A 55,978-nucleotide genomic window follows, 5' to 3' on the forward strand; every position below is an offset into this window, starting at 1 on the left:
TTATGGCCTACTGTATATTGGGGCATTGCTTCTTTCCAGCGGCTTACGACTGTAAATTCTGGATCCTCTGTAATATCCATCGTCTTTCGTAAGTCTTCTAGTACAAGCCTAACAAGTTCCTCTTCTGTTTGTTCTACAACTGCTTCATCACCAGGGCGTCCAACGTAACACCTAAGAAGCATTTTTCCTTCTGGCGTTGTATGTGGCCACTTTTTATGTGTCCACGTACATGCTGTAATTGTGTAATCGTTATTTCGAGATACGACAAACCCTGTACCATCAATATCACGCTGAATGGCTGATTCTTGGAAAGCCATCGCCACGTTCGCAACTGATGTGGACGGAATATTGCGGAAGAAACGAAACTGCTTGTACTGCGCAAACATAGATGGCAATACTTTATGTGATGTTGCCACTACGACCGCGTCCGCTTCTATTTCTTTTCCGTTACTAAGAGTAATCGTATAACCATCACCAAGTTTTGCAATTTTTTCAATGCGAGTGCCCTTTATTATCGTACCTTCATGCATCTTCATTTCGAGAGATTCTACGATAGATTCTAAACCGTTTTTAACTGTTTGGAAGATTCCTTTTTTCGGTTCAGTTTTCTCTTCTTTCGGTGCAAGTGTACGCATACCGAGTGAAATACTGCGATGTTTCTGCTCGATTTGATACATTTGCGGGAATGTTGACATTAAGCTCATTTCATCAATATCCCCTGCATAAATACCCGATAGTAATGGTTCGATTAAATTTTCAACCACTTCGTTGCCGAGGCGATGTCTGAAAAACTGCCCGAGTGATTGGTCAGATACTGGCTTTGATCTCGGCATTAACAGATCAAAACCAGCTCTTAGTTTACCAATTGGAGAGAGCAGCCCGGAAAATAGAAACGGCGTAATTTGCGTTGGAATTCCCATCATTGATCCGCTCGGCATTTTATGTAACCGATTGTTTACGAGGATAAATGATTGACCGCCCTTATTATTTACAAGTTCATCGCCAAGACCTAATTCTCTCGCTAATCTTGCTGCACTTTCTTTTCGTGCTAAGAAAGAATCCGGTCCGCGTTCAATTGTAAATCCATCTTTTCGAACGGTTTGAATTTTCCCGCCAAGTTTACCCGATGCTTCTATCAGTAATGTATCGATCGGCAAGTTGTTGTCACGAATTTCTTTTTGCAAGTTATACATTGTTGTTAATCCTGTGATGCCACCGCCGATGATTACAACTTTTTTCCTCAAGCAGGCTCCCCCTTTCTTCTTACAATACAGATTCTTTTTTCTTTAATACAACATCTGTTAAGCAATCAATAAATGCATCCGATGCATTTGGCATTTCTGGACGATAATATTTCGCGCCAATTTCATCTGTTACAACTTTACACTCAAAGTCGTTGTCATATAAAACTTCTAAATGTTCCGCAACAAATCCAACTGGTGCGTATACGAATGAAGTATAACCGTACTTTTCATTTAATTCTCTCGTTAAATCTTGTACATCTGGACCAATCCAAGGATCTGGTGTGTTTCCTGCACTTTGCCAACCTACTGCATAGTTTGCTACTTCAGCACCTCTTGCAATATAGTCAGCTGTTTCATTTAATTGATCTGGATATGGATCGCCAAGTGCGATAATTTTTTCTGGTAAGCTATGTGCAGATACGATTAATACTGCTTTTTCACGTTCTGCTTCTGCCATACTGTTATATATACCTTTCACTGCATCAACCCAGTACTGGATGAATTTCGGTTCTTTATACCAGCTATCAATGCCGTGAATTGTTAAGTTTCCAAGTTTCTCAGCTTCTTCTTGTGCTCGTCCTACATACGATTTCACGCTAAATGTAGAATAGTGCGGCGCAAGAACAAGTGCGATTGCATCTTGTATACCGTCGTTATGCATATCTTTCACTGCATCTTCAATGAACGGTTCGATATGTTTTAAGCCAAGATACATATGATACTCTACTTCATCTTGTACTTCATTTAAACGCTTCTCTAACTTTTTAGCTTGCTCTAATGTAATAGTAGCTAAAGGAGAAATACCACCAATTGCACGGTAACGCTCTGTTAAATCTTCTAGCATTTCAGGACTTGGCTTTCTTCCTCTGCGAATATGTGTATAGTAACGTTCAATATCTTCTTCTTTATATGGCGTTCCGTATGCCATTACAAGCAAACCAATTTTCTTTTTCATACAGCAATGCTCCTTTACTTCGCTAACTGCCCTTTAGAGTATTCATGAATAAATGTAGTTAAACGTTTTAATGTATCTGGATTTACTTCTGGGAATACACCGTGTCCTAAGTTAAAGATATAACCTGGCTGTTTCATTCCTTGATCTAAAATACCTTTTACATGTTCTTCAATAACAGACCATGGCGCAAGTAAGAATGACGGGTCCATATTACCTTGTACCGCCTTATGAACGCCACGCGTGCGTGCCTCTTCAATCGGTAAGCGCCAATCTAAGCCTACTACATCAAGTGGTAAGTCGTGCCATTCATTTACTAAATGTGCAGCTCCTACGCCGTGCATAATCATTGGAACACCCATCGGGCGAACTTCTGCAAAAATACGCTCCATTGCTGGTTTAATAAATACGCGGTAATCTGCTACATTTACTGTTCCAACCCAAGAATCGAAAATTTGAACTGCTTTTGCTCCTGCGTTAATTTGTGCTTTTAAATATGTAATAACCATATCTGCTAGCTTATCCATTAAAGCGAACCAAGCTTTCGGCTCTGCATACATGAACGCTTTCGTATTATGGTAATTACGAGATGGACCGCCTTCAATCATGTAGCTCGCTAATGTAAATGGTGCTCCTGAAAAACCGATTAACGGTACGTCTAACATTTCCGTCGTTAATAAACGAATCGTATCTAATATGTACGGCACGTCATCTTCTGGATTGATTTCCCCTAGCTTTTCTACGTCTTGTAAAGAACGGATTGGGTTATCAATAACCGGACCAATACCTGATTTAATTTCTACATCCACACCAATTGCAGGTAGTGGTGACATAATATCTTTATACAGAATTGCTGCGTCTACATTATATTGATCAACTGGCAACTTTGTAACGTAAGCACATAACTCTGGATTATGTGTAATTTCAAATAAAGAATACTTTTCTTTTATCTTTCTATATTCCGGCTGTGAACGACCTGCTTGACGCATATACCATGCTGGTACATAATCAGTACGTTCCCCCCTACATGCTTTTAAAAATGTCTCATTTATATTTCTTACCAAGACCCTTGCTCCCTTCCTTGCCAATGCTTTTGCTCTAAATACGTTCTATTCCGATATTTATCTTTTTTTACTATACAGCTTGTAAAAACAAAATGCATAATATTATGTACGTTGTTCATTAAATTGACACAAACATTCTTAAAAACGCTTACTATTTTCACAACATTCTTATTATAACACAGAGAAAAACTATGGTTTAGCTACTTTTGACTTTTCTCCCTCGCGATTCGTTTGTGTGTTATATGGCACAACGTAAAAACTCGGTTTTGAAAAGATGTTAACGAACTTTTCTTCATATTCCCCGGCACCATTTACAGTTGCTACATGCGTATGGACTCCGTTTTCTACTCTATAAATACGATACATAATTCTATCATCTGGAAGTGGTGTCCAGCTTAATTTCGCTTTAAATAAACCGAAAGGGCTAAAAGCTAATTTCATTTTCACATCTTCAATTTTGCGCAGCCGAATTGGAGCACCGATTGTTTCCACACCTTCTGGTTTCATAAACTGCTCTTTCTGTTCTACATTTGCCTTCGTTAAAATTTTCTTAAACAATTTCGTTGCTGACGCACTTTCTCCTTGCAACTGATGCTCTTTATCCGTACGGTCATAACCAATCCAAACAGCTCCTACTAAATTTGGCGTATAGCCAACGAACCACATATCTCTCGCTCCATTATCGTCATTTGGTAAGGAAGTTGTGCCTGTTTTCCCAGCTAACGCCCCAGTATATACACCGGCTTTCGCTGTCCCTTCCTTCACAACTCCTTCTAACATTTTCGTCATATACCATGCCGTTTGTTTCGAGAAAATTTTCGTTTCTACTTTTGGTGATTCTCCAATAACTGCGCCGTGTCTATTGAATACTTTATCAATCACATGCGGCTCAATAATAGCGCCATTTGCTAAAAACGCACGATACATTTTCACGAGTTCAAATGTTGAAACACCGTTTTTCAATCCGCCAAGCGCTGTACTTAACCCCGCATCGGCAATATGAACATTGCCTTTCTCTAAATATTGCTTTCCTTCTTCTACCCCTAATTCATTTAATAAAGAAACTGCCGGCACATTTGCTGACTCTAAAATCGCATCGTACATCGTCATTTCTTTCGAATACGCATGGTTGTAATTTCGTGGTTCGTAGCCTTCAAATGAATTTCTTTCATTCGTTAATAAAGAATATGGATTATACTTTTTCGTTTCGAGTGCTGGTGCATAGACGATAAGTGGTTTTAGCACAGAACCGGGCTGTCTTTTTGCGAAGACACGATTAAAACCTCTCGGGACGTACTTTCTTCCGCCAATCGCCGCTTTAATTCCGCCCGTACGATTATCCATTAATAAAAAAGCACCTTGCGCCCCCTCTTCTTTCCCAGGGAAATTCCGTGCATCTTGAAACTGGTTATACGCTACCTTTTGAATCTTTTCATCCATCGGAACGACAAACGTATATCCTCCGCGAAGTACTTCTTGATGAGACAATCCATATAAACGAGCTGCTTCATCTATAACCATATCAATATACGGCATATATGCGAGCTCATTCTCATCTAAGTTTTTATATAGCGCAATCGTCTTCCCTTGATAACGTACACTTTCTTCGGCAGTCAAATAGCCTTGTTTATGCATAAGTGACAATACGAGATCGCGGCGCTCCTTACTTTTCTCTGGAGAGAAATACGGTGAATATCCGTTTGGCGACTTCGGAAGACCTGCAAGCATTGCGCCCTCTTCTACTGTTAAATCTTCTACATTTTTATTAAAATATAACTTTGCTGCCGCTTGAATACCGTAAGCCCCATGGCCAAAATAAATATGATTCATATACATTTCAAGAATTTGTTGTTTCGTATATTTTTGCTCTAATTGAAGGGAAATTGCGACTTCCTTCAATTTCCGCGTAACTGTTTTTTCACGAGTTAAAAAAACGTTTTTAGCGAGTTGCTGCGTAATCGTACTACCGCCCTCTACTTTTTCTCCTGCTAACGTATCTTTATAAAGAGCCCGGAATATGGACGGGTAATCAATTCCTTGATGCTCATAAAAACGAGAATCTTCCACCGCAATAAATGACTGCTGGACATGCTTTGGAATTTGCTCGACTGGTACGAGGTCTCTATTTTCTACGTATAATTTCGTAATTTCTTTCCCTTTCTGGTCAACAATACGTGATGAAGAGTGGAAAACGAGCTGCTTTTCATCCATCATATAACCACCAGCTAACACAATAAGTTTATAAAGTACAATCGCTAATACGAGCGTTGCTAATCCACCTAATAAAGTCCACTTTACTTTCTTCATACATCGGCCTTCTTTCCAAATGATGGTACATTTATTATTTGAAAAAGAAGTATCTTTATGTATATAATCTTCGAAGTTTTTTAAGAGAGTTGATATAATAGAAACAAATAATTAAAGGGGGCATTAAAATGAAGGCTATTATTTCATACGAAACACCTCTAGAACAAGCACATTTCACTGCAAAAAATAACGAAAAAGATATGTTTTATAAAGAAAATACAGAAGAATCTGTAGAAGGTTCTCTTCAGTATGACGTACTAGACGCTGTTGGCGAATTTCAAGGACAACCTGGCTATATCGTTTGTAACAACATTTCTGTAACTGACGAAGGTCGCCCAGTATTTGAAAACCGATTCAAAAACCGCGCAGGCCTTATTGAAAACGAACCCGGCTTCCAAGCAATTCGCGTTCTACGCCCATTAAGTAACGATACATATGTCATCTTAACGATGTGGGAAACGGAGCAAAACTTTAAAGACTGGACAGAATCACGTTCATTCGAAAACGCTCATAAAAAACGCCCTGCACAAGCAGAAGGACAGGCTCAGGCTCAAGCGCATCCACATGCAGAGCAGCAAAAAAGTATTTTCTCTCGTCCGTCATTTGTGACTACTTTTGATGTGTTAGTTTAAGTTTCGGAGTTCGGAGTTCGCAGTTCGCGGTTCGCAGTTCGCAGTTCGCGGTATGTGAAATTATATCGACGATTTTCTGGATATATCAACGATTTTTCGAATATATCAACGATTTTTTCAATATATCGACGATTCGACAAAGAATATCGACTTATCGACAAATCACGACACAAAAAAGGAAACACCATTACGCACCGGTGTTTCCTTTTTCTTTGTACCAATTATATATACGAAGCGCATCTTCTTTTCGCATATGCTTCACTTCATAACCATGTCCCGCTACTGATACGGCAGCTGTACATAGCTCGTCTTTCTTTTGAAAATACGATTGATTGTATCCTACTGCTTGAACATGCCTTCTTCGCATGATCCCAGTATATTTCGCAAGGCCACGGTATACCATGACTAACTGATTGTCTCGTATCATATATCCACCACTTGTATACCGGGCGTATGAGAGTAACGTAAATATGATAAATAGTGGTATTAACGTGAATAACGCCATATTTTGCTTAAAATATATACTCGCACCGATAATCGGCACAGCGAGTACAGCACTTGTAATCCAGCCCATTATTATGTAACGGCGTAATGCGGCCTTCGGCAAATGAACGATTTTCTCTTCCATTTCATACGGTAACTGCAAATATGTAAGTAACTGCTGGACATCTTTCTTTTTCATAAAAGGATGTAACATTACTTCATGCCCTGCTGCTTCTATACTTTGAATAACTTCCACTTCGACAGAGCAATAACCGAACGGCTGGCGAAGAATTCCTTCTTTCACCGTAATTGCTTGAATGCGGTGTAGTTTTAAAACAAACTCTTTTTTATCAAATAACCCTTGCACGATGCGGATTTCATTTCTGTTTCGCTCAATTTTAAAGTTCGCATATTTTAACGCATAACCAGCTGTCGAAACGACCCACGAAACCACCATTAAAATCGCAGCCATAACAATTAATTCATATACACCGTTATCCATCACATACGCTTCTACTTTATTAATAAGCCATTTTGGAAGAAATTCATTAAACTCTGTGTAAAGGATGACTAACATAGAAAATACTAATCCGAATCTACCAGATGTAATAGAGGCAAATAAAATCTCTTTCACCGTTAACTGATAAACTGTCTTATTTTCTGCTGTCGCGGGCTCTTCTTCAGTCACAACACTTCTCTCTTTATGTAATAAAGAAATCAGTTCCTTCGCTTCACTTTCTCTAATGCCAGCTAACATCACTTCCGGTTCAGTACCGCCGCCGGCTACTTCTATGTTTAACTTCGTCAGTCCAAGCACTTGATAAATGATGTTAGAAGACGTACTAATATTTTGCACACGTTCTTTATTTAAGTAACTTTCTTTCTTTACAAAAACACCGTGCTTTATATGTACAATATTATTTTCGACCCAGTACACTTTGAAATACCATTTTATAGCTGAGAAAATTGCCATAATAAATATTATGGCCAAAAGAACGAGATGAAAGAAATACCAAGGTTCTACTTGACCATCTGATTTAAATAGAACAAGAAAAATAAAAGGTAACAAAGTCGCAACTCGAATACCTAATAAAATCGTGATCGGATGTTGCCTCTTATACATCCTCATCACTCACTTTCGCAAGTTCTCCAATTTGTCTTTTCAGCTGCTCTGCTTCTTCTTTCGTTAAGCCTGGAATACTATGAGAAGTTGCTGCTGTTGAAATATGTAATTCTGCTAAATTATACTTTCTCATAATTGGTCCTTGTTCAATCGTTACGTGCTGCACGCGCATCATCGGAATAAGTACGCGTTTTACAACGAACATTCCTTTTTGAATCTCAACCTCTTCTTCATTTAATCTGTAACTATAATAGCGTTGACGTAAATTTGGAAACACGAAATAATCAAGCGGGATAAATAGAATAGCACCTGTTACTAACAAACCAAACAACCAACCCCACCAATTAAAATTGATCATAAAAAAGAAATATGCAATTACGACTGCTAGTATAACTGCCGCCCCAATTAAAGCGTGAATCCTCCACACTTTCAGCATATTAGAATGAATCTCCCTTTCTAACGGCTGCATCTCATCACTCCAATTATATGAATTTATTAATTACATTTTAGTTGGTATATACATATTTGTAAAATTATCCCGCGTTAATAGGCAGTAAAACTCCCCCAAAATTTCAGCTGGAGCAAAGACGGACTGCCAGTAAACGTCCGATTGGTGAGGGCTAATAATCAGTAGGGATGAATCTCCCACTGATTAAAGTTTCACTTTATAGTTTTCTACATCGTATCCATCATTTCTTTAAAATTCCCTTCATTAACCGAATACACATGAAACTGAATGTAATCTATTTCATTCGTATTCGGACGGGCATATGGCAAAATGTTAAATTTAGAAGCTGATCTTCCTAATACATCTACAATCATTAAAGAAACGTCAATATATTCGAAATCTACACGGAATACTACTGCTTCTCCCGTAAATTCATAATCTTTAATCGCATCATAAGATTTATTCGCACTAATTAACGTTATTTTTAATAGTTGGTTCAAATTTTCTGGTTTAAAATTAATCATATACGTAACTCCTTTTTTTAATAAAACACTATGAAAACAGTGTAATCTTATCATTTCATAGCTTTGCACATCAATTACATAAAAAATAAAGCTAGTTTTTTATAAATTTTTTGATATAATTACTTACGGGAAAAGGGAAGATATTTATCTTCCCTTGTGTTTTTATTTGCATCTAGTACTTTTGCTAGATGCCTTTTTTTATGCTAAAAAAGGTACCCTCATATACTTTGAGGATACCTTTTCCATCAATTTAGTGCATTTCAACGATTGTACCATCTTCGAATACTTTGAATACACCAGTAAATCCTGGTCCACCTGCACCTTCTACTTTATATGTCGTATGCACTCTTATTTGATAATATTTCTTTCCATTCTCTACTTGCGTATTTTCTAGAGTGTAATCATAGTCTTCTTTATATTCATTTTTAATATATTCTTTCGCTTTCTCAAAAGTAAATGCATTTTGATTCTTTCCTGTTTCTACTTTTTGGTTCTTTTCTGTCTCAGTTTTGCCGTTCTTTTCTGTTACTACCTTCTGATTTTTTTCTACCTCAGTTTTTTCGTTCTTTTCTGTTGCTACCTTTTGATTTTTTTCTGTCTCAGGTTTTTGAGTCTTTTCTGTTGCTACCTTTTGATTCGTTACTACATTTGTTTTTTGTGCTTTCGCTGCTGCTTCACTCTTTGCAGTTTTTTCTTCTTCATTTATTTTAGTAACTAATCCTACCGCTTTTTTATTATATTCTTCAAGTTTTTTGTTATCTTTTGTTTCTGCAACTAGCTTATTTAATATCTCTTTCGCTTCTGCATAATTTTTCTTACTTATTAACTCTTCACTTTTCGTCAGTTGCTCGCTATACTTCTTGTTTTGCTCTAAGATAGCTAGTAATGCTGTTCGTTCTTCCTTTGCTTGTTTTACAAGCGTAGCATTTCCATTCTTCATGTTCTCTACTTTTTCAAATGACTTAATTGATTCTTCTACCTTTGTTTCCTCTTTTAACTTCACTGCTTCAATCATTACTTTCGTTTGTTCTACAAGCGCCATTGCATCTGAATCATCTTTTTTCTCACCTAGCGCTTTTTCAAATAATGATAATGCATTTTTATATTCTTTATTCGTTAACGCAGTCTTTCCTTCATCCATTACTTTGTCAAAATTCCCATTGCTACATCCAGCTAACATTAAAAATGTAAGTCCCATTACCATTAATAACTTTTTCATTTTTTTCTCCTCCTATATATCCCTAAAACAATAAATAACAGCATATGTATAAAAGTCTGTGTAGTAATTAGACTGAAAATAAAGATGTACTTTGTGTGTGGGAAAGGAAGTACATTTCATTTACTATCATTATTTAAAACTCCTAAATAGTTGGTAGTTGGTTTTCTTCTTTAAAGACAGAAAGGAATTTTAATAATGTGCGTAAAGCTCTCACCAGGCTCTTTACTACACACACTCTTATACACATAGAAAAACTATTTTTAGGTTGCTATTTTTTTAGCTTTACACATTTTCGTAACACAAAGAAAAACAAAAGAAAACAAACCGTAACATAAGTTACTGTTTGTAACTTTTCTGTAACACAAATGTAACATAAGGTTTTTAAATGTACAATAGTTTTTTTACATTATTTTCCCCGGTCTATATTTTCAGGCAATAATCAGGTTCCAATCCTTAGTGTAAATAAGGATGCAAAGGATCTCTCCTTATTATCAACAAGTCAAAATGTAAAGAGTACGCTGAAGCAAAGTTAAATAAAAAAGCCAACTTCTTTACATGAAAAGAAATTGACCTTTTATTTTATTCACGTGAATCTCTATGTATTCAAAAATTTATTCGTTAAACTACAAACAACCGTTTATAAAAACTTCCTAACGTATCGTAAATCCAAGTTTTTAATGAAATAATCCATTAGCGTTTGAGATTAACCAAAAAGCCTACTAATGAAAGTAGACTTTAAATAATGCCGTATAAATTATATTTTTTAGAGTATCAAATTAATAATTTTCCAGTTCATTTTCAGGTGTTTGAATAATAACAGGATTTTTTCCTGGATTAATCCATTTTAAAATATCACTGACATTTTACTTATCAAACTCGCTTCCAACTAACATCCTTCACATCTTCACTAGTCGGCTTTCTAACTGATTTCACAAAAGCTTCCTCACAAGCACCAAATGTAATGAAGTTTTTCTGTGCTTGTCTTAACGAGACTTCGTTTGCCCCGCCTTCAAAGTCAGGATCGTTAAACTGAACCCCATCATCTTCCCAATAACATATATTACAAATTTCATATGTACTTGGTGGTTCTTCTTCTATTGTTTTATATCCGCAGCATGGACATGTGTATTTCATTCCGTCACTCCATTATTCATTTCTTTTTTCTCCCATATATTCCGGCCCACAAAGAATGTAACAGCGCAAATCATAGTTATTATCATGAAAGTAGTATGAGAATCTTCATATGTAGTTGGAATTCCAACCGTTACGGAAACAATACTAAAAGCTAAAAGTAAATACAATAATAAAGATATAATATAGCCGAGTTTAAATCGTACAATGATACCTCTAAACAATAGTTCACCAAGTAGACAGCCACCTAAAATAATTGGCACTCCGAAATACAATGTAAGGACTCCCATTTGCGCAGTAGATTGAATTATCTTTCCAATTATGTTCGGCGAAGTCATCTCATCATTTCTTCCCATCCTATCAAATAAATCAAGTGCCGTTACTGAAATAAAGAAACTTAATATAGAAAATGAATACGGTATTAAAAATTTGCTCACTCTCATTCACCTCGCTTTTCCTTCCCCATATATTATTCATTATTTTTATATAAAAAAATAGCCCATCTTCCGCAAAAGACGAGCCATTCTATTTAATTCTCACTTAATCTCTTCTTATACCAATCCTGCATTCTCTCCGCATCTTCTACTCTCGTATGTTCTAATTTATACTCCGATGATGCGTTCGAGAACTTATACGTACATAGATTTGCACGGCGCTGGAAATATGATTGTGTCTTTTCCATTGATTGGACGTGTCTTTTTGTAAAGATTGATAAATAAGTGAAAAATAATCTTTTATAATGTAAATCGCTTTATATTCGCTTAATTCTTGTTTTTTCTTGATGAGGAGTAATTGACGCATTTGAAACATGTTAGAGGAACAGAGAAGGATACTAATTAAATGTCCATATAAATGACATTCTAGCCGTTCTAATTTTACAGCATTACAATGATGAATATAAAATTCTAAAAATCTTTTAAGTAACCTAAGGATATCCCTAGATTTGGCGTCGTATGTGGAACAGATTTTTTCTAAGTTCCCACCTGCAATTAGCACTCCGAAAATTCTTATATTTCAATGTAACTTTACGATTTATTTGTCATTTCGAATATAACGTTACATCATACCTTTCCAATAAATTCAAATAGTACTCGTATTTATCTATATAACCAATATCTCGTAATAAATTTATAAAGTATTTAATTTCATATGTTACTTGTTTTTTATCGGAAAGGATTTGACAAAGTCCAAGATTAATTGAACTAATAATATTTTCGTAAACCATCAAATAATTATTTGAGAGACTGACTGCTTTTTCAGCAAATTTACGTCCCTCTTCATATCTTTCATTTTCAATACATAAAGTACTTAGGTTTAAAAATAGTTGTTGCTGTGCATTCTTAACTTCAATTAAAAAATTATAATCCTGAATTTTCCTCGATATTGTCCTCTTCAAAGAAAACGCTTCTTCCATTGAAAATGAAAAAAAACAAATGTTAGCCAATTCCAATTCATATAAATACCATGATTTTTTAGAGAACAAAAACTCCTTTATTGGTTGTAATTTTTGTTTTATTGCGGTATCAATCATGCCGCTATTTTTTTTTAATTGTACAAATGCTTTACTAATGAGACACATATGATAATAACGCGTCTCGCCAGTCTTCTCATAAAAAATATTGGATTCATAATAAATCTTTTGCAAATCACAAATATCTACTTGTTTGGTCGCAATGATTAATTTATTAAATAGAACCCTGTCTGATGGTAACGATTCATCATTTAATAAAAATATAAATTCATCGTAACTAACATAGAGTCTATTCAATAGTAAGATGAGTTTATCATAGGACGGATAATGCTTATTATTCTCTAATTCAGATAAATGTGATCTTCCCATTATACCTTTTGCAAGTTCGGACTGACTCATATTCTTGTCAAGACGTATTTTCTTAATCACATCACCAAATTGCATTTTAATTCCCCTATCTCCTCTTTATAAATAATGTTCATTACTACTTTTTATTTTAGTATGTGCATATACATCAATGCAATTATATTCAATTCTTGAACGCTTTTCAGATGTTGATTATAAAAATTATTATCACATTTAAACTCAACCATTAAAAATCCTCCAATCCATTAAAATGTATAATTAATCTTCAGTTTGCTTTAATCGAAATATACTTATTCCTTTTTCCTTAGCCATGTTTTCAAGATTACTTTCTAAATATTCATAAACTTCTTCAATAGAATCTTTAGATATAAAAATATGTTCTAAATCCAAAGGATCTTTAACTGTTATTCTTTGTTTAGAAAGAATATTTATGATTTGTGGCAAAACACGTATAGTTTCGCACTCTAAGTGTAAACGTCTTCCATTTTTAAAATTGAGAATTAAGTCTAAATTAATTCTAGTTCCAGGAAGGAAAAGAACAGCGGTGAGCTTCTTAACAACAGAAACTTCTATATTGCTAATTTCGCTATACATAAACTCTTCTACCGGCTCTTTCTTTTTTTTAATTCTAAGTGCCTCACAAAGTGTGATGGTAATATTACGCTCTCCAAAAGTAGTTATACAAAAAGGGGGCAATTTACTAGCGTATGTAGGATAATATCTTCCTTCTAATTCAATAAATGTTGGTAATATTCTTTTTTGAGAATATATCCAAAATTCTTCCTTCTTCATAACCATTCCACCTTATAAATATATTATTAAAACAAAACAACATTTAACAACAAATTATTAAATATATCACAATTAAAATCTAAAAATTTACTAATTAGGATAAGGTTGGTTTACAGTTATTTTACCACCATCTTGAATATCTTTATTGTCTTGTCCGTATTTCGGACATTTTTCTTATTTTCACTTATATTTATCGGTTTACTACCGGTATTTTATTTAAGAAAAAATAGACTTAATAAAAAATGAAAATATGAAATTAAAATTATTTTCTATCAGCTTTACATAAAAAAATAGCCCATCTTCCGCAAAAGACGAGCCATTCTATTTAATTCTCACTTATTCTCTTCTTATACCAATCCTGCATTCTCTCCGCATCTTCTACTCTCGTATGTTCTAATTTATACTCCGATGATGCGTTAGAGAACTTATACGTACATAGATTTGCACGGCGCTGGAAGTATGATTGTGTTTTTTCCATTGATTGGACGTGTCTTCTTCTGACAAGTCCTGTATGTTTTCCGACGCTGCGATATACAAGCGTAATTTGCTCGCCGTTTACACTGTAACCATTTGTTTTAAATGTTGCGTATCCAAGTGTAAAGATGAGAATCGCGAGCGGAATTAATGCCCACATGATGTAATACTTTTCAAAGTATATGCTTATCCCAGTAAGCGGGATTGCTAGCATTGCGAAAAAGATGAGACTATCAATGAGATAACGGCGTAATGCTGCTTTTGGTAATGAAATAATGTTTGTATTCAGTTCGTATGGTAATTGTAAATCCGCGAGTAACTGTTGCACACGTTCTTTTCGAATGATTGGATGCAGTGTAACTTTCTCTTTTTCATCACCCAGTCCTTTACCTTGAATAACTTCTACTTGCACAGCGCAATAACCGAACATTTGACGGAAAATACCTTCTTTTATCGTAATCCCTTGAATACGGTGTAACTTTAGTACAAGTTCTTTCCTTTCTAGTAACCCTTGGGCAATGCGGACTTCATCATTTCTTCGATTCACCGTGAAATCTCCATGTTTTAACGCATAACCGATTGTCGATATAACCCACGAAAGGACGATCAAAACGGCCACCATGAAAATCCAGCCATATATATCATGTTCCATTACATACGACTTTACACCATTCTCTATCCATTTCGGAATGTACTCATCTACTTGGTGGTACACGAAAAAGATTAACGAGAATAATAGTCCAAACTGACCAGATGTAACAGACGCTAATAAAATCTCTTTCCAAGTTAACTTGTATTCTGTCGATTGTTTTTCCTCTGTAACAATTTCTTTTTCTACTGTATGTTCTACTGCTTCGTCTAATGTTTCTTCTGCTTTCACTTCTGGAGTTGGCTCGTTTAGCAATGCAATAAGCTCTGTTGCTTCTTCTGCTGTAATACCAGCTAAGCTAACTTCTGCATCGTCGCCCCCACCAGCTGTTTCGATTTGAATTTTCTTTAAGCCAAGCATTTGATATAACACGTTAGAACTTGTATTAATCGTTTGCACACGTTCTTTATTTAAGTAGCTCTCCTTCTTCACAAAGAGCCCTTGCTTCACATGTAATACGTTATTTTCAACCCAATATGTTGTGTAATACCATTTTTCAAACGCTGAAAAAACGGTGAGTAAACCGAATGCAGCGGGAATTAAATACCAAAACGGGAACTTTCCGTTTAAACTAAACATGAAAATAATGAGTGGTATAAAGTCTGTTATTTTTAATTCTAATAACATCGTGATCGGATGCTGCCTCTTATACATCCTCATCACTCACTTTCGCTAATTCTGCGATTTTCGTTTTCAACATTTCTGCTTCATACATCGTTAAGCCTGGGATGCTGTGAGAAGTTGCCGCTGTTGAAATGTGCAATTCTGCTAAGCCATATTTTCTCATAATCGGTCCTTGTTCAATTGTCACGTGCTGTACACGAATCATCGGTACTAATACGCGCTTTACGACGAAAAGACCGTGTTGAATTTCAAGTTCTTCTTCATTTAGTTGATAGCTATAATAGCGCTGACGAAGTTTTGGGAACGTAAAGTAATCAAACGGCGTATATACAATTGTTAATCCGATGAGCACATAAAAAATCCAAGCCCACCAATTAAACTTAATCATAAAGAAAAGATATGCCAAAATGACTATAATACTAATTCCTAGCTCAATTAAGGAACGCGTTTTCCACACCTTGACCATGTCAGGGTGAATTTCATTTTTCAATGGATCCATGTAACCACTCCAAATCTAGTAATCTAATATATGAATACTCTCAAATTATATTTTACATAACTTTACAGAAAATTAGTATTTATTCTTCTTTATCTTTCTTCTCCGGAATAAAATATCCGAACCAAAGTAACCAAATGAAACCAATTAACTTAAGCCAACTTCCATCCGCTTGAAAAGCTTCCATCATACCTGGGATTTTATATACACCAATGAATCCAAGAAAACCGAGCCACCAGTTTTTTTGCATTTTCATTTTTATTCTCCCTTCATTACGTTTTTCACATTTTGAATCCAAATCTCTTTATACTTTAACTGGAATCCCATGAGCATGTAATTACTCATATTATCGATCACAAGCGCTAACGTATGAGCATTTTCTTCTGTTGCATGTTGTGACACAACGTCGAGTTCCACACCTTTCTTCAATAAATCGTGGAAACCATTTAAGAAATCTTCTTGTATTTCAAATAAACGTTTCTGATACTTTTCATTTCGCGATGCAGTTACGATAAATTCATTTATAACACGTAATATTCCTTCTTGCCCTTCATACTCAGAGAGCATATGTAACCCATCGGCAATTAACTTTTCTGCAAAGTTTTCTTTCGTATATTGTCCTTTATCGAAATAACTCACGAAATGATACCCAGAGAAAATTTCTTCAAATAAAAAATCAACTAACGCTTCTTTAGAAGAAAAATGATAATAAATAGCCGGTTTTGAAATACCTACCTCTTTCGCAATCATAGAAAGGCTCATCTTCTCAATGCCGTGCTCTGCCATAAGTTTAAATGATGCCTCTACAATGTTTTGCGATGTTTGTAAATTCTTTGTCATACTGTACCTCACTTATTTTTACTTACCGGTCGGTAAATAAATTATAAAATGAAACGAAATGATTTGCAAGTTAGTTAACATTACAGAAGGGATTTATTGGTAAATACAGAAAATATAAAGTAAAAGCAACATATAACAATAAGGAGGACATACATATGGCACTTGGCGGTAAAGGCGGTAGTGGTGGCACTGGCGGCGGTGAAGCTGGACAAGCTGGTAAGGGCGGATTTCCATTCATCGTTGTACTCTTCATCGTATTGATTATTGCCGGAGTTAGTTATATCGGCTTTAACTTCTAAAAAAAGCATCCTAAATCACACATTTAGGATGCTTTCTTTTTACTTTCTATTCAACAATCGCATACGATAACAATTCATCGTCACTTCCCCTAGTCTTTGCAGTAGTTGATAGTTCGCATATGCGCCGACCGGGGCACCGATTATTGGTACGAGCTGAAGCATTTTTGCTAAATCGATATAGTCTCGGTACTCTGTTTGGAACTTTTCCCAGTCCATATGATTTTCTTCTTCTGTATCCCACGTTTCAATTGCTTTCCATATTTCTTTTCGGTGGTCGTCACTGGAAAAGGCAAGCTGGAAAACGTGAAGGATAAAAAGGCGCTCTTCTTTGTTACTCGTATCAAATCCGTACAACGTTGCTGCATCAAATAAAAATTTAATTTTAATGCCGAGTAAAAGCGGAAAATCAGCAAGACCGAGGAGAATACCGCCAGCTCCCGTCCCTGCTCCTTCTGCCGCTGCTATTTTTTTGTACTCATCCATTTTTTTACGTACTTCATCGTCTCTTCTTTGCAATGACCAGTTCGTCTCTTTTAATTTCGGCTTTATAAAGTTTGATCCAGCACTAATCGTTTGCACCATCATCCGAATCGTTTCTGTTAATACTTTTTGCACTTTCGCCGGAATAAGCTGTTGTACTTTCGTCTGCACTTTCTTAGAGAACCGTGTCATCATAGAAGAATCTTTCATGAATGTAGCTTTCCACTGCTCCAATTCTTTTATAACCTTCTCTTCATATGTAATCATAGGTTCATTCCCTTCAATTTAAACGCTCAATACGTTTCGCCCCGTATTGATAAACGAAACCGATACTAAATACTATGCTTACGACTAATAAAATTCCCGTCATCATAAAATCTTTCGTCGCAAGGGCGAATATAACTGTAAATATCACGCTACCGATAATAAGGATTGCATTTAATAAGACAAGAAAATCTTTCTTCTTCTCTTCTCCCCCGACCGGATACAAATCAAGCCAAATCTTCATGCGGTGATGTTTCCATAAAGTTAAGAGCTGATAACCGATTAAGTATAGGAAGATAAAGCTTACGATAAATCGTCCATATAAAAACGGAATGAAGTAAAGAATAACTCCGCCAAGAGCGAGAAGGCGCACATATAAGCCAAAATAGTTACCAGATCGTAAAAACGTTCTCGTATATAAGTATAAATAGGTACGCTTTTCACCGATCATCGAAAGGATGAAATCAAGCCATTTTCTACGTGCTACTCTTTCTTTTAATGCTGGTACGTCAACGAACATGTTCGCGATGCGGTACAGCAGCATCATTTTCTTACCTTCTTCAGAAATTAAATACTCCCAGTTTAGTGGCTTTCCCTTCACCATTTGATGCAATACTACGAGGTATAACATCATGAGAAGGACGATTCCGCCAATAAGCATAACGGAAGTACGTTCTACAAGGAAGTATACAAATACGCCGTTTAAAATAAAACGAATGAACCAATCCGCTCTTTGTATATTTTGATCTGTTAAAAATGATTTTTCCCACGCAACGAATAAGTTCCACGCTTTTACAATGACAAGCGCGAGTACAATCCATATGTAAGCCGCTCCTGTTTGCTTCATTTGCTGGAAGTATAACGGGGCAAGCGCTGCTGCAACGATTGCGATTATGTATAACTGAATCATAAACGTAAAGAGAAATGCCTTTGTGAAGTAAGGTTTTAACTTTTCTTCAACTGGCAGTAAGTAAACGAGATCCGCTTCTTTTAATAACGTTTGAATGGATCCGGCCGTTAATACGAGTCCGAGTAACACTGCCATAACGAGCGCTGCCGGAAACGAAGGTGTTAACGTTTGTAACCATTGCTGGTAATAATACGCCCCTGCGCCGATGATAAATACGAAAATAAATTTCAAATGATCATTAAATACGTATTTACTATATGTACGAACTTCTTTTAGAAAGTGACGAAATCGTTCTTTCCATAATGCTGTGCTATTCATAATCTTCTTCCTTCGTTAATGCAATATAAATATCATCTAGCGTTGCACCTGGCATATTAAACTGTGATTGCAGTTCAGATAATGTTCCCATCGCTCTTACTTCACCTTGATGCAAAATAATGAACGAATCACAATAACGCTCTGCCGTCGCTAAAATATGTGTACTCATTAAAATGCCCGCGCCACTCTTTTTCATTTGATCCATCATTTGAAGGAGTGATTGAATCGCTAACGGATCAAGTCCAACGAATGGTTCGTCCACAATGTAAAGAGATGGCTCCACTAAAAACGCACTCATAATCATTACTTTTTGTTTCATCCCTTTTGAAAAATGAGATGGAAACCATTTTAAACGATTTTTCATGCGAAATTCTTGTAATAGTTGTCCTACACGTTCTTCGTATTGTTTTTCATCGACACCGTACGCCATCGCTGTTAACTTCAAATGTTCTTCTAGCGTTAGTTCATCATATAATACTGGTGTTTCTGGGATGAACGAAAAACTAGAACGGTACGCTGTCATATCATCACGAATTGTTTTCCCATTAATTGTGACAGTTCCTTTTTTCGGTTCCATTAAACCGATAATATGTTTAATCGTCGTACTTTTACCCGCTCCATTTAAACCGATTAAGCCGACAAGTTCGCCTTTATTCACAGAGAACGAAACATCTTTTAGTACAGGTCGTTTCGTATATCCTCCTGTAACATTTTCTACACGCAATAACTCGCTCATACGACACCACTTTCTTCATTAGTATTCATTCTATATTCATCTTACCAAAAATAGCGCTGTACTACATAGTATCGATGCCCTCAAAAAAAATTTAAATTTGTTCGCATATATTTTTACGAAAGCGGACATCATAATTAAGGAAGAAGGAACACATTGAAAAAGCAACCACCAATTGATGAGTACAACAACATAGTGAAGTCATCATGAAATGGGGTGTCCATGTTGGACAAAGAAATTTACACATAACCAGATCATTTGTTTCATTTTAGAAACGGGGTGTCTCCGAAAGAGCATATACTGTTTTAAAAAATAAACAATTTCCTTTTATAAAGATTGCAATTCATTTCACTTGAAAATGGGGTGTCTACGGCAGAAACTTTAGCCGATTTACCGTGCATTTCTTAAATAAATGAGGTGTCTGCGAAACGTAAATTACGATAATGCTTTTTCAATCCCTCTTCAGAAAACAGGAAGCTGAGTCAGCTTCCTGTTTTTCGTGTTTGTTCTCTTATGTAATTATGGTAAAATACGGCTAAGGATATTTGAAAGGATGAGATCAATGAATCATACAGCGGACAATTGTATTTTTTGTAAAATTATTGATGGGCAAATCCCTTGCTCAAAAGTATACGAAGATGAACATGTGCTTGCATTTTTAGATATTAGTCAAGTAACAAAAGGACATACTCTTGTTATTCCAAAAGTTCACAAACAAGACATTTTTGCGTTAACGCCAGAAATCGCATCACACATTTTTTCTGTCGTTCCAAAAATCGCAAATGCGATTAAAGCAGAGTTTAATCCAGTTGGCTTTAACCTACTTAACAATAACGGTGAAAAAGCTGGACAAACTGTGTTCCACTTCCACCTTCATTTAATTCCACGCTACGGTGAAAACGATGGTTTCGGTGCTGTTTGGAAATCACATCAAAATGAATACACAATGGAAAATTTACAAAACATCGCAAGTACAATTGCAAATAGTGTGAAATAGTGACACTATAATAAGAAGTAATACATAACAAGCCACTTTCCTAAAGTGATTACATATTGCACGGCTTGTTTCTCCACTCAAGATGCCGGGGACTGTGCACTGCACACTTTTTTCCCTTGTCTTAAAGATATGCATATGTTTTCACATCATGAATACGAACAAAAAATAAGGAGGTTTCCTTTTATGTCAAAAGCTAAATCCTTTATTACAGGTGTCATTTGCGGCGGAGCAGTTGCTGGACTAGCCGTTCTTTTCTCTACTCCTTCTTCTGGTAAAGCTATGCGCGGCAAGCTAAAAGAAAAAGGAACTGATATTAAAAAGACTTTAGCTGATATTACAGCTGATACAAAATTATTAAAACGTCAAATCGTTGAAACTGCTTCAGAAGGTAAAGAAGTGTTTCAAGAATTAAAAGACGATATGCAAGACACGCTTTCGAACTGGAAGCAAGATATTTCTCAAAACAAGCGCCATATTGAGAAAGAGATTTTGGACATTCAAAAATCAATTGAGAAACTACAAGAAGCTGTTCCGGAAAAAGCGTAAACAAATTCCTGCTTAGTTTTTTGCATATAACAAATATTTTTTATATAAATTGACCTTAACACGGCATATCACACAGATATGCCGTGTTTTTATGCATTTACAATATATGTTATCACTTAACATGTATGGACAACACATGTATTCACGACTCATAAAACGCTTCCATAGTTATGCATGATTTGTATAGAATGTCATTTTTCCAAAAAATTTTCACAATTCTCACAAAAAGACTTTATTAATTTTTATTTTACTGGCATAATAGATAGTAATGAAAAAGAATGTTAAAGTGGGTGAGTAAATGAAAAGTGGAGAAAAAGATTACTCGGTAAAAGAAGCGATGATTTTCAGCCAACGCATTGCTCAATTATCGAAAGCGTTATGGAAATGTGTAGAGAAAGATTGGCAACAGTGGATTAAGCCTTACGATTTAAACATTAATGAGCACCATATTTTATCAATCGCTTATCATTTAAAAGGGGCTTCTATTTCTGAGATTGCTAAGTTTGGAGTTATGCACGTATCAACGGCGTTTAACTTCTCGAAAAAGCTGGAAGAACGCGGCTATCTTGTATTCTCGAAAAAAGAAGATGATAAACGAAATACGTACATTGAGATTACAGACAAAGGGGAAGAATTACTACTTCGCTTAATGGAGGAGTATGATCCTGAAAATAACTCTGTATTTAATGGGGCTCTTGCACTTCGTAATTTCTATGGTAAGTTCCCAGAAAATATCGAACTTATCGCTATCTTGCGTAACATTTACGGACAAGACTTCATCGATATTTTTGAGAAATCATTAGAGAATATTGAGGAGAATTTTACGGAATCCGATCAGAAGTTAGTTAAGAAGTAATCTATTTATTTTTTCGCAATCATGCTTAAGAATTCATTCATAAGCGGGTTAAATAAACCTTGTTTTGCTAGCGCTTCCGCAGTTTCGTGTACTTCGAGCTGATGTGGAAGCGCTTTTTCAAATTGATCTAACAGCGCATCGAACAACAGAAGCCCTTCTGCTTTCTCCACTACATATTGCTCGTTCAGTATTTCACAAAGTTGCAGTATACGTTCAATATCTTTTTTGCGAGCTTTTTTCTTTATGATTAAAGAATAAAATGGACACTTTTCTTCATCAATCATTTTAAATAGTAGGTCTACGTAGTATTCAGCTTGTTCTAATCTTCTAACAACGTCCATTTTCTCCCTCACTTTCTAACACAAAGTCTTCTATTTCTGAATTTTATAACACGAACAAAATATCGTATGATACAATATATAAAGTATATGTATTTTAGCCAAAAGGAGGTCTCGCCTCATGACACTTATAACAGTTGTTTTTGTCGCATTCGCACTTCTTGTTATATTTTACACGAATTTTATGACACATACACTGTGTGAACGAAAACAAATAGCTGCGAGCCGCCAACCCAGTGTCTTTCGGGTTATTAATGTATGTATAACAATTTTATTAATTTCTAGTTATATAGAAATTATATTTCATGGAAAGTGAGGAAGGAAGCCCCTTCCTCACTTTTTTCCTCTATAAGCAAATTATACCTACTATAACCAATAAAATAAACAGTACAAGTAATAAAATAAGTTGAGAATTCATCCCCATCCCCTCCTCTTTTCTGTATATGCGGCATGCGCCCAATATGGAACCCCTTCAAAATCTGACACATACTGGTTAAATTTTCTTTATCAATATGAAATCGAGTCGAAATATGATATATTAAATTTTGTACATATTGCTTATACTATGAAATAAATGACACGCATCTTAACTTTATCCTAAAGCCTCGGTAAGCCCTGTTAAGCGCGCTTTACCAATACAAAAAGCAAAAGTATCAGTGAGACTTAATCGGGCTCTTATGAACTAAAATTCATTGGGTAGGATAAATTAAAAATACATAATAGTAGGAGTGTTTATCGAATGAAGAAAGCTATGCTTGCCTTAGCCGCAACAAGTGTAATCGCATTATCAGCATGTGGAACATCATCATCAGACAAAGTTGTTACTTCTAAAGCTGGTGACATTACAAAAGACGAGTTTTACACGCAAATGAAACAACAATATGGTAAACAAGTACTAAATAACATGGTTATGGAAAAAGTACTTATTAAAAACTATAAAGTTGACGACAAAGATGTAGACAAAAAGTTCGATGAAATGAAAAAACAATACGGTGATCAATTCGATACACTATTAAAACAACAAGGTATTAAAGAAGAAACGATAAAAAATGGTGTGCGTGCTCAATTAGCGCAAGAAAAAGCTATCGAGAAAACAATCACTGATAAAGAATTAAAAGATAACTACAAACCTGAAATTAAAGCAAGCCACATTCTTGTAAAAGATGAAGCAACTGCGAAAAAAGTTAAAGAAGAACTTGGACAAGGTAAATCTTTCGACGAGTTAGCGAAACAATACTCTGAAGATACTGGTTCAAAAGAAAAAGGTGGCGACTTAGGATTCTTCGGACCTGGTAAAATGGTTAAAGAATTCGAAGATGCTGCTTATAAATTGAAAAAAGATGAAGTAAGCGAGCCTGTGAAATCACAATTCGGTTACCACATCATTAAAGTAACAGACATTAAAGAACCAGAAAAATCTTTCGAACAATCAAAAGCTGACATCAAAAAAGAAATCGTTCAGAAGAAAGCACAAGACGGCGAATTCATGAACGATCTTATGATGAAAGAAATCAAAAAAGCTGACGTAAAAGTTGATGATAAAGATTTAAAAGATCTTTTCAAAGAGCAAAAAGCTGACGCTAAAAAAGACGAAAAGAAATAATGAAAAGCTCGGGCTAATCCCGAGCTTTTTTGTTTGCTCTCTCTTTGCGATACATTTGGTCTTGATTCAGATTCGGTAAGTGAAATTATATCAGCGATGTTCAAAATATATCAGCGCAACTCCAATTATATCGGCGATTCTTGAAATATATCGACTTACCGACAAAAATTGACAATGATCGCTATCCTCTCTTCGAGGAAAAACAAAAAAACCTCGATTCCACCGCACGGAACCAAGGTTTATCTTATTATTATTGATTAAATGAAAAAACTATGTTAAATTAGTACAGAAACACGTTTTATAAAATACAGAGAACGTATTTATCCGTATCTTAATTGTACACCAAAACACATCTTCAGTCAACCTCTATTTTTCACTTTTAAAGGAGTGCTTACGTATGAACAAAAAACTTGATTTAGAGCAAAAGCGATTGGATACCGTAATAGAAACGATTACGGAGCAAATTGATAAACTGGAAAACGAAACTGGCAGACGCCGGGCAGAAGTAATCCATATTCGTAAACACTTTTGGGATGACGTGAAAGTGAATACTGATACTTTTGATGATTATCTTGAAACAGTTATCAACTTAAGACAACAAGCTCAGTCACTAGCTGTCACACAAATTACCCATAAGCACACCTTTAATCGACTTGCCGCATTAAGACGCATGCATAAAGCACCTTACTTCGGAAGAATTGATTTCAAAGAAGAAGGAGAATCTGCTGCGGATCAAATTTATATCGGCGTCGCTACACTTACTGATGCAAGCGGAGAAAACTTTCTTATATATGACTGGCGCGCACCTATTTCGAGTGTGTACTACGATTATCCACCAGGACCAGCTGAATACAGTACACCAGGCGGCGTAATTCACGGTAATGTTGAGAAAAAATTACAATATATTATTCAAAATGGCGAGATTGATTCTATGTTCGATACGAGTCTTACAATTGGTGATGAAATCTTGCAACAAGCGCTCGGAAAAGGTACGAACAAACATATGCAAAGTATCGTTGCTACAATTCAGCGCGAGCAAAATGAAATTATCCGTCACGATGAAGGCCGACTCCTTATCGTGCAAGGAGCTGCTGGCAGTGGTAAAACGTCAGCTGCCCTGCAGCGAATCGCCTACTTACTATATAAATATCGCGAATGGCTAAAAGCTGATCAAATTATTCTCTTCTCCCCTAACTCTATGTTCAACAGCTACGTATCTAACGTACTACCTGAACTTGGTGAAGAAAATATGCAGCAAGTGACATTCCAAGAATATTTAAACCATAGACTAAGCAAGTCATTTGACGTTGAAGATCCTTATGAACAATTAGAATATATGTTAACGGAAACGGATAGCCCTACCTATAAAACGAGAAATGCGAGCATTCGATTTAAAGCATCTACTCAATTTTTTGAGATGATTAGAACGTACAGACAATCTCTTGAATCTTCAGGCATGCTATTTAGAGGAATGAAATTTAGAGGAAAATTAATTGTTTCTGCTAAAGAAATTACAGAGCAGTTTTATAACACTGACTCCTCCCTCCGCTTCCATAATCGAATTGAAAAGTTAACGGATTGGCTAAACAAACAAATAGATGCAATTGAAAAAGCAGAACTAAAAAAACCTTGGGTAGAAGAAGAAATTGAATTACTTAGTAAAGATGAATACCAAAAGGCTTATAAATATTTACAGAAAAAAGGCGAGTTTGACGACAACTCCTTTCATGATTTTGAGAAAGAAACGAAAGTACTTGGACGTATGATTGTCCGTAAAAAATTGAAGCCACTTCGTAAAGGCGTTCAAACATTACGCTTCATCAATTTCACAGGCATATATAAACAACTCTTCACAGATGCATCGTGGGTTACTGGGGAAAGACCGAAAGAGTGGGATGACATTTGCTCATTAACAGTAAACATGCTTGATGAAGGAAAGCTATATTACGAGGATGCGACTCCATTTTTGCTTCTAAAAGAATTAATTGAAGGCTTCCAAACGAATAGATCGATTAAACACGTACTCGTAGACGAAGCGCAAGATTACTCACCGTTTCAATTTGAGTTTTTAAAACGTCTCTTCCCTGCTGCAAGAATGACTGTACTCGGAGACTTTAACCAAGCGATATTTGCCCATGCGAGTGAAGCAGTGAATTTCAACACACTTACTAGCTTATACGGACCAGATGAAACGAACGGCATCAACTTAACTCGTAGCTATCGCTCAACAAAACCAATTATTGAATTTACACGTGCTCTCGTACCGGAAGGCAAGAACATTCACGCCTTTGAACGTGACGGCGAGAAACCTACAGTGACGAAAGTATCCAGTGACAGCGAACTGCACGAGCATATTACTGCCAAAGTTGCTGCACTACAAAAAGAGCAGCATAATACGATCGCAATTATATGTAAATCTGCAGCTGAAAGCGCCGCTGCCTACGAAGCACTTCGTCATATCGAGAATATTAAACTTGTGAAAAGTAACTCGGCCGAGTATGAGCAAGGCATTGTCGTGATCCCTGCTTACTTAGCGAAAGGTATCGAATTTGATGCTGTTATTATTTACGATGCTTCTAAAGATGTATACAGCGATGAGAGCGTTCGTAGATTGTTCTACACAGCTTGTACGCGCGCAATGCATGAATTACAACTTTATAGCGTTGGCGAAGTTAGTCCTTTTATACTTGGGGCTGATTCGGAAAGTTTTGAAGTTATTACACCTTGATATCAATCAAGGTGTTTCTTTTTAAAAACAAGTATGACCTCATCTAATATTTAGATGAGGTCATACTTGTTTTATTTTGCCGCAATATATTTACATATACTTCTGTTCACACGAAACTCGAATTTTTTATTTTAGAAAAAATTGTATAAATGCTAAACTATCATAAATATAATGGCAAATCCAACTTACCCAAACACTATTGGATTTTTTCCATACATAATTTAGTGCCAATCTAATTGGAATTATAGTTATTAATAACTGCATTGGCACAAATCCATAAGCTGGAATATGCCATAAAGCGAACAAGACACTACATATGATTGATGCTGTTCCGAATTTCAACCCTAATTTTTGTAATGCAAGAATTCCATTCGTACAAAGCAACTCTTCACCCATTAGCATAAATGGGACACGGAATAAAATCATAGAAATACTTATTACTTCTGCAACAGAATTTTTAGTTGCTGGTTCAAAAATGTAATTGAATATAGCACCAGAAATTACACCTACGATAACTACTAAAGGTAAACCCCAAAGTAATGTTTTAAATTTAAAATGTTTAAATTGGTCTAACGATATTTTCCCTAAAAAATAGTATCCAATAATTCCACATAATACAAGATTCCATGAAGCTTCAAGAATCATTCCTAATAAATTAGGTATAGCCTCTCCCAAAACATTTCCTAATAATTGATATGTAATTCCGGTAATTATCAATAACCCCAAAGCCAAGAGAGACTTCGAATCAATTTTTTTCTCTGTTTCTAAAAGCTTTGTTTCCACAACAACCCCTTCTTTCTTATTATTTCGTTAATTACGAATATATCATAGCATAATGATCTAATATCTATATAGAGATTGGATGGAAGAATTTTGAAGATATTATGAATTTTATAACCGTTACATGATAGGTATAGAAAAGCTGTGCGAATTCCTGAAAAATAAAACCACCTAGCCCTTAAAGAATATAGGGAACAGATGGTTTAGGTATTTTGATATACTTCCCGTTTTTAAGATTCACTTAACACCATACCCATAAAACTTCACAACCTAATGAATCGTTCCTTTCAAGTAAAAAAGGGCAGCCCTCGGCATACCCTTTTTACTACAAACTTCTTAATTTCCCGAGGTTTCCGAACGTTTTATAAACAAAGCTACCACGACCGCAAGTAGTGCCAAACCAAAGCCAATCGTAAAAGCGTTATGCACGCCTGAAACCATTGCCTCAGTTAATTGGGCTGGGTCAGTTGGATTTGAAGACGCGTCTAAATATTTCTTTTGTCCGGAAGTCATAACACTAATAAAGAAAGCCACTCCTATCGCACCAGCTACTTGCGATAAAGTATTCAAAATAGCTGTTCCGTGCGGATAAAATCTTCGCGGAAGTTGGTTCAAACCGTTCGTTTGCGCCGGCATCATGATCATTGAAATGGATACCATCATGCTAACATGTAATAGGATGAAAGTTATTTTAGACGTATCTGCCGTCACCTGTGTAAAGAACCACATTACACCTGCTAATAATACCGTCCCAGGAATAATAAGCGCTCTTGGACCAAATTTGTCAAAGAGCTTCCCTGAAACTGGAGAAAGCATACCATTCAATAGGCTACCTGGAAGCATGATAAGACCAGTTGCATAGACGGTTAAACCTAAAGCACCTTGAAATAGAAATGGTAGCAACGTCATTGTGGAAAACATCGTCATCATCATGATCGTCAATAAAATTGTTGTTAGCGTAAACATTGGATACTTAAATGCACTAAGATCTAATAATGGCTCTTTCAATTTCAATTGACGCAGTACAAAGAAGAGAATTGCTACAAGACCAATTAGGATGATTCCATACACCTGGAAACTATTCCAACCTTCACCTGAGCTACTAAATCCATAAACAATCCCGCCAAATCCAATTGTAGATAAAAGAATGGATAACACATCTACCTTTGGTTTCGTAGGCTCTGAGACATTTTTCAAATAGATGAACGCAAAAACAATGGAAAAGATCGCAAATGGAAGAACGATATAAAATAGCCATCTCCAATTCCATGTTTCCAAAATGATACCTGAAAGTGTCGGTCCGATGGCAGGAGCAAACATTATAACAAGCCCAATACTCCCCATTGCCGCTCCCCTCTTTTCCGGAGGATATAGAAGGAGAATCGTATTCATTAATACAGGCATCATTAATCCTGTACCTGCTGCTTGTAACAAACGACCAAGCAATAATATAGAAAATCCAGGTGCAATTGCACTTACAAATGTACCTAAAGTAAAGACTACCATAGCCCCTATAAATACTTGTCTTGTTGTAAACCATTGTACTAATAATGCAGAAGCTGGAATTAGCACAGCAACTACAAGCATGTATCCTGTTGAAAGCCACTGAAGAGTCGATGGCGTTACATTCAACTCAATCATCAATTGCGGAAAAGCAACGTTCAATAATGTTTCATTCAAAATAGTGAAAAACGCTCCAATAATCATCGATATTAAAATTGGGAGTCTTTTCACATTGTCAAACTCCTTTGACTGCGAAGAAACAGACGCAGTTTGGGTATTCATACATAAACCTCCTCGTATTCTTTTACAAATTCGTATTTCCTTTGCTAGTCATATTTAAAGTAGAACCACCCGTACCAAATTGAAAACGATACAGCACAACTACAATTATAATCAGCACTGACATAACGACGAAAATATTACTATACATATTTGCAGCGTGATTTGCAATAAAAGGATTAAGCTTTAGAGAAGTAGAACCACCGTCAAGCAGTTTCCCTACAATACTCATAGCCATCGCACCGGATATGAAATTAATCATCGACAGTAATCCCATGCCAACACCTGTCTCTTCCTTTGACAATGTTTGTGAAATCGTATTAGACATCGAAATCTGCATAAAGGTTTGTCCTACATTGCCGAAAATTAGAATGAATGCAATGACAAAAGCCGAGGCCCCAATAAAAGTAGATAATAATGAGAAAGCAAGGAATATGAATACGGAAGCAATAAAGACAAGCGCGAAATTGCCCCGCGTATCAGCGAGCCTTCCTCCCTTTCTGCCCATAATTGCCGAAGCAATTGCTGCTGGAACTAGAACAAAGCCGATATTCGAAGGAGTCAATCCATTTACTGCCGATAAAAATTGCGGCGTCATGAATGTCATACTAAAACTCATTGCTGTCGTCATAAAAGCAAGGAGCAACCCAATCGAAAAATTCTTATTTTTAAACAGAGCCGGTTTAATAAAAGGTTCCGTAGTTTTTCTAATCCGAAGAATAAAGAGGGTTAACGTAACAACCCCTCCAAGGAATAGCAATACTTGCATTTGCGTAATCGCAAGTAAGAAGAACGCGACTGATACAGCTAATAGACCTCCACCAAGAATATCAATACGCCCCGCCTTCCCTTTTGCATTGTCTAAATACTTCCTAAAGAAAGGTAGCGTCAGAAGCGGTAATAAAGAAAGGACAAACATAAGTCTCCAGTTTCCAAAACTCGTAATTAATCCAGCGGCAACTGGACCTAAAGCATTACCAAGCGCTAAACCAACTGCTGAAGTTCCAAGCGCACGCCCCCTTTTCTCTGGCGCAAAGTACCTCACCGGAATAATCATCGCTGTCGCAGGAAGAACAGAAGCTCCCGCTGCTTGAATGACACGTCCCAAAATGATAACCCAATACTCAGTAGCAAGTAGCCCCAGTAAAGAACCTAAAGCGAAAATAAGTAATCCATACGTCAACAAATCCTTTAGCCGATATTTATCCGCCAGTTTTCCCATCACGATGGAACCAACAGCATAAACGACCATATAACTAGTCATAATCCAACTAACCTCTGAAGGAACAAGGTTGAATTCTTTCCCTATCTCAGGAAGAGCTACATTAAACATCGTACCGTTCATAACCGAGAATATTAGCGTAACGACTAAAACCCCTAGCAATTTATCCGCGTTTTGTGATGATTTATCTACCATAGTGTAGACCTCCTTTTCTCTTTCCGGTAATCTATACAAAATTAAATGAGTATCAACATAATGAATATCCTCACTATTTTATTATAATGAGGATATCATTTTCATCGTACATGCTCAGTTTCTACCTCTACTCAACCGAATCTACTAATCTACAATTCGTTTTACAAAAGTCCTGTTACTGCTGAAGAATGAACGAACGCAACAATTAGCGCTACAATCATAAGCACTGCTGCCGGCATCATTTTACCGATTGAATCTTTAGCACGAATATGGAACAATACAGCTCCTAACATAATACAAGCAATCCATAATGCTGCTAAAACGAGTATTACCTCATTCCAAAAACCAAAAATTAATCCAACCACTCCTGCTAAAGCGATCCAACCTGTCGCAATTCTGAACCATTGCGGTAAACCTAAATGAGCGAAAGCTTCTACTTGCATTTTTGTTCCCGCAATTTTACTAACACTTGAAAAGAAAAATGCAAAAATTAATAAACATTGAAGTACTAGTGCTACAATAGTCATGTACAATCCTCCGTTATATATGTTTTTAAAGTATTGCTATTGAATCATGAAACGACTTACATAGATCCACCTCGCTCTATAATCATTTTCTATAGATCCCAGCATCAGTTATAATAGTAATGATTCTCGAATTATCGACAATCACACATTATGAGCATGCGATATAATGAGTTTGCTCACTAATTGTTTATAATATAGAGAGGATACTCACTAATAATATACAATAGATTTATGAAACGTGCAAAAATGAACTAAAAAATACTGAGGAGGTCATTCCACTCATGAAATCAAATTATCCAGCTGCAATAGATGTCATCCACACCTTAATGCAATCGACCAACTATGTTCAAAGAGAATTTCAATCCCAATTATCATCCCTTGACACACCTTACCATCTAACAGGGCCAAGACTACGCGTTCTATCCACCGTTTCCGAAAGCGGTCCGATTCGAATGAATGCATTAGCTGCTAAACTAGGTGTCAAAGCACGTACAGTTACCGATTTTGTTGATGCACTCGAACAAGACAAGCTCCTCATTCGTATACCCGATCCAACTGATCGCCGAGCTACATTAATTCAACTTACTGAACGCGCGCACTCTAATATGGAAAAAGCGCTCGCTTTCCAAGACAAAGTCGCAGACGATATTTTACAAAACCTCACATTAGAACAACGCGAACAGTTTTTTGAACTTCTATTACTATTAATAAAAGATAAGCAAATACCTGATTCGTGCGGAGAAGTTGAAAACGGAAAAAGTTGTTAATTGTGCAAATAAAACCACCTATACCCTAAAGAATATAGGGAACGGGTGGTTTGTTTTTTTAAGCTGATTTTCTCACTGAAATATCTTTACGCCGGTATACACTTAGCACGATCCCCATTATAAATGCATGAAATAGAGTTGGTATCAATCCGTAGCTAATAAAAGGTAATGATATAGAAGTACGCGGTAATAATCCTAAAATCATGCCAACGTTACAAATAAAATGGATTATAAAAAGAGTCACTCCGCCAACGAGAAGTAATTTACCATAACCATCATTTATTATATAAGCTATGTTCATTATTCTTACTGCAAAAAGAGAAAGAATAATGACAAGAACTAGCGCAAGCACATATCCATAATAGTAAGTCAAACTCGCGAATACAAAATCAGTATGGGCAGCAGGGATAGACTTTATATTTCCATATGTACCAAACCAACCTGCTGAAGACATCGCCTCTTGTAAACGTAAATACCATAGATCATGCTCCGGGTTTACAAGCCCTAAAATTCTAGCTATCCGGTATTCTTTTACGGCAGACCAGGAAAATAGATCCCTAATAACAAAGGGTAAAATTGGTAAAAATGTAATGAGCCATGCCGTTTTCTTTCCTAACTTACTCCACCAGAGCATAACGAATATCATTGTATTATAAATAAAAATTGGCACCATAGTTGAAAATAGATATAAAGAAAATACGTACAACATAAGAAGATGCATAAACTTTAACCTACTATTATTGAAAAAAGAAGCCCAAGCTAGAAAGAAGAATGGTATCGTCATTAAACAGTCAATTTTGATGGGGCCAATTTTTATGATTGCTTCCCCAATCACGTAATCAGTCGGAAAACATTTTAACGTTAACAGAATAAGTACACCGATTGTATAAAACAACCACCCGAGCCTCTCTAACTTCCGATAATCAAGTAGCATGATCCCAACAGCCGTTACAATGCCGAGAATCACAAAAATTACTTTGTTCATTAATAAATCTTTCGTATGCCCAAGAGCGATTATTGGCAAAAACCCTAACCCCATAGCAGCCACTAATAAAATAAGTAAGAACCAGTCCACCTTTGGCTTATGCAGTTTATTAAGTTCTTGCCCTAGTTTAACCGGACTTCCCATTTGTTCCACCGCTTTATTTTCAGCAATTTCCTCACTTAATCCTTTTTCTATCCACATGTTCTTTGCCTGTTTTAAGTGAAAATCGAGTTCAGTTGCTACAAAGCTCTTTGCTTCTTTTGATTTAATATGATTCGTAACTTCGCTTACAAAACGATCCCCTTTTTTATTCAATTCCGCCTCACTCCTGTACTAATCCTTTTAATATAAATTGTACCTTCGTAGCATTTTTTTCTGCCTTTCGCAGCATCTTTCTTCCATTATCATTTAATTGATAATATTTCGCTCCTTCATGATCCCAGCTCGATCGGATAAAACGATTCTGTTCTAGACGATGTAATACGGTGTATAAAAAACCTTCATTCCCCTCAAATTTCCGAATCCCTCTCCCTCGTAGTAGCTGTGACAATTCGTACCCTGTTTTTTCATTACTAAGCAGTTGTAAGATAGCTAAAGAGATATCCTCTTCCTTTTCGTGTGATGCATTTATTTTTTCGCGCACCCGCTTTCGATGTTGATCAGAAAAGCTCAAATGTTTAAACGTCGTATTCTCCATTGATTTTCGCATGCCTTTTAATCGATCTTCCATTTGATTATTCCTCCAATCCTTTCTTCAAAAGCTCCTTCGCTTTTTTCAGTCTCGTTTTTATCGTGTTTTCTTTCACGTCTATTACAATAGCAATCTCTTTAATTGATAATTCCTCATAATAAAATAGATAAATGACTTCTCGGTATTTTATCGGTAAATTCATTACTGCAGAAGCGAGCTCACGGTCCTCAGCATTTTGAATGACAGTTTGTTCGACACTATCATTTTGAACCCCAATATAAGCAGCTTCATCCTCTGTCACGATCACCTTTTTGTTATACCAACTTTTTATATAGTCCTTACATTGATTAATCGCAATTCTCCATAACCACGTTTTCACATTCGACTTCCCTTTGTATGTATGAAGAGATTTATAACACTTCACAAATATATCTTGCGTTACATCCTCAGCAATCTCTTTATTGTTCACATATGAATACACAAGCTGTAACACTTCTTGTCCATACTTGTTCATAATTTCATCGATAAGGAGTTCCTTATCCTCTATTTCAAACGCTTCTACCGTTAATTCATCCACATCATTTCCTCCTTCCCATATATTAGACGACGCACTGTATGGAAAAGTTTTATAAATGTATAAAAAATAAGGATGGCAATGTCCGTGCCGTTTTGTTTAACCTTTATTTCAAGTACTCTTGATTTCATAAAATCCATGTAGCCCTTTAAACTCTGCATGGGAAACAGTCACTTATTTATAAGTACTACTCCATCTCCATCTAAAAGTTCAAGCTCATTTTCACTTCCACATAATATTTTAAATCGCACTTATACTATATATAACTTACATTCACTTTCTCATGGTATAATTTCATTTCTCTAGACATTCAAATATCATAATACGAAAGATGTACTATACGGAGGCCCAAAATAATAATGCCAAAGAAAAAAATCATAACTTTACTAACCACCTTAACATTAGCTTGCGGATGCACAGTAGCACTAGATTCACCCAACCAAACTAGTACTACTCCCCTAAAAACGGAGACTTTCACAGGATATGTTATTTCAATTGACACTGTATACATACTCGTTGCAGATACCCCTACAAAAAGGGAAGCCCTTTCCTACTCAGAGATGGAAGCAATGAAATTTATTCCAAATAAACTATTAAAACTTCCAATAGAAAAAAATAAGAATTATCAATTAGGGGATAAACTCGCTATATCTTTCGGAGTAACGACTAAATCTACACCACCAATTGCACCTGATGCGACCATTGAAAAAATACGTGATTAATTAACCAGTAACCGTAGGAGTTCTTACTCCCATCAGCTGCCCTTTTCTTTTTAAATTAACATTTTTTATAAAACATTTCCTCAGCAAATTACATATAATAAACCGAATAGTCGTTACAATACATTCACTTAAAGAGCGCCTCTCTCCCAAGGCGCTTTTTAAGTTTGCAATAAGGGTTTTATCGCAGTGTTCTAGCCGTTCTGGATTGTCATAAATATTTTATCAAAACCATCACCCGAAAGCTTTTCTTTTAGCAAGGTGTACCTTCGGCTAAATTAAAAAGAGAACTCCTTTAGTCGAGTCCTCTTTCATCCTAACACTCACTTAAAGAATCTAATATTTCATGACCATACACAGATGGCTTGATTATATCAAAACCGATACATAACACACAAAAAACCACCTAAAGGCTCCCCTTCAGGTGGTTTTCTATTTTATGCTAATGCAGCTGCCTGCTCTTGTTGATCTACAGGAATGACAGCGTCTGTTAATGCTTTTTCTAGTTCTGCTGTGTATTTCATTTGCTCTTCTTTGCTCCAGCCAAGTTTCGCAGCCATGTAGTTGATTACTGCTTCTTTCCACTCGTATACCCAGTGGATGTTGAAGAATACAGCGCCTCTGCGGCGTACGAAGAAGTCAACTGGTTTTGCTGTCATTTCGTAATCCATTGCGTATACAAGTGGGATTAGAACGTCTAGCGGCATGTTGTATTCTTTCGCTTCGTCTTTATGTTTTTTCGCTAAGTCGAATAGTACGTCTACGTTAGAGCCGTAGAATTTCGCGAATTCTTCTGCTTGTGCTTTCGTTAAACCAGATTTCGTACCTTCGTCTGCTTTTTTCGCAACGAATGCTGGGAATCCGTGTGAACCACTTACATGTCCACCAGAGATTGGCATATGTTTCGTGTCGCTCTTCGGATATGCACTATGACCTTCTTTTTGTAATAAATTCGTTACGTAGTCTACTACCATTTCAGCCATTTTGCGGTATCCAGTTAATTTACCACCTGCGATTGTAATTAAACCAGATTCAGAAGTCCAAATTTCATCTTTACGAGAAATTTCAGATGCATTCTTACCTTCTTCATAAATTAACGGACGTACACCAGCCCAGCTTGACTCAATGTCTTTCTCCGTAATTTTTACGCTCGGGAACATGTAGTTAATCGCATTAATGATGTATGTGCGATCTTCTGTTGTCATGTGTGGTACAGCTGCGTCTTTATCATAGAACGTATCTGTTGTACCTACGTATGTTTTTCCGCCGCGAGGAATCGCGAACACCATACGTTTATCTGGTGTATCGAAGTAAATCGCTTGACCTAATGGGAAACGTTTTTGGTCAATTACTAAATGCACACCTTTTGATAACTGAAGTACTTTTCCTTTTTTCGAGTTATCTTTTTCACGCAGTGTATCTACCCAAGGACCAGCTGCGTTTACAATTTTCTTACCGTACACTTCATATACTTCTCCATCTAGTAAATCGATTACACGTACACCACATACTTTTCCATCTTTATATAAGAAACTGTCTACTTTTGCGTAGTTAACAGCTTTCGCACCGTGTTCAATTGCTTCTTTCATTACTTCAATTGTAAGACGCGCATCGTCTGTACGATATTCTACGTAGTAACCGCCGCCTTTTAATCCTTCTTGTTTTACAAGAGGCTCTTTGTTTAATGTTTCTTCACGGTTAAACATTTTTCTGCGCTCGCTTCGTTTTACGCCTGCTAAGAAGTCGTATACACGAAGACCAATTGATGTACTGAATGATCCGAACGTACCGCCTGTATGGAACGGAAGTAACATCCACTCTGGTGTTGTTACATGGGGACCGTTCTCATATACGATCGCACGCTCTTTCCCCACCTCTGCTACCATTTTCACTTCAAGTTGTTTTAAATAACGTAGACCACCGTGTACAAGCTTCGTTGAACGACTTGATGTACCTGCTGCAAAGTCCTGCATTTCAAACACAATTGTTGATAACCCGCGTGTTGCTCCATCTAATGCAATACCAGAACCAGTAATACCTCCACCAATTACGATCACATCTAACTCTTGTTTATTTACTCCGTTTAATACGTCTTTACGTTGTTTACTTGAAAATTTCATGGTAATTCCTCCCTTTGATAACGAAAAAAGAGACCACAAACTCCGCTATAGATTTCGCCTCTATAGCGCGTTGTGGTCTCTCCAAATCTCCTACCGAATTATTAACTTGTCACCATTATAACACTGTTTATGATTATTTGAAAGCTTTTGTTGCTTCAATTGCTTTTTTCCATCCAGCATATAGCTCTTCGCTTGTTTCCGCTTCCATCGTTGGTTCAAAGCGTTTGTCCATATGCCACTGTTCTTTAATTTCATCTTGGTTTTTCCAATATCCAACCGCAAGACCAGCTAAGTACGCTGCACCTAAAGCTGTCGTTTCATTGATCACTGGACGCTCTACAGGAACATCTAAAATATCACTTTGGAACTTCATTAAGAAGTTATTTTTAACAGCTCCGCCATCTACGCGTAATGTGTTCAGTTCAATACCTGAATCTGCTTCCATTGCGCATAATACATCTTTCGTTTGGTAAGCTAAAGATTCTAGTGTTGCACGAATGAAGTGCTCTTTCGTCGTACCGCGCGTTACACCAAACATAGCGCCGCGTACTTCACTATCCCAGTACGGTGTACCAAGTCCTACGAATGCTGGTACAACGTATACACCTTCAGTTGATGCAACGCGTGATGCGTACACTTCACTCTCACTTGCATCTTTAAACATGCGCATTCCGTCACGTAACCACTGAATTGCAGAACCTGCTACGAAAATACTTCCTTCTAATGCATAGTTCACTTTACCATCTATTCCCCATGCAATTGTTGTTAATAGGCCATGCTCAGAAGCTACTGCTTTTTCACCTGTGTTCATTAACATGAAGCAACCAGTTCCGTAAGTATTTTTCGCCATACCTTCACCGAAACAAGCTTGTCCAAATAATGCTGCTTGTTGGTCACCAGCTACACCTGCAATCGGTACATTTTGACCGAAGAAGTGATAGTCAATTGTTTCTCCGTAAATTTCAGATGATGGACGTACTTCTGGAAGCATGCTCTTTGGCACTGTTAACATATCTAGAAGCTCATCATCCCACTGTAAGTCGTGAATGTTAAACATTAATGTACGTGATGCATTTGAGTAATCCGTTACGTGCGCTTTTCCGCCAGATAATTTCCATACAAGCCACGTATCAATTGTTCCAAATAATAGATCGCCGTTTTCTGCTTTTTCTCTTGCACCTTCAACGTTATCTAAAATCCATTTTACTTTCGTACCAGAGAAGTATGCGTCAATTAAAAGACCTGTTTTTTCGCGAACCATTTCGCTATAACCTTTTTCTTTTAACTCATCACAAATTTCAACTGTTTGACGAGATTGCCATACGATTGCGTTGTAAATTGGTTTTCCAGTCGTTTTATCCCAAACAACCGCTGTTTCACGTTGGTTCGTAATACCGATACCAGCGATTTGTTCTGGTTTTACATCTGCTTCGCTTAAGCAAGTTGCGATAACTGCTAAAATAGAACCCCAAATTTCTTGTGCGTTATGCTCTACCCAGCCTGGCTTTGGAAAATGTTGTGTAAACTCTTTTTGAGCTGAATGAACAATTTCACCTTTTTTATTGAAAAGAATTGCGCGTGAGCTAGTTGTTCCTTGGTCTAAAGAAAGAATATATTTTTTCATATCGGTTTCCCCCTATGCTACTTTTCTACTATTTGTATTGCTTTCACTTTTTTTACTTGTCATATAAGAGATTGCTAGTACAATCACAGTTGCAATAATCACATAAATAAGTGCCGCATTTTGTTTCCCTTCAAATACAACTTGATGGAATAATCCTGCAAGTGATCCACCTAAAATTGGGCCAACTACTGGAATCCATGCATACTTCCAGTTTGAACCGCCTTTTCCTGCAATCGGAAGGAAGAAGTGTGCGATACGCGGACCTAAATCACGAGCCGGGTTAATCGCGTATCCTGTTGTTCCACCTAATGATAAACCAATACTTACGATTAAGAAACCTACGATAAATGGATTTAAACCATCTGCAAATTTATTTGCTCCAATTGCTAATATACCAAATACTAAAACGAATGTTCCAATCATTTCACTTAAAAGGTTTGTAAATGTGTTCGGAATTGCTGGACCTGTTGCAAATACACCTAATTTTGTTCCTGGATCTTCTGTTTCTTTCCAGTGTGGTAAGTAATGTAAATATACAAGAACTGCCCCGATAATTGCCCCAATCATTTGTGCTGCGATATAACCTGGTACGTCACTCCATGGGAACGCTCCCTTAAAAGCAAGCCCAATCGTTAAAGCCGGATTCAAATGTGCCCCACTAATTGATCCAACTGCATACGCTGCAACCGCTACTGCTAAGCCCCAGCCCATTGTAATGACAATCCAACCAGAATCTTTCGCAAACGATTTCTTTAAACTTACACCAGCGCAAACGCCGCCACCAAGTAAGATTAACAACGCAGTCCCTACTAACTCTCCTAAAAATGCTGACATAGTATCCCTCCACAATCAATTTAAACGCTTCCAAATGTGATAGAGGTAAAATGAATGGCCATTCGTTTTTGTAAAAAGAAAAAGACCCACAGCTTTGCACGCTTCTATATAAATTTATATAGAAACAATGAAATGTGGATCTCTTCTTTTCTCCGTCACGTTTATTAACTTGTCTATAATGTTAACCTCTCATGAAAGCGGTGTCAACAGAATTTTTTCACATTTTCGTCACTTTTTTTGGTAATGTTTCCATAGTTCGCGTTTTGATGTCGTAATTGCTGTCGCACCAGCATTTAACGCTCTTTCAACATCTTCCACAGTACGAATGAAACCACCCGCTAAAATCGGGACACCAGTACGCTCTTTCACTTCAGCAATCACATCCGTTAGCGCACCCGGAAGCACCTCTATATAATCCGGCTTCGTTTTTTCTAGCAAATTACAGCTCTTTTCCATCGCGCTAGAATCAATTAAAAAGATGCGTTGAATGGAAACAACACCCTTTTGCTTCGCCTTCATAATTACACTCGCCTTTGTCGAAAGTAACCCGTACGGTCTAAACTCTTGGCATAAATACTCCGTCGCATGCCCATCACTCTGCAAGCCATGAATTAAATCCACATGTAAAAATACCTTCTTACAATATTGCTTCGCAAGTGACACGACACTCTTCAATTGACCGACATGAATATCTAAAATAACAATATACTCATACGAACTATGTAACAACTTCTCCAAATCTTTAATTTGCCTCACTGCCGGCAAAATCTTCTGTTCATGAAATTCCATTCTAAATGTCCCCTTCTTTATGTCATCCTATCCTTTATAGTACACAATTTGAGTAGAAAGAACAGCTAGTGCGGGGAATTATTTCCTCTATCTATATATTTTCTTCAACTTATCAGATCCCATACCACCTATGACCATTAATATGAGAGGTAAAAAATTCATTATATATGGTGCATCTGCTACAAATGTAATGCTCGCCCCGGCAAACTTATTTAACATCCATACAACGATTTTGGTAAGAAACAAAAATACGCCTAGCATGAATAGACTATCGAAAAACACCTTCCATTTTGGATACGCTAACTTTTTACTATCTTCAATTACTTTTTGCGTCAACTCTTCATCACTCCTTAACAGTTCATCAATTGTAATACCGAACAAATCACTTAAATGAATAATAATTTCAATGCTCGGATAGTTCTTTCCCGTCTCCCATTTCGAAACAGATTGCCTACTTACATGAATTTTTTCAGCCAAATCATGTTGCGACCAATTTCGTTTTTCTCGTTCTTCTTTTAAACGTTCACTAAAAATCATACTGTGTTTATCACCTCTCTATGCCTAGTATGATCAAATAACTGTTGAAGAGTAAAGCGAGTTGTCGTTGCGTAGGTGGTGCAACTTGTGCGTTACATCTAAAAATGAAGCTATGTAGTATGTCGATTTCATATATTTTTCTTCTATAATAATTTCCCGAACAATAATACAATGAACAGATGATTAGATTAAGCATAAAAATACGCCATTCTTTCTTATCATTCTCCAGAAAGAATAACGTAAAGTTTCATTTTACTCATCATTTTTCGGACTGTATGAAAATCCCGGATATTTCACAACAGGCCATTTCTCCTTGCGCAGAGAATCCATTACTTGCGGCCCAACATGTATATTACTTTCCACTATTTCTTTAGGAGTCAATGCCATCCACTGATTTAATGATACCTCTTCAAAAAGATTGCTTCTGAACATCTCTAAAAACCACAATGTTTCATCTCCTATATTTTGAATATAATGCCCTTCGCAAACGGAACATACCCGACATCGCCAGCTCTATAATCAAATGTACGAGAATAAAAACTTCAAGTTAGGAACTACCTCCGCATCAATTACAAGCTAAACGAGCATATTCGGATTTTGAATATCCGACATAACATTACGTGTTCCGGGATCGATCGTATCTGCCCCATCGCTATGAATTGATTGCGGTATACTTCCTCCCCCTTCAGTAACATTGCATTTTTCATCGTCCCCTTTTTTATCCCATTAGTAAGAAAAAAACTCCTTCATAGTGTATAAATCAGGTTTTGGATGGTTACTGCGACTGAATACAACAGGTGTCACTCTAACAAACTACTATCACAGTTTAAAAAGAGGATGACCTGTAAAAGCTTTAAGGAAAATACAAAAACGCCCTCTGTTTCAAAAAATAAACAGAGGGCGCCTCTTCATTATATAAATCTATAAATTCAAATTATACAATAAATACAACAAAAATATATTCATTTAACAGATGCGATTGACTAAATCTGAATACTATGATACTTTTAAAAATGAATAAAGAGAATTCCCCTCGGTTTTTTTACATATTTTGTGAGAAACTGCCGTTTTATAACGGTTTTTTAATTATCTACAAATATACAGGGATTTCCTTTTTCATACATAAATGAAAGGAGTAATCAGAATGCAACAAATTTTGTTTAAATTAACAGGAGTAGCTTTTACTTTCACAGTTGCGATTTACATCGCTTTGTGTCCTATTTTAAACCAAGGAAATCCGCTTACTATTTTAGTAGTTTGGGAGCAAGCGAAATACCAGATTCTCGGTCTAGTTGTTACCATAGTAATCTTATTACTTATTCTTCTAAATCGCAAAAGAAAATAAGTAGTTTTCAAACCTCTTTCTTTCTGCAAAAAGAAAGGGGTTTTTTATACTTTGTAAACATTTTTTGCAATATATAAATATCTATTCTAACACTAAATAAATATTACATTAATTAATATTACTATTTACCAAATTATAAAAAATTGGTAAATATATATCTATTCGAATTATTTATTTCATCAAAAAGAAATAATTCCTTTTTAGATTCACTGCAAGTATTGTTTGCACTATCTAAATGTAACTTCAAAAATTAATTATTTTTTACGTTTGTTGACCAAATAATAATAAACTGGTATAGCTAACACTCATAATATTATCAAAAACATTGACTATAATCAATAAAAAATCATCAAAAAATTTATTATTTATCTCATTTAAATCTTATTTTATTATCAAAAACCTATTATTTATCTTATTTAAATCTTATTTTATTATCAAAAACCTATTATTTATCATCAAAGATTTATTTAATTCCCCTATTTAACTCTCTATCCACTCTAAATTTAATCACCAAAACCATTGACTATAGTCAACAATAACTCATCAAAAACCTATCTAAATCATCGTTTTAAAAACCTCTAAATTTTTTATATCAACACATACAACATTCATTATATTTTAGAACCAACCGTATCTAAAGATTCAATTGTTCGTTGTTTTAGCGATTATATCTTATCCAGTTCCTATCTAATTCTAAATCAAACTAAAACCGAATCCTTATCACTATCCTGCTTCCCCTTCTTATCATTCTCCAGAAAGAAAATCATTTTTTTCATCTCTCAACTTATACTATCCTGGATAGCACCAGGGAAATTAACGAAGAAATACAATTAGAACGTACAAAAAACCCTGTAAAATTTATTACAGAGTTTTTTTACCGACTATTTATTGTTTCGCATAACGAATACGAACGTTATCGTCCATATGATAAATTTGTAATGTGTTTCCATCATAGTTTTGTAATTTATACATCATACTATCATTTGTTAACTTTACTTCTTGACCGTCTTTAACTGCTTTTGTTACTTTTAAAGATAACTGGAATGACGGAACATCTACCGCATATGTTCCTGTTAAGTAGTTATCTTTATTCGGATAAGAACCATTCGCATAGGACTCAAATGTTTTATCACCTTTTAGTACTAACGTAGTTTTTATGCCACTACCGTAATCAATACCCCAATTCCCAATAATCTCAGTACCATCTTTGATGTTTTTCTCCATGTTTCCATAATTAATTCCTAACTCTTCACTTGTACCAACTGTACCTACAAATACTCCCGTTTTAGCTTGGCTTTTATCTGTTTGAGCCTGACTACCAGTATTTGGGTTTGTCGATGTAGAATCACTTGTTGTACTAGTAGATTTTTCTTTGGCTGTATCACCTTTTATTTCGGATCTTAACTTATCGAATGTAGGTTTCCAAATACGTTTTGCTTCCTCTAGCTTTGTATTTGCTTTATTTAAGATTTCCTTATCAGTCTCTAAGCTGAAGCCTTTATCGTTGAATAACTTCTCTATTTCACTGAATGTTTCTCTTAGTTTACTTGTCGCTCTTTCAATCTCTTTTTGATCTTCTTTATGTTTTGGCGGTGCGTAAATCTTCTCTATCTTATCAAATACTTTATAGATGTCTTTAATACTATCTAATACCTCAGCTTTTGATTTACTTCCATTTCTCAAATCTTTTACAGAAGCATCATAGTAATCAAATCGTCTTAACATATCCTGTTCAATGTCTAATAAATACTGTGCATAATCTTCATCTAAAACTCGAACCTTTTGAACATCTTTACTTTCTTCTTTCGAATTAGTTGATTTTTCTTTCGTTTCAGCAGCCTTAGATTTACTTGTTTCTTCTGTCTTTTCTTCTTTATTTGCCAAATCTTTTACTGTAACACAGCCACTTAATAATATGGCAACTGGAACTGCAGCAGCTATTAGTTTCTTTACTTTCATACCTCATACCCCTTTAAGTCATTTATTCTTAGTTAGTTTTACTACCGATACTCTTCGCTGCCTCTTCAAACAGTTTTGAACCTTCTTGTGCTTTACTTAATGATTGATGCATTTTACTCTCGTCTTCTTGGTCTAATGCATCAAAGAGAAGTTGGAAACAATCCGCATACAGTTCCATCGATTGCTTTATCTTCGCCTGTTCTCCCTGTAATTCAGGAGGTGCTTGTAGATTCTTCAGTTTCTTCGTTGTTGCCTTTGCTCCACCTAAACTCAGTTGTACTTCACTTTTCTTTTGTTTGTATGACTTTACATCTGAACCTGCTATTCCTTCAATCAATTTCATTGTATCTTCAATTTGAGTAGCACTGTTTATGATATCTGCCTTGTACCTTTCAACATCTGAGCCAGTTACCTTACCAGTTGAAGAACTAGAAGCAGTTGAATTATTTGAAGAAGAACTTTGTTGACTACTTGATGAGCTACTATTTGTACCTTCACCTTTCGCTACAGATACGCTATCCTCTTTCTTGCTATCAGTTGACTTACTCTCTTTTTCAGCAGTCTTACTCTCTTTCTCTACCTTTTGCGTTTCTTCTTTCTTTGGTTCAGCTTTCTTACCATCCGTTTCAATTGTAATACAACCACTCAATAACATAACTGGTAACGCTAAACTTACTAATTTCTTTGCTTTCATGATTACTAATACCCCTTTATTTGTAAAATGTAGTGCAAACAAGTTAATATACTTAACTAATAAATTCTCCCAAATAATTTATCAGCATCTACTATCCATAGATTTCCTGTATATTCATAATCTTTCCATATATCATTTTACAGAGAATTACATATTTGGTCAAAGGGATTTATGTAGTCTTTGAAGGGAAATTTATTAAACGAAGAGAAATTTTAATCACAAAAAAAGAAGCTAACAATACATTGTTAACTTCTCAGCTGAAAGTAAAATAGTATCTTTCCTTATCTTCTAATATCTAGGTTGGGATTGAATATTTGTAAGATGAACATCAAACATATCAATGATTTCAAGAAATCTATCAGCTTCACGGAAAACATGGTCTGCTAATAACGGGTGGATGATACTCTTAATTTTACATTGCTCAATTAAATCACGTGCTGTTTTCTTAAAATCCCGAAGAGATGTAACCGACACACGATTTTGATCTAAAAATTGATCTAAAAGAGGGACTGTTTGGGATTGTGGCTTCATAGATTCTAAGTCAATTGCTTGATACATCAATTCATCAAAATCATTGCTAAAATTCCGTGCTGTATCTACAAGCTTTCTTTCCGATGGATCAAGAAGATGACCAATAAATTTAGCATGGTCTGCCATAATCCTTAAAAAGAAAACATTTTCTTTAATAATAGCATCAGGAAGGGCATCTAATTTACCTTCATTTAATTGTATTAAGCGTTTTCTAAAATAGTCAGCTTCCCTACTTGTATGATCAACTAACAGCGGAAAATTATTTTGTCCTGGCAATTTACATGTGAGAATTAACCCTAAAATTTTTCGTTTAAATCCCCAAATATTAGTTGCGGCTTGTTGTACTTCTGCATTAAATCTTTTTATTTGCTCAGGATCTGTTTCATTTGTATAGGAATGCGCTATTTGTTCAATATGTTCAAACAATCGATAAAATTGATTCGCCTCTTCGATTAGTTGCGTATCCTCGCATCTAAACCCTAAGCGAAGAAAAAAAGAATGCTCCTTCATGATTCTAGACCAAAAACGAATTTCATTTAATGAACGCTCAACAAACATTACAGACGTAACACCTGTATCAGGATGTAATGATGTTTCATCCCTATGCATTGTTAATCCCCCCTGTAGATACTGCGCTAGTTCCATTCTTATGAGGAAATATATATATAAATACCATCAATAAAGGTTCATGATGAATTTCGTATACATGCTCCCCAAAAAGAAAAAAGGCTACCACCTAGATGTAAAGTTCTACTAGGTGGTAGCCTTTCAAAATTTTTATTAAAGCAATACCGAATCTTTATCACTATCCTGATTCCGTTTCTCTCGCTCTTCTTCTAAACGCTTCATATATACTTCGCCTTCTTTTTCGATAAACTCATTATCCATCTCTTGCTCTTTTCTTGAAGTATATAAAACCATGTAGCCACTTAATACGATCCCGACGATTACAAGATACACCCACCATGGTAAAGTTTCCACTGTACTTCATTCCTTTCCTTAGACAAGCCTTATTAGTTTCACTGTATGAGGAAAGAAGTGGATTTATGCTTAAATTTTATTGTGGATTCTTCGCAAAGAATGCTTGTACATATTCCATAAACTCTATTGGTTCCTGGCGAAACGGTGCGTGGTATCCTTTTTCAATGATATGGAACGTACTATCCGTAAATAGCTGATGATACAGTTCACCATTTTTCCAAGAAACGCTCTTATCGTGTCGTCCCCATAAAATTAAAGTCGGCACCTTAATTTTATCTGCTTCCATCGCGATGCGGCGCTCTCTCATTTTCGTCAGCTGATCATAATGTTCTTTATCGTCGCGACTATTTTTCACTGCGTTTTTATTATACTCCGTAATCTCTGTTACAGTTTGTAAGTCCGTTGATAGCGGCGGCACTTCATAACTTTCTTTTTGCTGGAAAGACTCTATCCCTGTAGAATCGGCTAAAATGAGATGCGTTACTGCATCCGGATATAAATAAGCTAAATTTAGAGACATCTCTCCGCCCATCGAATGGCCAAGTACTGCGAATTGATCGTATCCAAGTTTCTTCATTAGTTTATAATATAAATTCACTTGCGCAGGAAACGAATACTGAAAATCAACTGGCTTAGAAGAACGCCCAAACCCTAAAATATCAACTGCGATAATCGTATGGTCCTTTACAAGTTCCGGATAAATATCACTAAATCCATCTGATGAACCACCAAATCCGTGAAGCATAAGCAACGGCGGCTTCCCCTCACCAATTTGCTTAAAATAAATCGTCTGTCCATCAATCTGCGCCATACTCTCTTTCGTATGCAGCTTCATCATAACAGTATTTTTCACTTCTCCAACCTTTGCAATCGGCTTATCAACGAAGTTACATACGATTAACAAAACGAGCACAATACCGCTAATGAAATAAAATTTAAACCGTTTCAAGTTCCCGTCTCCTTTCTCTTGTTGCTATTTAAAGTTTTTACATTATTTGGTTGTTTTATGATTAATTTTAATTGTAACTATAACAGTTACAATTATATTAAAAAAATATTACTCACTTCTATTAGTGATGGTTATTTTGTAACTATTATAGTTACATATTTAAAGTAAGTCAATTCTTTTCTTACAGAGTGCCAGGAAACCCTTTAGGGGTTCCCGGCACTCTGTAATCTATTTGATTTTAGTGAAAGAAAACAATATAAAATAATAGAATTTAGAAAAATAGCCCTCCACTAACCCCTTTTTGGTTGGGCTATCACTTTCCTTTCTAGGTTTTAATTCTTTTTCCATGTGTTCGACCGTATATGATTTCATTTACGTTATGAAATTCTTTAATATCGATCAAGAATAATCCTAGCATACGTTCCAGTTCAACTAGATATTCACTATCGTCACTAATGACAATTGTTAATTTAAATTTATTTAATTCAATTCCCACTGGAACTATGCTTTAGATACTTCCGTTTGTCATTTAGCATTCTCCTTATTCTTTTATTTCTAAATTACATTTTACATTCATATATTTGTACATTACCACTTTTTCATCTAAATATATAATAAGGTTACTCGTTACTTTATATACTACTTTTTAACAACAAAAAGACGGCACCAATTGCCAGCACCGTCTGATTACTTTTTCGTTATATTTATTATAAAGTCAAATATATCCATATATAATTGAGAACCTTTGTCCCAAAACACCTATATTACAGACTGATAGAAAAATACCAAAAGCAAAAACATTATATTTTCAATCATACGAAGATATTGAGAGTATGATTGAAATACGTTGGTGTTTCAGAAACATTAGAGATGTTGTATTCGTTTGATATAGGGTTTCATGATGCTGATGAATTTGCTATGAATAGATGGGACTTTAGGGTACTACTATCTCATTGTACAAAAGGGAATTTGTGTTTAAATAATAGCATACTCTTAAAGTTTTTATTTTGAAAAATACAGAAAAGACACCAAAAGGTGCCTTCCTCCGGCTTGAACCATCTTAATCTGAATCAATATTAACATTTAACAAAGCCCATTTTGAAAAAATGTCTAATAATCACGACGTTCCGCATCTCGCAATCCTGCTTCATATCCATCTTGTTCCCCTTGATATCTTCCAGCATCATAGGCTTGATCATATTCTGTATATTTTCTAGGTGGTGGCGGTGGAAGAAAAACGTGTGCCATCGGTTGGCGGCAATAAGTTGTTGCAATCGAACTGCATATCGCAAAACATGCCGTGAAGATAAAACCACCCACTAGTGTGTGCAATACGGCATCCATGGAGAATGACTGTTTTGCCCAAATGCTATAAAACAAATAAGTGGCAACGCCGCTTACGAAAAACGATATGATACCTGATGTAATGGTAAAGCGGTGACGATACCCACATATAAAATGAAACAAATAAAGTACAAATATAGCAAGGCCGCTATAAGATGTTTCGTACGAGATAATCTTCATACCTGTCAGCATGTAACTCAAAATATAAGATAAATAAAAGCTGCAAATCAAACTAACACTAGCATTAAATAGATACATAGGCAAGGTGTATACCTTTCTCGTGAAACAGGAAAAGAGTAAAAACCCGACCGCAAGTAAAACTGAAAAACGGAAAAATTCCAAATCAATAGGAAAAATCATTTTTAAAATGGAAGCATAGCTGTATCCGAGTATGAGGCATAACACAGGGTGAACGATATATTGATGCCACCTTGCAGACCCAATATGGCAAAAAGCATAGAATATAACGACACATATCGGAATCAATACACTGAAATCCGTTTTATCATACGACGTATAGCCAAGAGCAGGTATAACGTAATCTGCTAAAGAAAAGAGTACGCCAGTAAATAGAATACCCACCAATACTTTTAACCGATTGCTGTATTGCAAACTCGTAAAAATGGATGTATACATCCAGCAGTTAATGGTGAGAAATTCCTCATCCTCCGAACGTATTCTTGGATCTTTTGGTTGTGTAGGTTGTAATCTCATGATTGTCCCCTTTCTTTTCTGCTTTTATCTTGTTAACTTCCTTACTAATTTTGGACAGAAATTAGCCGATTCCATGTACATTAAAGAATCGTTTTTTATTTTGAAGGATATATCAGGACCTAATTTATTTTTATTTATCGATCATTGTGAGTGGTCCAAATTTCTATACTGATTTCATCGTCGTTTCCTGTTATACGCGAATCAAAACTAACACCATTACTCATTTTAATACCATCTGGATGTTTTTGTCTTGCGAGTACGAGATTTTCCATCTCTTTTGTCCATTTGATATTAGTAGCTTCTGTCATTGCTTGGATGGTATTCATATCTGTTACATTTCCGTAATAAGAGATGTGTACAACCTCACGTGCATCGTTTAAATGTACCTTTACTTCGGTATATCCTTTTGATTGATATTCTGTTTTTGACTTTGTGGAATACACCGTATAGCCAACTAAGTGGTCTTGTTTCTCATATTCGAAGGGAAAGATGTCTTTGCCTTCTTTTTTCATTTTCCCTTTGATTTTGTTATAGTTTTTAATATATTGATCCATCGAAACTTTTTTGAATGGAGCTTTTATTTCTTGTTTGCCATTTGATTTGTCTGTCCAGTCTTCTGATGCTCCATTTCTAGTTGCAGCTTGTTTTACTTCTTCTTTTTTTGTTTCAGTGTCACAAGCTGCTAATCCCATACATAAAACAGAACAAGAGAGTGTTAATAGTAGTTTTTTGTTCATAATAAGTATCCCCCCAATGCATAATTTTTTTCATCAATTCGGTTAGATTTAATATATATAAATAATATATTAAACATCTTCAAAATACAGGAAAAAAATGTATAATTACAGCGTTTATTATACTATAGGGGGCAAGGTATGTATATATTGAAAAATCGACAAAATCACCTATTATACTTTTTATAAAAAAGACACCCTAAGGTATCTTCCTCTAAATTGATAGAACAATTACAAGCGGATGTCTTTTTCAACTGTACTTTTTTATCATCTTCACCTGCTATAGCTCCAATTACACAACAAATAAGGAAAGAGGAAATATAGCCTATATGATAATAAAGAAAAGGGACCTCGTTATGAGGCCCCTTTTCTTTATTATTTAATTTAAAAATGGTCAGCGTGTGAGTCTTGTTTGCTAATACCGCCGCCATCTCCTCTATTATCTGCTGGTGCTCCGCCATCTCCTTTATTGAAGTTAGCTGGTGCTCCACCAGTATCCCCCTTATTAAAGCTAACGTAGTCTGGTCTTGCTGGCGCTCCACCGTCACCACGATTTAAAGCCTGGCTCTGATCGCCTAAACTACTTAAACCAAATGCTAAAACAGTCGTTGTTATTAATCCTGTTACTATCACACCTAATTTTTTCATTATTTCAAAGCTCCTTTTTCTAAGTATTTTTTACTCGCTTTATTACTCATATAAAAATATTCACTAGCTTTAGAATCATTTGATTCCTCATAAAATCGTATTGCTAACTTTTCAGTATATTCTTCTACACAGTCCCATAATGATTCCTTTTCAAAATACGAGATTCCTTCTAGAACCACTCTTTCTAATTCTGCTGTATTGGATTTTTTATTCAATTCATTTAAAATCATAAAACGATATTGAAACTCTTGATTTTTCAATTCATTACAAACTTTTAATCCTAATTCGATAAACTCATTCGCTAATTCTACTCTGTTTAGTTTGTAATTCTCTTCAGCTAAAGTAAATACCCCTTTATAATGCTTAGGTGATTTTTCAACAACTTCAGAAATATGACGAATTGATAATTCTGAAAGATTTTGACTTCCATATAACCACCCTAAATTACTTTTCACCATTAGAATGTATCGTTCTACTTGTTGATGTTGGAAAATATTTAATGCAGAATCGAAACTTTCTTCTGCTAGCGAAAATTGTTTTAAGTCTACACTACATAGCCCGTATATATTTTTACAAAGCGCTACACTTAGTTCATGCCCACTATGCCTCTCAAACTCTTCTCTTGCCTTATTCACATTATCAATTCCTAAAATTGGTTGATATGATTGGTAGTAATAATAGCCAAGTCGATAATAAAACTCCGCACGCTCTACTGGATTTGTAATATTCCCTAACAGTAATTCTGCTTTCTCAAACTCTTCACTTGCAGCTTTATAATTCGTTACTAATGTTTCTTTAATCGCTTTAAAGAAATGATAATAATATGTTAAAACATTATCATCAACAATATATAAAGAATCACTTCTATCAAAGCTACTATTTGTAACACTTAGACTATCTACTAATACTTGATAACGAAATTCTAATAAAGCATAGAAAAAGGATATATTCTTTTCCTCTTTGAAATCATTTATTTTGGATTCAATCTCTTCTTTCAAAAATTTTGATTGCTTAAAATCTTGCTGCAACATTACACGATACCAATCATCTAAAGAATGTTTCATTTGCTCCCGTGTTTCTACATCTGCTCCCATACACCTGCATCTCCCTTTCTCAAACTTACAAAATTAGGATATTTATACAATTATCAAAATTGTATATTATCACCTCTTTTCTATGTATTGAAAAATAATTGTCAGAAAATTTGTAATTTAAATGAATTATACCAAATATTTCTATTTCAAAAACTTGAGAAACATTTTTCAGAAAATTTTATAAGCGAAATAAAAAAGCAAGCAATCAAAAAGTACGTCAATTATTTTATTCCACATAATAAAAAGAGCACTGAACAAACATCAGCACTCTTCCTCATCATCCTCGTTATTTATACAAAGTTGTTCCGCTATTTCTTGTACTCGTTCCATTGTTATTCCTTCTCTAAACTCCACTGCTAGAGGATGGTCTGTCGGTTCCAGTTCAATATAAGGACGAATACCGTCCGCTCTCGGATGAACCATCGTTTTTAAACTTACTGTTTCCAGCTCATATGGTAAATCCGTCGAAAGCCACCCAAACATTGGCTCTAACAGTTCTTGTTTATCCCAGCATTCATTTACCTTATCAAAATTTGCTTCACTTAATGAAACCCATACACCCCATATGAAATGTTCATCTGTACCAATGATAGGAATTTCAATACTCCCGCGCATAAAGAAGTGTTCTCCATCCATCACGCATAAATCATCATTCATTTCAAATCTATCTTCTCGCTCTTCAGGTTCAGCATCATAATAATAAAAAGGAGCTGCTGATCCATAGCTCGTTGGAATTTCTTCATGATATGTACCGCAGCACCCACAAGTATACCCATTAATTTTCGTCATTCTATTCCTCCATCAGTTTTACATTCATTTTAGCAAAATACTTATTAAGCGAAAACAAAAAAAAGCAAGCAGTTCCAGCGATCAGCTAAAACTACTTGCTCTCCTACTTATTCTCTCTATTGTTACTCTTTAATAAATTCCTTCGTGCTTCTTACTGTATCAATTGGACGAACTAATTTTTCGATTTCTTCACGTTTTGGTTCTAGGAATGGAGGTAATGATAATTTTTCGCCAAGTGTTTCGTATGGCTCATCTCCCATAAATCCTGGGCCATCTGTTGCAAATTCAAATAAAATTTGCGGTGCTACCCTTGCGTATAATGACTCGAAGAAGTGACGATCTACATATCCAGATGACGGAAGGCCAACGCTACCGATTCTCTCAATCCATTCTTCTAATACAGCACGATTTTCTACGCGGAATGCAGCATGGTGCACTGTACCAAATCCTTGTTGTGCTTCAGGAAGAACCGTATTATGTTCTACAATAACAGAAGCACCGTTTCCGCCTTCGTTTACTTCAAATAAATAGAATTCTCCTTCTTGCGCAATCTCTTTAAATAATAAAACTTTCTCTAACACTTCTTTAAAGAAACTAAAGTTTGCGATGCGGATAAATACAGGTCCTAAGCCAGTAATTGCATATTCTAATGGAACTGGACCGTTTTGCCACGGTGTGCCTGACTCTATCCCGTTATCTAATTCATCTGAGATTAATTGATAGTGTTGATCATCAAAGTCAACGAACGAAAGAGTTTTCTTACCAAATTGCTCTTTAATTCCTGTATGCTCCACTTCAAGACGGTCAAAACGTTTCACCCAATACGCTAATGCTTCATCAGTTGGAACGCGGAATGAAGTTTTTGAAATTTCATTTGTACCATGTACTCCTTTTGGAACACCTGGGAAGTCAAAGAACGTCATATCTGTTCCTGCACTACCTTTATCATCTGCAAAGAATAAATGGTACGTTTGAATATCATCTTGGTTTACTGTTTTTTTAACTAAACGCATTCCTAAAACGTGAGTGAAAAACTCATAGTTCTTTTCTGCACTACTTGTAATTGCTGTAACGTGGTGAATTCCTTTTAATTGGTTCATTTTATATTCCTCCAGTGGGTTTTTAAATTTATATTTTCTCTTCTATTATTTTTCTTCAATAGGTGCTAATTTCGCTTCAATTTCTGCTCGCTTTTCTTCTAAGAACGGCGGTAAATCAAGTTTTTCTCCTAAATGCTCTACATCCCCATCAACTGTAAATCCTGGTCCATCTGTCGCAATTTCAAATAGGATTCCGTTTGATTCGCGGAAGTATAAGCTTTTAAAGTAGAAACGGTCGATAATGCCTGAAGAATGGAAACCTTTTTGTATTACCTGTTCTTCCCAGTAAGCAAGCTCTGCATCGTTTTTTACACGAATTGCTAAATGGTGAATGCTACCACGGCCCGGCTTTTCAGTAGGACCATCTAAATATTTCACAACGATTTCTCCGAAGGCTTCTCCTTTAATAGATTGGAAAATCGCTTCTTCATCATTTCGGCTAACCTCTGTATAACCAAATATGTCTGTAAGTGTACTCGCCAGTTTATCAAGTCTACGCACCGTCATTTCCACAGAACCCATTCCTTGAATTTGATGCTGTGCAGGAACTTCTGATTTCTCCCACGTTTCCCAGTGCTCCACTTTTTCTCCGTTTGAAACGAGTAGCACGAGGCGAAGACCTTCCGCATCCTCAAATTGCAAAGCAGGACGATTTGCATATGTTGTTATTTCACTATGTTTTACATCAAATTTCTCAAATCGTTCTTTCCAGTAATATAAGCTTTCCTCTGAAGGAACGAGTAATCCGATTCGAGTAATTGCATTCGTACCACGGTACGTTTTTCCTACTAAAGGCATTTCAAAAAATGATAGTTCCGTGCCTGGACTTCCTGTTTTATCTCCATAAAATAAGTGATACATTGACGGATCATCTTGGTTTACCGTCATTTTCACACGGCGTAAACCAAGCACGTTTTTATAAAAATGGTTATTCTCACTTCCGTTTTTTGTAACCATTGAAATGTGATGATGCCCTTTAATTTCATACATTGATAATTCCTCCGTTTCATTTTACTAGTCAAGTGATACCTAAAAAATAATATGCTTCTTAGCTTTTCAATTTATTCTCATTATGTTTTTGTAAATTCATCTTAGTTTTTACTGAATAAGTTACTTCGTTTTTTTAATCGAAAGCAACTGAGTATATGTTTTTCATATGACTCAATCGCTTTCGTTACTATCACTTTACAACTCAAGTGATTAAAAAGCAAGTGATTTATCTCAAATTCGAGATATTTTTTTATTGCATAGCATTTTGAACTGGAGAATGATAAAGTGAAGGCTAATAATCAGTGGGGTTTTACTATCCATTAACGCGGGATAAAGTATTCATACGAAGAGTAGACAACTTCTCCCCTTTAAAAAGGTTTATTACATGTTGAAAAGGAATGTTATCTATAAAAGAAAGGAGTTAATTTATGAATAAAAATATATCATTACTGACCTTATCATTATTCCTATATCTATCCGCTTGTTCGACTGAGACAAACACTGGTAGTACATCTACTACTGAACAACCAAAAGTAAAAACGGCCTCAATACAACAAGAGGAAAATCGTAAACCAATTTTCTTTCAAGGAAAGGAAATAAAGAACATTGAGCTTATATCCACTAAGGTAAAAAATAAAAAAGTAGTTATAAATCTACAGTTTGATCAAATTATTAAATCCATGGAACATACAGGAATAGATAAGGATCGAGAAAGAGTTATTCCTCTTTTGCTAGATGATGAGGCCAAAGCAAATATTGATTATCAAATGAATGTAAATTACCAAGATGGTTCCAATGAAACATATTTAATTTGGCTAGAGGATAAAAAAGTTATAATTGCTCGTCAAGATAATGAAGAACAAAAAAATCTAGAACATTACATAATAAGGGATACAGATGCTCAACAAATATTACGTTTATTTAAGAACAATGTAGAATAACTTCCAATAACGAGAATTATGGTGCGACAAGAAGTCGCATTCCCACAGGGTAGCTTCTGCTACTAGATTAGATGCAAAGTCTATCTCCATCCGAAACTGCGGACTTGG

57 protein-coding genes and 3 pseudogenes (1 of these 60 running past the window's edge) are annotated in these 55,978 nt (G+C 35.7%); 12 read left to right on the top strand and 48 right to left on the bottom strand.

The window, feature by feature from the left end; translation table 11 throughout:
* The 4 genes from hemY to FOT98_RS15205 all read right to left on the bottom strand — a co-directional run.
* On the bottom strand, nucleotides 1–1,244 hold the 5' portion of the coding sequence (hemY, locus tag FOT98_RS15190; protein WP_063262002.1) for a protoporphyrinogen oxidase. The gene continues 178 nt to the left of window position 1, outside the view; 1,244 of the gene's 1,422 nt are visible here — the first part of the coding sequence; its start codon is at nucleotides 1,242–1,244; the stop codon falls past the left edge of the window.
* 19 nt (nucleotides 1,245–1,263) lie between these two features.
* Complete coding sequence (hemH, locus tag FOT98_RS15195) at nucleotides 1,264–2,199, bottom strand: ferrochelatase (protein WP_063262003.1); 936 nt, start codon at nucleotides 2,197–2,199, stop codon at nucleotides 1,264–1,266.
* Between the two features lie 14 nt (nucleotides 2,200–2,213).
* Nucleotides 2,214–3,260, bottom strand: coding sequence for a uroporphyrinogen decarboxylase (gene hemE, locus FOT98_RS15200; RefSeq protein WP_063262004.1), 1,047 nt, complete (start codon nucleotides 3,258–3,260; stop codon nucleotides 2,214–2,216).
* A gap of 189 nt (nucleotides 3,261–3,449) precedes the next feature.
* A complete protein-coding gene (locus FOT98_RS15205) occupies nucleotides 3,450–5,567 on the bottom strand; it encodes a transglycosylase domain-containing protein (protein ID WP_063262005.1) in 2,118 nt (705 codons plus the stop codon).
* 128 nt (nucleotides 5,568–5,695) lie between these two features.
* Between FOT98_RS15205 and hmoB the strand changes: the two genes are divergently transcribed.
* On the top strand, nucleotides 5,696–6,199 hold the full coding sequence (gene hmoB / locus FOT98_RS15210) for a heme-degrading monooxygenase HmoB (RefSeq protein WP_063262006.1): 504 nt from the start codon (nucleotides 5,696–5,698) through the stop codon (nucleotides 6,197–6,199).
* Between the two features lie 187 nt (nucleotides 6,200–6,386).
* On the opposite strand, the gene FOT98_RS15215 is transcribed toward hmoB, so the two are convergent.
* The 14 genes and pseudogenes from FOT98_RS15215 to FOT98_RS15275 form a co-directional block, all read right to left on the bottom strand.
* Complete coding sequence (locus FOT98_RS15215) at nucleotides 6,387–7,805, bottom strand: PH domain-containing protein (protein WP_063262007.1); 1,419 nt, start codon at nucleotides 7,803–7,805, stop codon at nucleotides 6,387–6,389.
* Nucleotides 7,798–8,274 carry a PH domain-containing protein gene (locus tag FOT98_RS15220; protein WP_063262008.1) on the bottom strand — a complete coding sequence of 159 codons (477 nt, stop codon included), beginning with the start codon at nucleotides 8,272–8,274 and terminating at the stop codon, nucleotides 7,798–7,800. Before FOT98_RS15220 ends, FOT98_RS15215 begins: the two co-directional genes overlap by 8 nt.
* Nucleotides 8,275–8,480: 206 nt before the next feature.
* Nucleotides 8,481–8,777 carry a hypothetical protein gene (locus FOT98_RS15225; protein WP_063262009.1) on the bottom strand — a complete coding sequence of 99 codons (297 nt, stop codon included), beginning with the start codon at nucleotides 8,775–8,777 and terminating at the stop codon, nucleotides 8,481–8,483.
* Between the two features lie 250 nt (nucleotides 8,778–9,027).
* Nucleotides 9,028–9,996, bottom strand: coding sequence for a hypothetical protein (locus FOT98_RS15230; RefSeq protein ID WP_063262010.1), 969 nt, complete (start codon nucleotides 9,994–9,996; stop codon nucleotides 9,028–9,030).
* An 870-nt stretch (nucleotides 9,997–10,866) separates the two neighbouring features.
* Nucleotides 10,867–11,130 (bottom strand): CPCC family cysteine-rich protein, encoded by a 264-nt coding sequence (locus FOT98_RS15235; protein WP_063262011.1) that lies wholly within the window; start codon nucleotides 11,128–11,130, stop codon nucleotides 10,867–10,869.
* The gene (locus tag FOT98_RS15240) at nucleotides 11,127–11,564 is read right to left on the bottom strand and encodes a hypothetical protein (RefSeq protein ID WP_063262012.1); all 438 of its coding nucleotides are present in this window, start codon (nucleotides 11,562–11,564) and stop codon (nucleotides 11,127–11,129) included. Before FOT98_RS15240 ends, FOT98_RS15235 begins: the two co-directional genes overlap by 4 nt.
* Before the next feature lie 92 nt (nucleotides 11,565–11,656).
* Nucleotides 11,657–11,827, bottom strand: a pseudogene (locus FOT98_RS15245) (PH domain-containing protein); the annotation flags it as partial.
* Nucleotides 11,817–12,030, bottom strand: a pseudogene (locus FOT98_RS15250) (IS4 family transposase); the annotation flags it as partial. The pseudogenes FOT98_RS15245 and FOT98_RS15250, both read right to left, overlap by 11 nt.
* A 136-nt stretch (nucleotides 12,031–12,166) precedes the next feature.
* Entirely contained in the window at nucleotides 12,167–13,042 is an 876-nt protein-coding gene (locus FOT98_RS15255; protein ID WP_063262013.1) for a helix-turn-helix domain-containing protein, read from the bottom strand.
* Nucleotides 13,043–13,222: 180 nt separating this feature from the next.
* Nucleotides 13,223–13,756: a hypothetical protein gene (locus FOT98_RS15260; protein ID WP_063262014.1), complete on the bottom strand. Its 534-nt coding sequence runs from the start codon at nucleotides 13,754–13,756 to the stop codon at nucleotides 13,223–13,225.
* A 325-nt stretch (nucleotides 13,757–14,081) separates the two neighbouring features.
* Complete coding sequence (locus FOT98_RS15265) at nucleotides 14,082–15,533, bottom strand: PH domain-containing protein (protein WP_063262015.1); 1,452 nt, start codon at nucleotides 15,531–15,533, stop codon at nucleotides 14,082–14,084.
* Nucleotides 15,526–16,002 carry a PH domain-containing protein gene (locus tag FOT98_RS15270; RefSeq protein ID WP_000371349.1) on the bottom strand — a complete coding sequence of 159 codons (477 nt, stop codon included), beginning with the start codon at nucleotides 16,000–16,002 and terminating at the stop codon, nucleotides 15,526–15,528. The genes FOT98_RS15265 and FOT98_RS15270 overlap by 8 nt, the downstream gene beginning before the upstream one ends.
* A 79-nt stretch (nucleotides 16,003–16,081) precedes the next feature.
* Complete coding sequence (locus FOT98_RS32405; RefSeq protein WP_063262016.1) at nucleotides 16,082–16,255, bottom strand: hypothetical protein; 174 nt, start codon at nucleotides 16,253–16,255, stop codon at nucleotides 16,082–16,084.
* 2 nt (nucleotides 16,256–16,257) lie between these two features.
* Complete coding sequence (locus FOT98_RS15275; protein ID WP_063262017.1) at nucleotides 16,258–16,839, bottom strand: TetR/AcrR family transcriptional regulator; 582 nt, start codon at nucleotides 16,837–16,839, stop codon at nucleotides 16,258–16,260.
* Nucleotides 16,840–16,994: 155 nt separating this feature from the next.
* On the opposite strand from FOT98_RS15275, the gene FOT98_RS15280 reads away from it, so the two are divergent.
* Nucleotides 16,995–17,138, top strand: a complete 144-nt coding sequence (locus FOT98_RS15280; protein ID WP_080467714.1) for a YjcZ family sporulation protein — start codon at nucleotides 16,995–16,997, stop codon at nucleotides 17,136–17,138.
* A gap of 39 nt (nucleotides 17,139–17,177) precedes the next feature.
* On the opposite strand, the gene ecsC is transcribed toward FOT98_RS15280, so the two are convergent.
* The 3 genes from ecsC to ecsA are packed head-to-tail and all read right to left on the bottom strand — an operon-like array spanning nucleotide 17,178 to nucleotide 19,846.
* Nucleotides 17,178–17,885 (bottom strand): ecs operon protein EcsC, encoded by a 708-nt coding sequence (gene ecsC / locus FOT98_RS15285; RefSeq protein ID WP_063262018.1) that lies wholly within the window; start codon nucleotides 17,883–17,885, stop codon nucleotides 17,178–17,180.
* 13 nt (nucleotides 17,886–17,898) lie between these two features.
* Nucleotides 17,899–19,110, bottom strand: coding sequence for an ABC transporter permease EcsB (gene ecsB, locus FOT98_RS15290; RefSeq protein WP_063262019.1), 1,212 nt, complete (start codon nucleotides 19,108–19,110; stop codon nucleotides 17,899–17,901).
* The gene (gene ecsA / locus FOT98_RS15295; RefSeq protein ID WP_001292604.1) at nucleotides 19,103–19,846 is read right to left on the bottom strand and encodes an ABC transporter ATP-binding protein EcsA; all 744 of its coding nucleotides are present in this window, start codon (nucleotides 19,844–19,846) and stop codon (nucleotides 19,103–19,105) included. Before ecsA ends, ecsB begins: the two co-directional genes overlap by 8 nt.
* Before the next feature lie 559 nt (nucleotides 19,847–20,405).
* Here ecsA and FOT98_RS15300 point away from each other — a divergent pair.
* The 3 genes from FOT98_RS15300 (at nucleotide 20,406) to FOT98_RS15310 (ending at nucleotide 22,242) form a co-directional block, all read left to right on the top strand.
* Nucleotides 20,406–20,840 carry an HIT family protein gene (locus FOT98_RS15300; RefSeq protein ID WP_001016840.1) on the top strand — a complete coding sequence of 145 codons (435 nt, stop codon included), beginning with the start codon at nucleotides 20,406–20,408 and terminating at the stop codon, nucleotides 20,838–20,840.
* A gap of 183 nt (nucleotides 20,841–21,023) precedes the next feature.
* Nucleotides 21,024–21,386 carry a YtxH domain-containing protein gene (locus tag FOT98_RS15305; protein ID WP_000030296.1) on the top strand — a complete coding sequence of 121 codons (363 nt, stop codon included), beginning with the start codon at nucleotides 21,024–21,026 and terminating at the stop codon, nucleotides 21,384–21,386.
* Nucleotides 21,387–21,684: 298 nt separating this feature from the next.
* Complete coding sequence (locus tag FOT98_RS15310; protein WP_000834920.1) at nucleotides 21,685–22,242, top strand: HTH-type transcriptional regulator Hpr; 558 nt, start codon at nucleotides 21,685–21,687, stop codon at nucleotides 22,240–22,242.
* A gap of 5 nt (nucleotides 22,243–22,247) precedes the next feature.
* On the opposite strand, the gene FOT98_RS15315 is transcribed toward FOT98_RS15310, so the two are convergent.
* On the bottom strand, nucleotides 22,248–22,583 hold the full coding sequence (locus FOT98_RS15315) for a DUF1878 family protein (protein ID WP_063262020.1): 336 nt from the start codon (nucleotides 22,581–22,583) through the stop codon (nucleotides 22,248–22,250).
* A 118-nt stretch (nucleotides 22,584–22,701) separates the two neighbouring features.
* Here FOT98_RS15315 and FOT98_RS15320 point away from each other — a divergent pair, with 118 nt between their 5' ends.
* Nucleotides 22,702–22,896 (top strand): hypothetical protein, encoded by a 195-nt coding sequence (locus FOT98_RS15320; protein WP_000172691.1) that lies wholly within the window; start codon nucleotides 22,702–22,704, stop codon nucleotides 22,894–22,896.
* A gap of 30 nt (nucleotides 22,897–22,926) precedes the next feature.
* On the opposite strand, the gene FOT98_RS33275 is transcribed toward FOT98_RS15320, so the two are convergent.
* Nucleotides 22,927–23,040 (bottom strand): hypothetical protein, encoded by a 114-nt coding sequence (locus FOT98_RS33275; RefSeq protein WP_002007073.1) that lies wholly within the window; start codon nucleotides 23,038–23,040, stop codon nucleotides 22,927–22,929.
* A 279-nt stretch (nucleotides 23,041–23,319) separates the two neighbouring features.
* Between FOT98_RS33275 and prsA the strand changes: the two genes are divergently transcribed.
* Together prsA and helD are read left to right on the top strand one after the other, a co-directional pair.
* Entirely contained in the window at nucleotides 23,320–24,183 is an 864-nt protein-coding gene (gene prsA / locus FOT98_RS15325; RefSeq protein ID WP_063262021.1) for a peptidylprolyl isomerase PrsA, read from the top strand.
* A 397-nt stretch (nucleotides 24,184–24,580) separates the two neighbouring features.
* Nucleotides 24,581–26,911, top strand: coding sequence for an RNA polymerase recycling motor HelD (gene helD, locus FOT98_RS15330; protein WP_063262022.1), 2,331 nt, complete (start codon nucleotides 24,581–24,583; stop codon nucleotides 26,909–26,911).
* A 126-nt stretch (nucleotides 26,912–27,037) separates the two neighbouring features.
* Here helD and FOT98_RS15335 read toward each other — a convergent pair whose 3' ends face one another.
* From FOT98_RS15335 to FOT98_RS15350, 4 genes are all read right to left on the bottom strand, one after another.
* On the bottom strand, nucleotides 27,038–27,694 hold the full coding sequence (locus FOT98_RS15335) for a CPBP family intramembrane glutamic endopeptidase (protein WP_063262023.1): 657 nt from the start codon (nucleotides 27,692–27,694) through the stop codon (nucleotides 27,038–27,040).
* 333 nt (nucleotides 27,695–28,027) lie between these two features.
* Nucleotides 28,028–29,476, bottom strand: coding sequence for an MDR family MFS transporter (locus FOT98_RS15340; RefSeq protein WP_063262024.1), 1,449 nt, complete (start codon nucleotides 29,474–29,476; stop codon nucleotides 28,028–28,030).
* A gap of 22 nt (nucleotides 29,477–29,498) precedes the next feature.
* Nucleotides 29,499–30,890, bottom strand: coding sequence for an MFS transporter (locus FOT98_RS15345; RefSeq protein WP_063262025.1), 1,392 nt, complete (start codon nucleotides 30,888–30,890; stop codon nucleotides 29,499–29,501).
* Between the two features lie 161 nt (nucleotides 30,891–31,051).
* Complete coding sequence (locus FOT98_RS15350) at nucleotides 31,052–31,417, bottom strand: DoxX family protein (RefSeq protein ID WP_063262026.1); 366 nt, start codon at nucleotides 31,415–31,417, stop codon at nucleotides 31,052–31,054.
* A 281-nt stretch (nucleotides 31,418–31,698) separates the two neighbouring features.
* Here FOT98_RS15350 and FOT98_RS15355 point away from each other — a divergent pair, with 281 nt between their 5' ends.
* Nucleotides 31,699–32,184 carry a MarR family winged helix-turn-helix transcriptional regulator gene (locus FOT98_RS15355; protein WP_063262027.1) on the top strand — a complete coding sequence of 162 codons (486 nt, stop codon included), beginning with the start codon at nucleotides 31,699–31,701 and terminating at the stop codon, nucleotides 32,182–32,184.
* Nucleotides 32,185–32,242: 58 nt separating this feature from the next.
* On the opposite strand, the gene FOT98_RS15360 is transcribed toward FOT98_RS15355, so the two are convergent.
* From FOT98_RS15360 to FOT98_RS15370, 3 genes are read right to left on the bottom strand one after another with little or no spacing between them, the layout of a single operon-like run.
* Nucleotides 32,243–33,484 (bottom strand): FtsW/RodA/SpoVE family cell cycle protein, encoded by a 1,242-nt coding sequence (locus FOT98_RS15360; RefSeq protein WP_063262028.1) that lies wholly within the window; start codon nucleotides 33,482–33,484, stop codon nucleotides 32,243–32,245.
* Nucleotides 33,485–33,491: 7 nt separating this feature from the next.
* Nucleotides 33,492–33,899 (bottom strand): PadR family transcriptional regulator, encoded by a 408-nt coding sequence (locus FOT98_RS15365; protein WP_063262029.1) that lies wholly within the window; start codon nucleotides 33,897–33,899, stop codon nucleotides 33,492–33,494.
* A 4-nt stretch (nucleotides 33,900–33,903) separates the two neighbouring features.
* A complete protein-coding gene (locus tag FOT98_RS15370; protein ID WP_063262030.1) occupies nucleotides 33,904–34,437 on the bottom strand; it encodes a sigma-70 family RNA polymerase sigma factor in 534 nt (177 codons plus the stop codon).
* A 356-nt stretch (nucleotides 34,438–34,793) separates the two neighbouring features.
* Between FOT98_RS15370 and FOT98_RS15375 the strand changes: the two genes are divergently transcribed.
* Complete coding sequence (locus FOT98_RS15375) at nucleotides 34,794–35,156, top strand: DUF3221 domain-containing protein (RefSeq protein ID WP_063262031.1); 363 nt, start codon at nucleotides 34,794–34,796, stop codon at nucleotides 35,154–35,156.
* Nucleotides 35,157–35,590: 434 nt separating this feature from the next.
* Here FOT98_RS15375 and glpD read toward each other — a convergent pair whose 3' ends face one another.
* The 6 genes and pseudogenes from glpD to FOT98_RS15405 form a co-directional block, all read right to left on the bottom strand.
* Complete coding sequence (gene glpD, locus FOT98_RS15380; protein ID WP_063262032.1) at nucleotides 35,591–37,273, bottom strand: aerobic glycerol-3-phosphate dehydrogenase; 1,683 nt, start codon at nucleotides 37,271–37,273, stop codon at nucleotides 35,591–35,593.
* Between the two features lie 133 nt (nucleotides 37,274–37,406).
* Nucleotides 37,407–38,897, bottom strand: a complete 1,491-nt coding sequence (gene glpK, locus FOT98_RS15385; protein WP_063262033.1) for a glycerol kinase GlpK — start codon at nucleotides 38,895–38,897, stop codon at nucleotides 37,407–37,409.
* A 12-nt stretch (nucleotides 38,898–38,909) separates the two neighbouring features.
* Nucleotides 38,910–39,731 (bottom strand): glycerol uptake facilitator protein GlpF, encoded by an 822-nt coding sequence (gene glpF, locus FOT98_RS15390; protein ID WP_060629826.1) that lies wholly within the window; start codon nucleotides 39,729–39,731, stop codon nucleotides 38,910–38,912.
* Nucleotides 39,732–39,959: 228 nt separating this feature from the next.
* Nucleotides 39,960–40,520 (bottom strand): glycerol uptake operon antiterminator GlpP, encoded by a 561-nt coding sequence (gene glpP / locus FOT98_RS15395; RefSeq protein ID WP_061678705.1) that lies wholly within the window; start codon nucleotides 40,518–40,520, stop codon nucleotides 39,960–39,962.
* Nucleotides 40,521–40,607: 87 nt separating this feature from the next.
* Nucleotides 40,608–41,057, bottom strand: a complete 450-nt coding sequence (locus tag FOT98_RS15400; RefSeq protein WP_063262034.1) for a helix-turn-helix domain-containing protein — start codon at nucleotides 41,055–41,057, stop codon at nucleotides 40,608–40,610.
* Between the two features lie 252 nt (nucleotides 41,058–41,309).
* A pseudogene (locus FOT98_RS15405) lies at nucleotides 41,310–41,590 on the bottom strand (cupin domain-containing protein); the annotation flags it as partial.
* A gap of 611 nt (nucleotides 41,591–42,201) precedes the next feature.
* On the opposite strand from FOT98_RS15405, the gene FOT98_RS15410 reads away from it, so the two are divergent.
* Nucleotides 42,202–42,402 (top strand): hypothetical protein, encoded by a 201-nt coding sequence (locus tag FOT98_RS15410; protein WP_063262036.1) that lies wholly within the window; start codon nucleotides 42,202–42,204, stop codon nucleotides 42,400–42,402.
* A gap of 885 nt (nucleotides 42,403–43,287) precedes the next feature.
* Here FOT98_RS15410 and FOT98_RS15415 read toward each other — a convergent pair.
* From FOT98_RS15415 to FOT98_RS15475, 12 genes are all read right to left on the bottom strand, one after another.
* Nucleotides 43,288–44,361 carry a DUF3994 domain-containing protein gene (locus FOT98_RS15415; protein ID WP_063262037.1) on the bottom strand — a complete coding sequence of 358 codons (1,074 nt, stop codon included), beginning with the start codon at nucleotides 44,359–44,361 and terminating at the stop codon, nucleotides 43,288–43,290.
* A 28-nt stretch (nucleotides 44,362–44,389) separates the two neighbouring features.
* The gene (locus tag FOT98_RS15420; RefSeq protein WP_063262038.1) at nucleotides 44,390–45,055 is read right to left on the bottom strand and encodes a DUF7018 domain-containing (lipo)protein; all 666 of its coding nucleotides are present in this window, start codon (nucleotides 45,053–45,055) and stop codon (nucleotides 44,390–44,392) included.
* A 288-nt stretch (nucleotides 45,056–45,343) separates the two neighbouring features.
* Nucleotides 45,344–46,195, bottom strand: a complete 852-nt coding sequence (locus FOT98_RS15425; RefSeq protein WP_002087190.1) for a DUF2935 domain-containing protein — start codon at nucleotides 46,193–46,195, stop codon at nucleotides 45,344–45,346.
* Nucleotides 46,196–46,366: 171 nt separating this feature from the next.
* Nucleotides 46,367–46,567 (bottom strand): sporulation YhaL family protein, encoded by a 201-nt coding sequence (locus tag FOT98_RS15430; RefSeq protein WP_063262039.1) that lies wholly within the window; start codon nucleotides 46,565–46,567, stop codon nucleotides 46,367–46,369.
* A 76-nt stretch (nucleotides 46,568–46,643) separates the two neighbouring features.
* Entirely contained in the window at nucleotides 46,644–47,516 is an 873-nt protein-coding gene (locus FOT98_RS15435; RefSeq protein WP_063262040.1) for an alpha/beta fold hydrolase, read from the bottom strand.
* Nucleotides 47,517–48,626: 1,110 nt separating this feature from the next.
* Entirely contained in the window at nucleotides 48,627–49,574 is a 948-nt protein-coding gene (locus FOT98_RS15445) for a hypothetical protein (RefSeq protein ID WP_063262041.1), read from the bottom strand.
* A 134-nt stretch (nucleotides 49,575–49,708) separates the two neighbouring features.
* Nucleotides 49,709–50,311: a hypothetical protein gene (locus FOT98_RS15450; RefSeq protein ID WP_063262042.1), complete on the bottom strand. Its 603-nt coding sequence runs from the start codon at nucleotides 50,309–50,311 to the stop codon at nucleotides 49,709–49,711.
* 381 nt (nucleotides 50,312–50,692) lie between these two features.
* Nucleotides 50,693–50,956: a Phr family secreted Rap phosphatase inhibitor gene (locus FOT98_RS15455; protein ID WP_063262043.1), complete on the bottom strand. Its 264-nt coding sequence runs from the start codon at nucleotides 50,954–50,956 to the stop codon at nucleotides 50,693–50,695.
* Nucleotides 50,956–52,050: a response regulator aspartate phosphatase gene (locus FOT98_RS15460; protein ID WP_063262044.1), complete on the bottom strand. Its 1,095-nt coding sequence runs from the start codon at nucleotides 52,048–52,050 to the stop codon at nucleotides 50,956–50,958. Before FOT98_RS15460 ends, FOT98_RS15455 begins: the two co-directional genes overlap by 1 nt.
* A gap of 261 nt (nucleotides 52,051–52,311) precedes the next feature.
* Complete coding sequence (locus tag FOT98_RS15465; RefSeq protein ID WP_063262045.1) at nucleotides 52,312–52,839, bottom strand: DUF2199 domain-containing protein; 528 nt, start codon at nucleotides 52,837–52,839, stop codon at nucleotides 52,312–52,314.
* Between the two features lie 122 nt (nucleotides 52,840–52,961).
* A complete protein-coding gene (locus FOT98_RS15470) occupies nucleotides 52,962–53,939 on the bottom strand; it encodes a ring-cleaving dioxygenase (RefSeq protein ID WP_063262046.1) in 978 nt (325 codons plus the stop codon).
* A 45-nt stretch (nucleotides 53,940–53,984) separates the two neighbouring features.
* On the bottom strand, nucleotides 53,985–54,929 hold the full coding sequence (locus tag FOT98_RS15475) for a ring-cleaving dioxygenase (RefSeq protein ID WP_063262047.1): 945 nt from the start codon (nucleotides 54,927–54,929) through the stop codon (nucleotides 53,985–53,987).
* Between the two features lie 428 nt (nucleotides 54,930–55,357).
* Between FOT98_RS15475 and FOT98_RS15480 the strand changes: the two genes are divergently transcribed.
* Complete coding sequence (locus FOT98_RS15480) at nucleotides 55,358–55,870, top strand: hypothetical protein (protein WP_063262048.1); 513 nt, start codon at nucleotides 55,358–55,360, stop codon at nucleotides 55,868–55,870.
* Nucleotides 55,871–55,978 lie beyond the last annotated feature (108 nt).

It is taken from the genome of Bacillus sp. HY001 (genome assembly GCF_007558965.1).
In the GTDB taxonomy this organism is placed as follows: domain Bacteria; phylum Bacillota; class Bacilli; order Bacillales; family Bacillaceae_G; genus Bacillus_A; species Bacillus_A mobilis.

Bases quoted from the DNA above. Each gene is read 5' to 3' on its own strand.
- hemH (WP_063262003.1), bottom strand. From the start codon at position 2,199: ATGAAAAAGAAAATTGGTTTGCTTGTAATGGCATACGGAACGCCATAT.
- FOT98_RS15205 (WP_063262005.1), bottom strand. From the start codon at position 5,567: ATGAAGAAAGTAAAGTGGACTTTATTAGGTGGATTAGCAACGCTCGTA.
- hmoB (WP_063262006.1), top strand. From the start codon at position 5,696: ATGAAGGCTATTATTTCATACGAAACACCTCTAGAACAAGCACATTTC.
- FOT98_RS15215 (WP_063262007.1), bottom strand. From the start codon at position 7,805: ATGTATAAGAGGCAACATCCGATCACGATTTTATTAGGTATTCGAGTT.
- FOT98_RS15220 (WP_063262008.1), bottom strand. From the start codon at position 8,274: ATGCAGCCGTTAGAAAGGGAGATTCATTCTAATATGCTGAAAGTGTGG.
- FOT98_RS15225 (WP_063262009.1), bottom strand. From the start codon at position 8,777: ATGATTAATTTTAAACCAGAAAATTTGAACCAACTATTAAAAATAACG.
- FOT98_RS15230 (WP_063262010.1), bottom strand. From the start codon at position 9,996: ATGAAAAAGTTATTAATGGTAATGGGACTTACATTTTTAATGTTAGCT.
- FOT98_RS15235 (WP_063262011.1), bottom strand. From the start codon at position 11,130: ATGAAATACACATGTCCATGCTGCGGATATAAAACAATAGAAGAAGAA.
- FOT98_RS15255 (WP_063262013.1), bottom strand. From the start codon at position 13,042: ATGCAATTTGGTGATGTGATTAAGAAAATACGTCTTGACAAGAATATG.
- FOT98_RS15260 (WP_063262014.1), bottom strand. From the start codon at position 13,756: ATGAAGAAGGAAGAATTTTGGATATATTCTCAAAAAAGAATATTACCA.
- FOT98_RS15265 (WP_063262015.1), bottom strand. From the start codon at position 15,533: ATGTATAAGAGGCAGCATCCGATCACGATGTTATTAGAATTAAAAATA.
- FOT98_RS15270 (WP_000371349.1), bottom strand. From the start codon at position 16,002: ATGGATCCATTGAAAAATGAAATTCACCCTGACATGGTCAAGGTGTGG.
- FOT98_RS32405 (WP_063262016.1), bottom strand. From the start codon at position 16,255: ATGAAAATGCAAAAAAACTGGTGGCTCGGTTTTCTTGGATTCATTGGT.
- FOT98_RS15275 (WP_063262017.1), bottom strand. From the start codon at position 16,839: ATGACAAAGAATTTACAAACATCGCAAAACATTGTAGAGGCATCATTT.
- FOT98_RS15280 (WP_080467714.1), top strand. From the start codon at position 16,995: ATGGCACTTGGCGGTAAAGGCGGTAGTGGTGGCACTGGCGGCGGTGAA.
- ecsC (WP_063262018.1), bottom strand. From the start codon at position 17,885: ATGATTACATATGAAGAGAAGGTTATAAAAGAATTGGAGCAGTGGAAA.
- ecsB (WP_063262019.1), bottom strand. From the start codon at position 19,110: ATGAATAGCACAGCATTATGGAAAGAACGATTTCGTCACTTTCTAAAA.
- ecsA (WP_001292604.1), bottom strand. From the start codon at position 19,846: ATGAGCGAGTTATTGCGTGTAGAAAATGTTACAGGAGGATATACGAAA.
- FOT98_RS15300 (WP_001016840.1), top strand. From the start codon at position 20,406: ATGAATCATACAGCGGACAATTGTATTTTTTGTAAAATTATTGATGGG.
- FOT98_RS15305 (WP_000030296.1), top strand. From the start codon at position 21,024: ATGTCAAAAGCTAAATCCTTTATTACAGGTGTCATTTGCGGCGGAGCA.
- FOT98_RS15310 (WP_000834920.1), top strand. From the start codon at position 21,685: ATGAAAAGTGGAGAAAAAGATTACTCGGTAAAAGAAGCGATGATTTTC.
- FOT98_RS15315 (WP_063262020.1), bottom strand. From the start codon at position 22,583: ATGGACGTTGTTAGAAGATTAGAACAAGCTGAATACTACGTAGACCTA.
- FOT98_RS15320 (WP_000172691.1), top strand. From the start codon at position 22,702: ATGACACTTATAACAGTTGTTTTTGTCGCATTCGCACTTCTTGTTATA.
- prsA (WP_063262021.1), top strand. From the start codon at position 23,320: ATGAAGAAAGCTATGCTTGCCTTAGCCGCAACAAGTGTAATCGCATTA.
- helD (WP_063262022.1), top strand. From the start codon at position 24,581: ATGAACAAAAAACTTGATTTAGAGCAAAAGCGATTGGATACCGTAATA.
- FOT98_RS15340 (WP_063262024.1), bottom strand. From the start codon at position 29,476: ATGAATACCCAAACTGCGTCTGTTTCTTCGCAGTCAAAGGAGTTTGAC.
- FOT98_RS15345 (WP_063262025.1), bottom strand. From the start codon at position 30,890: ATGGTAGATAAATCATCACAAAACGCGGATAAATTGCTAGGGGTTTTA.
- FOT98_RS15350 (WP_063262026.1), bottom strand. From the start codon at position 31,417: ATGACTATTGTAGCACTAGTACTTCAATGTTTATTAATTTTTGCATTT.
- FOT98_RS15355 (WP_063262027.1), top strand. From the start codon at position 31,699: ATGAAATCAAATTATCCAGCTGCAATAGATGTCATCCACACCTTAATG.
- FOT98_RS15365 (WP_063262029.1), bottom strand. From the start codon at position 33,899: ATGGAAGATCGATTAAAAGGCATGCGAAAATCAATGGAGAATACGACG.
- FOT98_RS15375 (WP_063262031.1), top strand. From the start codon at position 34,794: ATGCCAAAGAAAAAAATCATAACTTTACTAACCACCTTAACATTAGCT.
- glpD (WP_063262032.1), bottom strand. From the start codon at position 37,273: ATGAAATTTTCAAGTAAACAACGTAAAGACGTATTAAACGGAGTAAAT.
- glpK (WP_063262033.1), bottom strand. From the start codon at position 38,897: ATGAAAAAATATATTCTTTCTTTAGACCAAGGAACAACTAGCTCACGC.
- glpF (WP_060629826.1), bottom strand. From the start codon at position 39,731: ATGTCAGCATTTTTAGGAGAGTTAGTAGGGACTGCGTTGTTAATCTTA.
- glpP (WP_061678705.1), bottom strand. From the start codon at position 40,520: ATGGAATTTCATGAACAGAAGATTTTGCCGGCAGTGAGGCAAATTAAA.
- FOT98_RS15400 (WP_063262034.1), bottom strand. From the start codon at position 41,057: ATGATTTTTAGTGAACGTTTAAAAGAAGAACGAGAAAAACGAAATTGG.
- FOT98_RS15410 (WP_063262036.1), top strand. From the start codon at position 42,202: ATGCAACAAATTTTGTTTAAATTAACAGGAGTAGCTTTTACTTTCACA.
- FOT98_RS15415 (WP_063262037.1), bottom strand. From the start codon at position 44,361: ATGAAAGTAAAGAAACTAATAGCTGCTGCAGTTCCAGTTGCCATATTA.
- FOT98_RS15420 (WP_063262038.1), bottom strand. From the start codon at position 45,055: ATGAAAGCAAAGAAATTAGTAAGTTTAGCGTTACCAGTTATGTTATTG.
- FOT98_RS15425 (WP_002087190.1), bottom strand. From the start codon at position 46,195: ATGCATAGGGATGAAACATCATTACATCCTGATACAGGTGTTACGTCT.
- FOT98_RS15445 (WP_063262041.1), bottom strand. From the start codon at position 49,574: ATGAGATTACAACCTACACAACCAAAAGATCCAAGAATACGTTCGGAG.
- FOT98_RS15450 (WP_063262042.1), bottom strand. From the start codon at position 50,311: ATGAACAAAAAACTACTATTAACACTCTCTTGTTCTGTTTTATGTATG.
- FOT98_RS15455 (WP_063262043.1), bottom strand. From the start codon at position 50,956: ATGAAAAAATTAGGTGTGATAGTAACAGGATTAATAACAACGACTGTT.
- FOT98_RS15460 (WP_063262044.1), bottom strand. From the start codon at position 52,050: ATGGGAGCAGATGTAGAAACACGGGAGCAAATGAAACATTCTTTAGAT.
- FOT98_RS15465 (WP_063262045.1), bottom strand. From the start codon at position 52,839: ATGACGAAAATTAATGGGTATACTTGTGGGTGCTGCGGTACATATCAT.
- FOT98_RS15470 (WP_063262046.1), bottom strand. From the start codon at position 53,939: ATGAACCAATTAAAAGGAATTCACCACGTTACAGCAATTACAAGTAGT.
- FOT98_RS15475 (WP_063262047.1), bottom strand. From the start codon at position 54,929: ATGTATGAAATTAAAGGGCATCATCACATTTCAATGGTTACAAAAAAC.
- FOT98_RS15480 (WP_063262048.1), top strand. From the start codon at position 55,358: ATGAATAAAAATATATCATTACTGACCTTATCATTATTCCTATATCTA.